This window comes from Roseobacter fucihabitans (assembly GCF_014337925.2).
Taxonomy (GTDB): Bacteria; Pseudomonadota; Alphaproteobacteria; order Rhodobacterales; family Rhodobacteraceae; genus Roseobacter; species Roseobacter fucihabitans.
Genome location: NZ_CP143423.1, coordinates 716,276 through 772,214 on the forward strand (window position 1 = coordinate 716,276; position 55,939 = coordinate 772,214).

The following is a 55,939-nucleotide window of genomic DNA, read 5'->3' on the forward strand; positions in this document are numbered from 1 at the left end:
CCCGGCAAAGCGAGCGTGCGCGTGCTGGGGGACCCCGGCGCGATCACAGGTGTCGAGGTCTCAGGGCAGGGTATCATTGTGATGTCTGGCAATGTGTTCTTGCCCGGATCCCACTAGGACATGCTTGCCCGACCATGCGCCCCAGGTCGGTAAAATGGCTTTACTGCGGCGGTACTTGTATCGCTGTGTTGAAGGGTTAAATCGCGATTTGCTTGCGCCGGGTCCAATGGCAGAGCAATGTAATCTTCCCGCAGAAAAAGCCGTCCAACGCAGTCGTCTTGGGGCTTTGAGAGCCCGTATATCAATCTCGCCAATGCCATCATCGCCATATCAAGCCGCCCTGCGCAAGATCACGGGGAGGCCCCCCTTTGGTTTCGGGATCGGCATACGGTGCCATTTTGGGGGCGGGCCGGCCAGCTCAACGCGGCGCTCCCGCAGCAGGGTCGCCACAAAGAGCTTTACCTGCATCGTCGAGAAGTGCATCCCCAAACACTTATGCGCGCCACCACCGAAGGGGGACCAGGCGAACCTGTGTTTCAGATCTTCGGCGCGTGTCTTTGAGAAACGTTCCGGGTCAAATGCGGTGGGGTTGCTGAAATGCTCTGGGGAGAGCATCGTGACGCCCGGATTGAGAGAAAGCGACGTCCCGGCGGGAATATCAAACCCTTTCCAGTGGAAATCCTTGATCGCCATGCGTGGAATGAAGGGGACGGGCGGCACCAGACGCAGGGCCTCGCGAAACACCAGATTGGTTTGCGCCATCTTGCCCAATGCCTCCTCATCAAGCGGGCCGTCTCCGAGCCCGGCCACTTCCTCTGCCAACCGGTCCTGCCATTCGGGGTGCTCCCCCAAAGCCGCGATGATCACGGAGAGCGCGGTTGCCGTGGTGTCATGTGCCGCCATAATCAACAGATTGAATTGTTCCAGAATCTGATCCTCGTCCCAGCCCTGACCGTCTTCGTCCTTGGCAATGCACATTTGCGAGAAGAAATCATCGCCCCCCTGCGCGCGGCGTTCCGGGATCAGGGTGCGGAAGGTCTCGATCAAAAACTGGCGTCCGCGCACACCACGCCACATCGGCGTGAAGGGGATCGGGCTGCGGATGGCCGTCACGGAGGCGCGGATTTCATCCTCTATGGCGCGGTTGACCTTGCGGGCCAGATCGCCGTCCAGCGGCAGCCCCATGAAAACCGCACCGCCCAGTTTCAGGGTCAGGTCTTTGACCGCCTTATAGAAACAAAACGCCTCGCCATCGGGCCAGGTGTCCAGAAGCGTCTTCATCGCGCCACACATGCGCAACCGATAATCGCGGATGGCAGAGGCGCGAAAAGCGGCCTGCATGATGCGCCGGTTTGCACGGTGGTGGTCAAAGTCCTGCAACAAAAGCCCGCCGGGGTAGATCAGTTGCAAGGCATCCCAGCCCCCCTGCGAGGAGAAGTTACGCTCCTTGTCCAGCAGCACCATTTCCATCGCATCCACGCCACATAGGTTCACCCGCCAGACGCCCAGCATGTTGACCTTGTAAACCGACCCGTAGCGCTTGATGTAGTCCTGCTGCGTGCCATAGGCATCCCGCACGATATCAAAGGTGTGACCAATCAATGGCTTGGCGGGCGGGCCGGGAATATGAGCCAGAGCAGCTTTTGTGGGCATGAAGGAGTCCTCGCTGGAAAAACAGAGCGCGCCGGGGATGGCGGCGGTCTGCTTTATCCAGCGAGGAGATGAGAGGCGTCTTAAGGCAGCGTACGCACGCAACACCCCTGTATAAGGATATGGATCAGGATGATGGACAAGCGCAGCCGGTCGATATTACTCGGCGGCGCTGGTGCTGACGTGCAGGGGTGCCTGAAATGCCGCGCTGTCGCTCTCTTGTTCTGCCAGGAAACGCTCTGCCTCGAGCGCGGCCATGCACCCCATGCCCGCGGATGTCACGGCTTGCCGGTATTTGTGGTCGGTCAGATCGCCCGCTGCAAAAACGCCCGGAATGGAGGTCTCTGTGCTGTCTGGTTTGGTCACGACATAGCCGCCCATATGGGTCTCCAACACGTCCTTGACCAGCTCATTTGAGGGCGCGTGACCGATGGCCACAAACACCCCTTTGGCCGGTATCTCTTGCAAAGCACCCGTTTGCACATGCCGCACGCGGATCGATTCAACGCCGAGCGGCGCGTCGGTGCCCAGGACCTCGTCCAATTCGTGAAACCACAGCGGCTCGATTTTGGGGTTTTTCATCAGCCGATCAATCAGGATTTTTTCTGCGCGCAATTCATCACGGCGGTGAACCAATGTGACTTTGGAGGCGAAATTGGTCAGGAACAGCGCCTCCTCGACGGCTGTATTGCCACCCCCAATCACGACGATCTCCTGTCCGCGATAGAAAAACCCGTCACAGGTTGCACAGGCGGACACGCCAAACCCCTTGAACTTTTCCTCAGACGGCAGGCCGAGCCATTTGGCGCGCGCACCGGTTGCCAGAATGACCGCATCGGCCACATATGTCGTACCGCTGTCGCCCTTGGCCACAAAGGGGCGTTGTTGCAGATTGAGATCGGTGATGATGTCGCCGATGATTTCGGTGCCCATTGCCTTGGCATGATCCTGCATCCGCACCATCAGATCCGGGCCTTGCACCTCGGTGTCACCGGGCCAGTTTTCGACCTCCGTGGTGGTGGTCAGCTGTCCTCCGGGCTCGATCCCTTGCACGAGGATCGGGTTCAGCATGGCCCGGCTGGCATAAACGCCAGCGGTATATCCGGCGGGTCCCGATCCGATGATAAGGACGCGTGTTTGTCTTGTCTCGGCCATAAAGCCCCCCAATCTCGTTGATAGCAGCGACATCGGATATATAGCGAGGCCAGACAAGCTTAAACCCCTTGTGTGTCGTTAAAGGAGCTTGGATCGACGTATGAGCACGAGCCAATTGAGAAACAATGTTGCGCAGCTGTGCAATATTATTGCTCATTGCGGCGGTGCTGTTATAACAACCGAAAAATCTGGGGGCAAAATGGCCGGGACTCGACTGGACGCAATTGATCGAAAAATTCTTGCGGAATTGCAGGCGGATGGGCGCATGACCAATGTCGAACTGGCAACGCGTGTTGGTATTTCCGCGCCGCCTTGTTTGCGACGGGTGCGCTCGTTGGAGGAGGCGGGGTTTATCAAGGGCTACCATGCGGATGTGGATGCGCGTGAGTTAGGCTTTGAGGTGCAGGTCTTTGCCATGGTGGGGCTCGCCAGCCAGGCCGAATCGGATTTGACGGCGTTTGAGGGCCGGTGCCGGGAATGGCCGCTTGTGCGCGAATGCCACATGCTGAATGGCGAAGTGGATTTCATTCTCAAATGCGTCGCACCCGATCTGTCGTCGTTTCAAAAATTCCTGACGGGTGACTTATTGACGACGCCAAATGTGGAGAGCGTCAAAACCTCCCTTGTCATCCGGGGCGCGAAAGATGATCCCGGCGTTCCTTTTGAGGTGCTTGAAGAGCGGCTGAAAAACTCCGCCTAGTCCCGATTTGGCGTGATCAATCGCGTTGCCACGTGATACGCGTCACATCCGGAGCCGGTGCCAGTTACAGTGTGATTGCGGCAATCAGTCGCCCATAATCAGCTTCGCGCTCATGGGTGGCGCGGCGATAGGAATAAAACCGTTCCGGGTCCGCATAGGTGCAATGACGCGTCCATTCGGCGGATCCGATGCCGGCTTCACGCAAGCGATGCAGACCAAAGCCGGGAAGGTCAAAGTGCATTCTGTCCCCGTCGCCTTGCACAAAAAAACGCGCGTATTGAGCGTCTTGGCCAACGAACATATCAAAAAACTCCGGTCCCACTTCATAGGCGCGCTGAGAAATGGTGGGTCCTATCGCGACGTTGAGCATTTCGCGCGTTGCGCCGAGGGCGCACATGGCATCGACTGTGGCCTCCAACACACCGTCAAGTGCGCCGCGCCATCCCGCATGCGCTGCACCGATGACGTGGTTCGCGGGGTCCACGAAGAGGACAGGCTGGCAATCTGCCGTCAGGACGGACAAGGCCAGGCCGGGCGTGTTGGTCACCAATGCATCAGCTTTTGGTTTGTCCTCAAAACTCTGGGTGACCGTGATTGCCTTGGCTGAATGGACCTGATGCACGCCCAGAAGATCTTTGGGGGCAACTTCCATCGCCTGTGCCACCCGCGCGCGGTTGATCGCGACGACCTCCCTCTGATCCGAACTGCCCTGGCCACAATTCAACCCCGCGAAGACCCCAGAAGACGCCCCGCCGCGGCGCGTGAAGAAACCGTGCCTGATCGGCAGAAGCGTTTCGCATGTCAGTATTTCAAGTGTCATATTTCCAAACCCGGTGGTGGCGGGCTGCCCTCGGGGAAGAGGCCCATCACTTTGAACAGGTTTCCCATTTCATCCGGGTGCGTCAAGCGGCGATGCGCCTGAATGTGGCGTTCAAGGGCTGATCCGCGCAGCTTTTGCGCCAAATCCCGCGCGCGCTGTGTGATGCCAAGGCGTTCCAGAAATACACCTTGCGTGCTCAAACGCGTGTTTGCGCACCCCGCCGCGCCTGAAAGCGCTTCGAAATCGACATGCGCTGTGAGATCGGCCGCGCCGGGGTCGCACAACGGATCGGTCGGTGCGTGGCGTTGCAGAGCCTGAAAAGTATCGCCAAGGCTGCGCCAATCGCCATAATCCACGATCAACCCAGCCCCGCCATGCTGTGCTATTCTTTGCCCGATGGACCCGACAATCGGCGCGGCAGAGGGGGCGATCTCGATCACATCGCCCGGTTTTGTATCCGCAAGGCGATCCGCCAGCGCAGGTTGTGGCAATTCCGGTCCCAGACCCAGCGTCAGGGCGGCCTCCCGCAGGCCAATTTGCGTTTCGCGCCAATGCCGCGCGCCGCGGGTGAATTGGCGTATCGGCAGGGCGTCAAAGAACTCGTTGGCGATGATGAACAGCGGCATTTCGGGGAGATCGGTCACGGTGGATACATGGGTTACGTCGAAACCGCTCAAAGCGTCGCGCTGTTGTGATGCGAGGGCGGGGGAGGCTTCGATCAGCACGATATTGGCTGCTTCGTGAAAACCGGGAACGCCGCGTGTTGCCCGCAAAAGATCCGCCATCAACGTGCCGCGACCCGGCCCCAGTTCGGCAAGGGTGAAAGCCTCCGGGCAGGTTTGGTCCATCCATGTCTGTGCCAGACATAACCCGATGAGTTCCCCGAATATCTGGCTGATTTCCGGGGCGGTGATGAAATCGCCCGCACTGCCGAACGGCGTCTGTGACGTATAATACCCGAACTCGGGATGCAGCAGGCACTCCGCCATGTAATCCGCAAGGCTGATGGGGCCGTTCTGTGCAATCCGGGCGCAAAGGATGTCGCGCAGGCTCATGACGGGCGGCGGGCTCGCGTGATGAGCCATGCGCCCAGGAGGATCATCGGCAGCGAAAGGACCTGCCCCATGGTCAGGCCCCAGCCGCCAACCTGCCAGGCAAGGCCCAGGGGATTGCCGTCTGTGATGAATTGCGCGTCCGGTTGGCGCATGAATTCTACGGCAAAGCGCGCCATGCCATATCCGGCAAAAAACACGCCTGCCAACAGGCCGGGCGTTTTGAGGGCCCCGCGCCGCCACACCAGCCAGATCAGAACCGCCCCCAACAGCAATCCTTCAAGGGCCGCCTCATAGAGTTGCGAGGGGTGGCGGGCGCAGATGCCGATGATGTCTGGGCAATATTGCGCGGCCTCCGTTGGAAAGGCGACGCCCCAAGGCAGGGAGGTCGGGCGCCCCCATAGCTCGGCGTTGATGAAATTTGACAGGCGGCCCAGCAACAAGCCCGGCGGCACCCCAAGCGCCATGATGTCTGCGGCGCTGAGCCGGGGGATGTTGTGACGCCATGTATAGATGAGACCCGCCACGATCACGCCCAAAAGGCCGCCGTGAAAGGCCATTCCGCCTTGCCAGACGGCCAGGATTTCGCTGGGATTGTCCAGATAGTATGCGGGTTGATAGAAGGCGACATACCCCAGCCGCCCGCCGAGGATCACGCCAAGGATGACCCATGTGAGCAGATCCTCAATCTGCGGCGCAGTCATGGCGGGGGTTTTATTGTGCCAGAGCGGGGGCGTTTTGATGGCGCGCACCACAAGGTGCCAACCGATCAGGATTCCGACGATATAGGCCAGCGCATACCAGCGCAGTGCCAGCTCAAAACCAAAAAGGGAGATCGAAAAGATCTCCGGCGAGATGTCGGGAAAGGGCAGGGATGCACGCATGCTGCATCCTTTCCTTGTGTCGGAATGGGATGTCAACCTTGCAGCGGACCCCTTTTGGCACCATATACCCTTTGTGAACAGCCGGAGAAGTGACATGCAGACGCGCAACAAGATTTTCGATGATATTTCGCAGTTGATGACCAATGCGATGGGCGTGGCGCAGGGCGCGCGCGATGAAGCCGAGACGGCCATGAAGGGCATGATGGATCGATGGCTTGCCGATCGTGATTTCGTGACCCGCGAGGAATTTGATGCGGTGCGCGCGATGGCGCAAAAGGCCCGCGAAGAAAATGAAGCCCTCAAGGCGCGTCTTGATGCGCTGGATACCAAAGACTGAAATGATGCGGGCGGTGGGCGCGGTTCGTCGCGCCCGCGCCTGATCTTGGTTAAGAACGCGTTAAATCGGGCCTCTGTCCGTTAAGATCGGCCTTATTTTGCGCTAAATATCCATTCATCCACAACTTATTGCGGTTACCCACAAGAATAGGGGTTGCCACAGCTGCATTCAGGCCGCACCATATTTGGTATAGGCATGGGGGGTCGCCCCGGTCTGTAGAGCAGGCACCTAGCTTTGGGGCCGTCACCGGTCCACAACGCTAGAGCGTAAAAAGAGGTGGCACAATGGCCCTGTCAGAGCAGTATCTCGAAGACGATATTCACCCCATCGACATCGCAGAGCACCTAGCAGCCCATCACGATTGGGATTTTGACCGTATTTCGGATGAACAAATTGCCATGGCCGTCGAAGGCCAATGGCGGACCTATTCGATTACGCTGGCCTGGTCGGCTTACGATGAAACGCTGCGGATGATCTGTACGTTTGACATGGAGCCACCAGAAGAAAAGCTGCCGGAATTGTATGAGTTGCTCAACCACGTCAATGATCAGTGCTGGGCTGGGGCGTTCACCTATTGGGATGCGCAAAAGCTGATGGTTTACCGCTATGGTCTGGTCTTGGCGGGCGGGCATGTGGCCAGCGCGGATCAGATCGACACGATGATCGGTGCCGCGGTGATGAGTGCGGAGCGCTATTACCCGGCGATGCAATTGCTGGTCTGGGGCGACCAGACACCGACACAGGCCCTGCAGGTCGCCATTGCAGAGGCCTACGGTCGCGCGTAACAATAACTCCCGACACGGGTTTTGTTTCGGGGAAGGTGCCGCATGAAAGACAGTCGGATTGCACGTAACGGTCTGGTTTTGCTGGGCTGTGGCAAGATGGGGTCTGCCATGCTGACGGGTTGGCTGGCGCGCGGATTGCCTGCCGCGTCGGTTTGGGTGGTGGATCCGAACCCCTCTGATTGGATGAAATCCACTGGCGTGACCTTGAACGCGTCCCTGCCGTCCAAACCGGCCATCGTGCTGGTCGCCGTCAAGCCTCAGATGATGGCGGATGCGCTGCCCACACTGGCGGCGATGGGCAATGGCGAGACGGTGTTCGTCAGCGTCGCCGCCGGGATCACCATCGCGCGGTTCGAAGACATCCTGGGCGCTAAAACCCCCATTGTGCGGGCCATGCCGAACACGCCTGCGGCAATTTCGCGGGGCATCACGGCAATCATTGGCAATGACAATGTGACCCCTGCGGCGCTGGCGGAGGCCGAAACACTTCTGAGTGCGGTGGGCGAGGTTGTCCGGCTTGATACGGAGTCCCAAATTGACGCCGTGACAGGTGTCAGCGGCTCCGGGCCAGCCTATGTGTTCCATATGATCGAGGCAATGGCGGCGGCGGGCGTCGCGCAGGGGTTACCGGATGATCTGGCGATGCAATTGGCCAAGGCCACGGTGGCGGGCGCGGGCGCATTGGCGCAATCGGTCGAAGAAGACCCCGGCCAGCTGCGCGTCAACGTAACATCGCCGAATGGCACGACGCAGGCCGCATTGGAGGTTTTGATGGACCCGCAACACGGATTTCCACCCCTGTTGGCCCGTGCGGTCAAGGCGGCGGCGGATCGATCACGGGAGCTTGCCAATGGATGATATCAGTTTTGACGATTTCCTGAAGGTGGACGTGCGCTGCGGCGTGGTGACGCGTGCGGAACATTTTCCGCAAGCCCGTAAACCTGCGATCAAGATGTGGATCGATTTTGGTGATGAGATCGGCGAGCGCCGCTCATCCGCGCAGGTCACCGCGCATTACGAACCGGAGGCGCTGATCGGAAAACAGGTGCTGGCCGTCGTGAATTTCCCACCCCGCCAGATTGGACCCTTCATGTCCGAAGTGCTGGTGCTGGGGCTGCCCGACGCGACGGGCGAGATTGTTTTGATCACACCAGATAGTGAGGTGCCCAAGGGGGGGCGATTACATTGACCAAAGTATATATGAGCCGGCCTTTGCCCGAACGCGTGCAGGCCGCTGCGGCGGAGTTGTTCGATCTGACGGTGCGCCCGCAGACCTCGCCTTTGAGCGTTGAGGAGATGCGCACCGCCCTTCGCGAGTATGACGGGGTTGTTCCGACGCTGGGCGATATGTTTTCGGCTGAAATTTTCGCTGCCGAACCCTCCCCGCGATGTCAGGTTTTGGCGAATTTCGGAGTGGGGTATAACCACATTGATGTGGATGCGGCCAGCGCGGCCGGGGTGGTGGTGTCCAATACGCCCGGCGCGGTAACGGATGCGACGGCGGATACCGCCATGACGTTGATGCTGATGAGCGCGCGGCGTGCGGGTGAGGGCGAACGTCTGGTGCGGGCAGGGGCATGGGAAGGGTGGCACCCGACCCAGCTTTTGGGCATGCATCTGGGCGGAAAAACGGTCGGGATCGTCGGCATGGGGCGGATCGGGCAGGCCATTGCACGCCGGTGCCATTTCGGGTTCGGCATGAATGTCGCCTATCACAGCCGATCCCCCAAGACGCTGGATTTTCCAGCACAGCGCAAGGACAGCCTGCAAAGCTTGGCGGCATCCGTTGACGTGCTGGTGATCGCTGTACCGGGGGGGGATGCCACGCATCATCTGATTAATGCGCAAGTCTTGAGCGCGATGCAGGCCCATGCGCATCTGATCAACATCGCGCGCGGCAATGTGGTTGAGGAAGCCGCACTGATCGAGGCGCTGTCGACGGGCCAAATCGGCGGTGCGGGTCTGGATGTCTATGAGTTTGAGCCCACGGTGCCGGACGCGCTCAAGGCCATGGAGAATGTCGTGTTATTGCCCCATATCGGAACGGCGGCTTTGGAAGTGCGCGAAGATATGGGCATGATGAGCGTGGCGAACCTCAAGGCTTTCTTTGCCGGAGAAAGCCCGCCTAACAAAGTGTGACGGCTCAGGAAGTGCCCGCAGCATTGGGCTGGATTTCATTGCTCCTGATCGGTACTTTCCCGCTGTGGCGACGTGTTTATCCTGGCCCGACTGGCCGCACGTGATCATGCGCATTTTGCGAAACGTAATGGCCAGCACAAAGCGTGCGGAAACGCCTCCCAGAGGGGCGACGTTTACACAGAACCCCGGCGATTTGCCGCACCGCATGACCCTGCATCCCCATCCGCTCGACTGCACGTCGCTGGTGTTCGCCAACCCAGAATGCTCACTTTTTCAAAGTGACACTCTGCGCGGTGCGAAGAGTCCCGCGGTATTTCAAGAGCTTATCCACCGCAGGGCTTCAAAAAAGGAAATCGTCACTTGTGAGGGCAAGGTTCCCCGCACTGATGACGTCAATGACACCGGGCTTCCCACCGTCATTCACGAATTCCAACCGATATGAGGTGCTCGATAATTTGGTAACATCCAGATCGGCCAGTTTTTGAACTTTATCCAGCCGCGAGACATCTATTCTGTCGACGCCCGCTTCCCAGTCAAAAATCGTGCCACCACGCGAGAAATCCGTGAACATGAAAACATCCGCACCGCGCCCACCAGTCATACCATCGCGACCCAGATCGGACACCAGAGTGTCCTCTCCCATCTCCCCGAACAACGCGTCATTCCCGGCCCCGCCTTCGATCCAATCATTGCCGTTGCCACCAAAAAGACTGTCATTCTGACCACCGCCGAAAATGAAATCACCGCCATTCCCTCCGGTCACAACATCACGGCCACCCTTGGCGTGGATATTGTCAGCATCACTGGTCCCGGCTAAGGTATTGGCCTGTTGATTGCCGACAATATGGTTCGCCAGTCCGTTAATTTCTTCAATTATATCAATGCCGTCGAAGACGCCCTTTGCCGTCACTTTGACGTCGGCCCTTTTGACCGTATCGCCGTAGACCTTTACCGTGCCGAGCTTGTCTTCATCATGCGCGCCACCACCCGCACCCTGCTGCGAGCGGACATGCAGCAGGGAAAAATCGCCCCCCGCATCCGTGCCATAGTCGATTTTCGCAAGTTCGACCGTGTGGCCACGCAATACGATCATGTCCTTATCCTGTTTGGAATAATCCAGGATGACATCATGGCCGCCGCTTTCGACCCAATGATCATGTACCGCGTCATTCTCACCAGCCACCGCGCGCCAATTGATGCTCCCGTCATCCCGCGTGTAACGCGCCAGAACGATATCGGTGGCGTCCAGCAGATAGTTGAATTTAAAGGTATCGCGACCCTGTCCGCCGGTGATTGTGTCCACCGAAAACGCCGCGCGCTGCGCCGCGCCGAACCGGCCCGCCCCGCCGGATTGCGCCGGATCAGGTTCCCCACCATCGGCAAAGATACGAATGAAATCATTGCCAACGCCCGCATCGACCCGCTGCGCGCCGGAACCGATGACGATCCGATCCACGGTTTTGATATCCTCAGGGGCGGTGACGAGTGAACCCTGATGCGTTGTGTTTTCAAAGACCTGCGCACCGCCATTGTACTCCAATAGCGCATCCGCTTGCGCCAACCTGTTCGCGCCGTCAAATACGCCGTCGCGCTGGACCGTGAGGTCCTTTTTGAGGACCCTATCGCCATAGACTTTGACAATGCCAAGAGGGTCTTCATCATGCGCACCCGTGGCCGTATTGGCCCCACCGGCACCGCCGTTTCCTTGTTGGCTGATGACTTTGATTTCCGAGAACGCGCCTTTTTGATCGGTGCCATAGGTGATGTTTGCGATCTCGACCGTGTGGCCGCGGATCACGATCTTGTCGCCATCATTCTTGTTGAAATCCAGGATCGTATCGCGGCCAAACCCTTCGACCCAATGATCATGCACATTGTCGTTTTCGCCTGCCACACCGCGCCAATTGATGTTGCCCGTCACGGAAGTATGCTGGGCGGTCGCGTTCAAAAGGGCGTGGAATTCGAAACGATCCGCGCCCTTGCCCCCCGTGAGGTAATCATCGGAGGCCCCAAAACCCAGCTTAGGGGTCATGCGGCCAGCCGCGCCGGAAGTTTGTGCCGGATCAGGCTCGCCCGCATCCCCAAACGAGATGATACGGTCGTTGCCGTGACCGGCTCTTATGATCTGCGTGCCGCTGCCCGCTTGAAAGAAGTCGCTCTGGAGCGTGCCGGTGAACACCGCCTGAATAGCCCAGGGCATGCCAGCGCCCCATGTCGGATGAATGGGTTCGGCCACATCATTATCCGCAAACCCTTCGCTTTCAGCACGCTTGATGTCCTCCAGCCGATCCACGCCATAAAAGACGTTGGCCTTGAGCGCGATGTCCCTATTTGCAACCTTGTCGCCATAAACCTTGATCTGGCCAAGAGGGTCTTCGTCATGCGCACCTGTTGCGGTATTGGTGCCACCGGCACCGCCGTTGCCTTGTTGAGAGCGCAGGGTAATCATGCTGAAGTCGCCACCGGCATCAGCGCCGTAAGTAATCGAGGCGATCTCGACGGTGTGGCCCTCGATATTGATCTTGTCGCCATCCTGATTGGAGTAATCCAGGATCGTATCGCGCCCGATCCCTTCGACCCAATGATCATGGACGTTGTCGTTTTCACCCGCGACCCCGCGCCAGTTCACCGACCCGTCATCGCGCGTATAGGCGTCCAGAACCTCCTGCTTCGCATTCAATAAAAGTCGAAAGGCGAAGGTGTCCGGCCCCTGACCACCCGAGATCACATCATTTGACTGCGCGGGTGCCACCGGGGGGGTGACCCGACCGTTTGCCCCATTGGTCTGGGCCGGGTTGGGCTCTCCCCCATCGGAGAAGCTGTAAATAATGTCATAGCCGCCGCCTGCATGAACAACCTGCGATCCCTCGCCGATGGTAATGCGGTCCATCTGTCTGAAAAGCGATCCGGTAAAGTTGGTGTTGTCGCTGTTGCTGGCAACGATCTGTGTCACCCCGGCCTCAAGCGGCGCATAGGTGGCATCGGCGTTGTTGAGGCGATCGATGCCGTCATTGTTGCGCTGGATGTTCAGATCTTTGCGCGCAACGCGGTCGCCATAAACCTTGATCTGGCCGAGCGGGTCTTCGTCATGCGCGCCGGTGGCCGTATTCGCACCGCCCGCACCGCCATTGCCCTGTTGGCTATACAGCGTGATCAGCGAAAAGGCACCGCCCGCATCCGCGCCGTAGGTGATTGCATCCAGCGTCATCGTGTGACCGGTGATGACGATCTTGTCGCCCTGCGATCTGCTATAATCGGTGATCGTATCCAGCCCAAACCCTTCGACCCAATGATCATGGACGTTGTCGTTTTCGCCCGCGACGGCACCCCAATTGACACTCCCCGAGGGCGCGGTATGCGCGGCAATTACCGACTCCTTGGCATTGATCAGCGCGCGAAATTCAAACCTGTCGGCACCTTCTCCCCCGGTCAGAATGTCATTCCCGGATTTGATGTTGGGTGGATAAACGCGCCCAATGGCCCCATTGGTTTGCGCCGGATCGGGTTCTCCAGCGTCGCCGTAAGAGATGATCAGATCATTTCCCGCGCCCATGCTCACGACCTGCGCGCCACTGCCAATACGTGCTATATCATTGAATTTTGTGCCGGTGATTTGGGTGGCCATGTGGTGTCTCCTTGGGGTTTTCAGCCCCAAAAATCAGCAGGTTTGCCAATAATAGGACGTGTTGGCGCCACTAATTCCCGTAAAAAGGGAATTATCCAGCGCCAATTTTAGGAGCGTTTCAAAGGAGCGGTTTTCTGCTCGCGTGGTCGGAAAGCATCGTCATTTCGCCGAAAAACCATGTGAAAACGCGGTGCGTGCTCCCTTCGATGCGCGAGGAGCCAGGGGCCTGGCCACGCATTGGCAGAGACCTAAGGTATCGAACCGGACATGCCAGCTGCTTTGAAATATCTTGCGACGCATTTGTTGATGTGCCCTTCAAGCAGCGCGTGGGGCTCAGTCGGGATTTCTCCAAATTCCAGGCCCATGAAGAATTGTGACACAAGTGTTTCAGGTATCGCGGTCCTGGATAGGTTTGCGAGCAGCTGCGCCAGCGCCGTTTTGACCGCGGGGCGCGCCCAGTAGTAGCGTATGCGGTCGCTGTAGCTGTATATTTGCAGACGCGATATCTCGGAGGCTGAGCCGCTGTAATACCCCTGCCAATGATTGGGATGATCGGCCATCTCCTGCTGTATGACGTCGCGGATGCGGGAGGGGTTTTCAAGATCAAGAGCCGTCTCGATATTGGCCAGAGCCCAAACCGCTTCGCGCAAGCGAAAGGTCAATTCCGGGCCTACTTTCAGAAAGAAAAATTGCTTCTGCACAAGAGATTTCAGCGCTGCGCTGGCCTGATAATCTGTTGAATGGGCTTCAAAGGTCAGACCGCTTTGCGCCAGAATGGCCTGTTTCAAAGGCTCTGCCTGTTCAGGGGCAAAGTGAAAAACCGATGTATGCCCAAAATCAACGCCGGGCTGGGTGACGACGGATACAACCCGCGCCCAGGCGTCATCAAGACCGCGCGCGTGAAACGCCGCGTGATGGGTCTGCATCGTGTCATGGAACCGCGGCACGGAGGTCACGTCGAGCGCGGCAGGTTCGTGGGTTTCGCCGCCGGGGATCGGAACCTCGGTGCCGATGACATAGATCAACGCTGACGGATCGGGCGCGTATTTTTCGGCGACGGCACAGAGGTCGGCAGCCCGTTCTGCTATTTGGGCGAATGTGGGGGGTGGCTCGCCACCGCAGGCCATACTCGCGTCCAGATGGATTTTGCGAAACCCTGCTTGGACATAGCTTTTGACCAAAATACGGGCGTTCTCCATGGCAACCTCGACCGGCTCAGCGCGCCAGGGGTTGGGGCCCAGATGATCGCCTCCCAGGATCAGCTGATCCATCGCGACGTGTGTTTCTGCGGCAAGCCCGCGTAACCAGGACATGAAATCTGCCGCCGTCATCCCGGTATAGCCGCCGTTCTGGTTAACCTGATTGCAGGTCGCTTCGATCACTGTCGCCACGCCGGTGCGCTGTGCATGTGACAGCACCGCGCGCAACACATGCTCGTTTGCTGTGCAAAAACAGGGCATGCCGATGGTTTCACCGGCCCGGTTGCGCGCGGTGAGATCTGAAATGATGGTCATGTGAAATCTCCACGGCCTTGGTCCCGCAGGAACGTGTCGATGTCATCCGGGTTGGAATTGCCTTCCATCGGTCCGCGTTTGGTCACGGCTAAAGCACCGGCTGCATTGGCTTTTTCACCGGCGATACGCAGGGACGCGCCTTGGGTCACAAGCGCAATAAACGTCCCGCCAAAGCAATCCCCCGCACCGGTCGGATCGATCTCCGGGACGGTGTGCGCTGCGAAATCATGCCGTTCGCCGAACCCCACGACTGTGGCGCCTTTTGCGCCACGTTTGAGGGCGATCACCTCGGGTTTTGCGCTCAACAGCCGGTCAATTGCGGCCTCTTCGGACAGATCGGGAAACAGAAAACCAAGGTCGCTGGTGCTGGGCAGCAGATATCGGCTGCGCTGCATGACCTCTTCCAGCGCCTCGCGCACCGCCGTGTCGCGCATCAGTTCAGGCCGTGCATTGGGGTCGCAACTTATCCAGCCGCCCTGCGTGTCTACCTGTCGCATCGTCGTCATGATCATGTGACGCAAGGCGTGGTTTCCAAGCGATGCTGCGGAGATATGCAGATGGGTGTTCGCCAAATCCAGCAGGGTGTCGGGTACATGAAATTGATCCGCCGCCGTATTGTTGAGGTGAAAGATGAAATCGCGCGCACCCGTCTCATAGTAGGACACAAAAGCCACGCCCGTGCTGTGCGCACCCGCGCGCGTCACGCCGCCCGTGCCGACACCATCAGCGGTGAGCCGCGCGATAACTGTGTCCCCGAAACCATCCTTGCCAACGCCGCCGATCATTTCGGTTTTCCCGCCCATGCGGGCCACCTGATCCAGGAAAATTGCGGGCGCGCCGCTGGGATAGGGACCGGAATAATCGCCTATCCTGCGCAGGCCGCAGTTTTTGCTGTGGGACACGAACTCGACCAGAAGCTCTCCGATTGCGGCGATGGTGGGGTGTTGGGACATGTCATTTCCTGTACTTGCACCCCCGCATCTAATTAAACGGTTTGCACGAGTCAAAAATTTATCGTCACTGATGTCAAAGCCAAGGCAAATGGCGAGCTATTAGAAATGGGTTTTCATATGGTCAAGCCGAAGATATCCACGATGAATGACCTGTCCAAGGCAATTGGAGTCTCCCGTCCGACGCTGGCGCGCTATTTTGAGGATGAAAAAGCCGTCCTGCCGTCAACGGCGCGCAAGATCAAAGACGGTCTGGCCAAGGTCGATTATGTCTACAACTTTCTAGCGACCCGTCAAAATCGCAAATCAACCGGGCTTATCGGCGTGGTTGTTCCACATTTTGAGGATCTGTTTTACGCGAGCCTTCTGGAATCAATCGAAGCGGCGGCCAGTGCTGCTGGTTTTACGATGATCACGCAAAGCTCGCACGGTGATCCCTTCTCTCAAGAGCAGGCAATGCGCAAATTGCGTTCCATGAGTGTGGACGGTGCGATCGTGGCCCCACTGGCAGCCCAGGGACACCACGAGATATTTCTGGCAGCGGGCGCAGATTTCCCGATTGTGTTTGTCGACGCGCGCCCTCCACAGCCATTGTCCGGATCGGATTTTATTGGCACGCGGAACACCCAAAGCATTGGAATTATGGTTGATTACCTGTGCAGAACGGGTCCTCCCCCGGTGTTTTTGGCCATGCCGCTCCTGAATTCAAACGCGCTGGAACGTCGGGAGGCCTATGTCCAGCAGATGCATCAACGCGGCCTGCCGGAGCAGATTATGGATGTTCCAGGTGATGCGTCATCCTGGCAATTTGAACGCTATGGTTTTGAGGTCATGGATGCTCATCTGGCACAGGGACGTTATGTGGATGCGACGATTTTATGTGCAAATGATCGTATTGCAATCGGTGCGATACGCGCGGCCAATATGCATGGCTTGTTTGCGCGCGGCACCGGGGTAGGCAGCCAATTGCGTATCGCGGGGCATGACGATCATCCTCTGAGCCGTTACATTTTTCCGGCCCTCACCACAGTTGCACAACAGGTGGCGGGCTTGGCCGGGGACGCCGTTGGAACCCTTCTCAAGCGGATCGAACATGGGCAAGACGGCAAGCCGATTGTTTTACTGCGTGACGGTGTGCTCAAGCTTCGCGAATCCGCCTGATCATCCCTCTTGTTGCTTTCCTGAATATTGGCATGTGCAAAAAAATTGACAATCTTTGAGCGATCATTGACCATTAGCCATGTAAAAAAATGGGAGGATTGAGTTGTGATGTTTAGGTCTGGATTATTTTGGGGTGGGGCGGTTTGTTTTGGTTTATCTGCGGGCGTTGCGTTTGCGGATGGTCATGCGAGCACGATTACGATTGCGACGGTGAATAACGGCGACATGATCACGATGCAGGGGTTGATGGGGGATTTTAACGAGAAGCACCCTGATATTACTGTGGAGTGGGTGACGCTTGAGGAGAATGTTCTGCGTCAGAATGTGACGACGGATATTTCGACGGGGGGTGGTGCTTATGACATCCTGACGATTGGGACCTATGAGGTGCCGATCTGGGGCAACAATGGCTGGCTGGTGTCGCTGAATGATTTGCCGTCTGAGTATAACATTGACGATGTGATCCCGGCGATCCGCGGCGGTCTGTCGGTGGATGGGGAGCTTTATGCGGCCCCGTTTTATGGCGAATCCTCCTTCACCATGTACCGCAAGGATCTGATGGAGAAGGCCAGTCTGGAAATGCCTGAGGCCCCGACCTGGGACTTTATCCGTGAAGCGGCGGCGGCGATGACGGACCGTGACAATGAGATCAACGGCATCTGTGCACGCGGCAAGGCGGGCTGGGGCGAGAACATGGCGCTTTTGACGTCGATGTCGAACTCCTTTGGGGCGCGTTGGTTTGATGAGAATTGGACCGCGCAGTTTGACAGCGAGCCTTGGGCCAACACGATCAACTTTTACCTTGGGATGATGGAAGAATCCGGTCCTGCCGGGGCGGCCAACAACGGTTTCAACGAAAACCTGACGCTGTTCCAACAGGGTAAATGCGGCATCTGGATTGATGCGACCTCTGCGGGTCAGTTTGTGGTGAATTCCGATTCCACCGTGGCGGATCAGGTCGGTTTTGCGCTGGCACCGGATACGGGCCTGGGCAAACGCGGCAACTGGCTCTGGGCCTGGTCGCTGGCGATCCCGACGTCTTCGCAGCAACAGGACGCCGCCAAGACCTTCATCAACTGGGCGACGGGTCCGGCCTATTCCGCGCTTGTGGCCGAGAGCAAGGGCTGGGTTGCGGTGCCTCCGGGCACGCGGACTTCGCTTTATGAGAACGAGAACTACCTGAATGCAGCCCCTTTTGCGGCGATGACCATTGAATCGATGGGCACGGCCGATCCGACCAACCCGACGGTTGATCCGGTGCCTTATACAGGTGTTCAGTTTGTTGCGATCCCCGAGTTTGCCGGGATTGCCACGCAGGTCGGCCAGCAGATCTCCTCTGCTCTGGCGGGTCAGCAATCGGGTGCGGATGCTCTGGCGGCGAGCCAGGAGCTGACGATCGAAGAAATGGAAGCGGCGGGCTACTAATCCCGCTCTTCTGTCAGGCGGCGCACCCGCGCGCCGCCTGATCCCCTCACGCCCGATGCCAACCGGATCTTTCGCGAGCCGCCTCCGGGGCGTTCCCGCAAGCTTCGGCCCCCTTGAAGGCCCCCCTCACGTCAGGAGTTTTTGATCATGGCAACCGCCCATTCCAAATCAGCAGCCCGTCTGATGATCGCGCCCGCGGTCTTTGTGCTCCTCGTGTGGATGCTGGTGCCTTTGTGCATGACGCTCTACTTCTCCTTTGCCGATTACCGGCCCATGCGCGGGGTGTTTGACGCCTGGATCGGGTTTGATAATTACGTGCGGTTTTTTAACTCCAGCTCCTTCCTCAAGGCGCTGACCACGACGCTGTGGATGGTGGGTAGCATCCTGTTCATCACCATCACCGGCGGGGTTTTGATGGCGCTTTTGCTGGATCAGCCGATGTTCGGGCAGGGGATCGTGCGGGTGCTGGTGATCGCGCCGTTCTTTGTGATGCCGACCGTCTCCGCGCTGGTGTGGAAGAACATGTTCTTCAATGTCGACAACGGGTTATTCTCTTACGGGGCCAAATGGCTTGGGATGCAGCCTTATGACTTTCTGAGCCAGTCACCGCTTTTATCGATTGTGGTGATTGTGGCCTGGCAATGGCTGCCCTTTGCCACGCTGATCCTGCTGACGGCGGTGCAATCGCTGGACAGCGAACAGCTGGAGGCCGCCGAGATGGACGGCGCACCGGTCTTGTCGCGCTTCCGCTTTATCATCCTGCCGCACCTCAGCCGCGCCATCACGGTGGTGATCCTGATCCAGACGATCTTCTTGCTGTCGATCTTTGCGGAAATCTTCGTGACCACCAACGGCGCCTTTGGCACCCGTACCCTGACCTATCTGGTCTATCAGCGCGTGCTGGAAAGCCAGAACGTGGGCTTGGGCTCCGCCGGGGGCATCGTCGCCGTCATCCTCGCCAATATTGTTGCGATCTTCCTGATGCGGATCGTCGGCAAGAACCTCGATAATTAAGGGAAGGACACCACCATGGCCCGTGCCGTTACAACGCAGAAAAAGATCATGTGGACGATCTTTGCCTGGGCCTTTGGTCTGGCGATGTTCTTCCCGATCCTGTGGACCTTTCTGACCTCTTTCAAATCGGAGGCGACGGCGATCTCGGATCCACCTGTCTGGTTCCTCTTTGACTGGACGCTGGAAAACTATGCCGCCGTGCAGGAGCGTTCGAATTACCCCAAGGCGCTGATGAACTCGATTGTCATTGCGGTGGGCTCGACTTTGTTGGGGATATTGATCGCGGTGCCGGCGGCCTGGGCGATGGCTTTTGTGCCGGGCAAACGGACCAAGGATGTGCTGCTCTGGATGCTGTCGACCAAAATGCTGCCCGCCGTGGGCGTGCTTTACCCGCTGGTGTTGCTGGCGAAATATTTTGACGTCATGGACAGCCGGATCCTGTTGATCGTGGTGTTGATGTTGATCAACCTGCCGATCATCGTCTGGATGCTTTACACCTATTTCCGCGAAATCCCGGTGGATATCCTGGAAGCCGCGCGTATGGACGGGGCCGGTCTGAAATCCGAAATCCTCTATGTGCTGACGCCAATGGCACTGCCGGGGATTGCCTCCACGGTGCTGCTCAACATCATTCTGGCCTGGAACGAGGCCTTCTGGACGATCCTTTTGACCACGGTGAACGCGGCCCCGCTCACGGCCTTCATCGCCAGCTTCTCGGCCCCTGAGGGGTTGTTTTACGCCAAGCTCTCGGCGGCCTCGATGCTGGCCATCGCGCCGATCCTCATCATGGGGTGGTTCAGCCAGAAACAACTCGTGCGGGGTCTTACCTTTGGCGCAGTCAAGTGAACCTCGCGCCCCTTCGGCGCGGTCAAGTGAGGACCGCGCTGCCACATACCATCATCCGCCGGTCCGATCCCGGCAGCCTAACACGGGAGAACGCATAGCATGGGTCAGATCAGCCTCAATCAGGTCACCAAGAGCTTTGGCGATGTTCAGGTCATTCCACCGCTTGATCTGGAGATCAACGAGGGCGAGTTCGTGGTCTTTGTCGGCCCCTCGGGCTGCGGTAAATCCACGTTGTTGCGCCTGATCGCGGGGCTGGAGGATACCACCTCCGGCGACATCAGCATTGATGGGAAAAACGCCACCGAACTGCCCCCCTCCAAGCGCGGGCTGGCGATGGTGTTCCAGTCTTACGCACTTTATCCGCATATGTCGGTGCGCAAGAACATCGCCTTTCCGATGCGCATGGCGGGTCTGGATGAGGCCACGCAAAAGGCCAAGATCGAGGCGGCGGCTTCGGCGTTGAACCTCACGGATTATCTGGATCGCAAGCCCGGACAATTATCCGGTGGCCAGCGCCAGCGCGTGGCCATCGGGCGCGCGATCGTGCGCGAACCGGCGGCGTTCCTGTTTGACGAGCCGCTCTCAAACCTGGATGCCGCCTTGCGGGTCGGCATGCGGCTGGAGATCTCAGAGCTGCATGAAAAGCTGAAAACCACGATGATCTATGTCACCCATGATCAGGTAGAGGCGATGACCATGGCCGACAAGATCGTGGTGTTGCAGGCGGGCGTGATTGAGCAGGTCGGATCACCCCTGGAGCTTTATCACACGCCGCGCAACAAGTTTGTCGCAGGCTTCATCGGCTCGCCCAGGATGAACCTCATCGAGGGGGAAGAGGCGCGCAAACACGGCGGGGAAACCATCGGCGTGCGCCCCGAACATATGAGCGTGTCCAAATCTGAGGGCCTGTGGCAGGGCACCGTCGGCGTGGCCGAGCATCTGGGCTCTGATACCTTCATCCACGTGCATGAAACCGGGTTGATGGACATGATGACCGTGCGCATCACCGGTGATATCGAGGCGCGCCACGGCGACACGATTTACCTCACGCCGCAGGCCGAGATGATCCACCGCTTTGACGCGCAAGGGTTGCGCATGCCATGAGCGATCTGAGCGGGAAGGTCGCGCTTGTGACGGGCGGTGCGCGCGGGATCGGGCGCGCCATCTGCGAGGCGCTGGCGGGGGCGGGGGCCAGGGTTGCGGTCTGTGATCTGGATCTGGACGCGGCCCACGCGACTGCGGTTTCGATCAACGGTATGGCGCTGGCCATGGATGTGACGGATTTTGACGCCATCGCGCGCGGTGTGGGCGAGGTTGAGGACGCGCTTGGCGGCATCGACATTCTGGTTAATAACGCGGGCATCTTCAACATGGCCTCGCTCGATCGCATCACACCCGATGATTACCGCCGCCAATATGATGTGAATGTGGGCGGTACGATCTTTGCGGCTCAGGCGGTGGTGCCTGTGATGAAAAAACGCGGTGGCGGTGTGATCATCAACTTCGCCTCGCAAGCCGGGCGGCGCGGCGAGGCCAACGTCCTGATTTACTGTTCGACCAAGGCGGCGGTAATCTCGATCACGCAGAGCCTGGCGCTGGAACTGGCGGGCGATAACATCCGCGTCAACGCGATTGCGCCCGGTGTGGTGGACACGCCGATGTGGGATCTGGTGGACGCGCAGTTCGCCGAGTACGAGAATAAACCCAAGGGTCAGAAAAAGCGCGAAGTCGGAGACGCCGTGCCGCTGGGGCGCATGGGCGATCCGCGTGATATTGCCGATCCGGTGGTGTTCCTGGCCTCTGACGGCGCGCGCTATATCACCGCGCAGACGCTGAATGTGGATGGCGGGAACTGGATGAGCTGATGCGGTTGCGCCTCGACACTCTTGACGACCTGCCGCCACAGGTGCGCCGCCCCTCTTATGCGCGCGCGGACCTCAGTGCCGGCATCATCCATATTGGTCTGGGAAACTTCCACCGTGCGCATCAGGCCTGGTATCTGCACCGTCTGATGCAGCAGGGATTGGCGCAGGACTGGGCTATCTTAGGCGCGGGGGTGCGCCCGGCGGACGGTGCACAGCGCGCGCGGATGCTGGCGCAGGATTGCCTGACCACCCTGATCGAGCTGGACCCCTCGGGTAAATCCGCCGAGGTCACAGGGGCCATGATCGGCTTTATCCCGGTGGCGGATGATAACGCAGCCCTGATTGCGCATATGGCCGAACCGGCGATCCGGATCGTGTCCCTGACCGTGACCGAGGGCGGCTATTACGTCGCCCCCGAGGGCGGGTTCGACGCGGATCATCCCGATATGGCGCATGACGCCGCGCATCCCGAAACGCCGCGCAGCGCCTTTGGCGCGATCATCGCCGCGCTGAAGTTGCGCCGGGCGGCCCGATTGGGACCTTGTGGGCGCGACCTTTACCGACAATGTGCACAGCTATGAGGCGATGAAGCTGCGCCTGCTCAACGCGGGTCATCAGATCATCGCCACCCCGGCGGAATTGCTGTCAGTGGAGACCATCGCCGGGGCCATGGCGCATCCGCTGATCAGCGCGCTGTTCCACAAGATCGCCCGCGAGGAGATCGTCCCGCATGTGGCCGCCGTGCCCGGCATGGCCCCGCAGGAATACGTCGATCTGATCGCGGCGCGCTTTGCCAACCCCGAAATCCGCGATACCACGCGCCGCGTTGCCTTTGACGGGGCCGCGCGCCATGCAGGCTTTTTGCACCCCATTATCCGTGACGCGCTGGCCGGCGATGCACCCATCGAAGGGCTGGCGCTGATCGAGGCGCTCTGGGCGCGCATGTGCTGTGGCAGTCGCGAAGACGCCACCCCCATCGCCCCCAACGACCCCGCCTGGCACACCCTCACCACCGCCGCAAACGCCGCCCGCCAAACCCCCCAAACCTGGATCGCCCAAACCCAATGCTACGGGTCCCTGGGGCAAAACAAAACATTCGCCAAAGCCTTCCATAAATACCTCAAAATGATCCACACAAAAGGCACAGAAAATACCATCAAAACATACCTCAATGAGGAAGTGTGAATGAAGTCCATCGTTTTTGAAGGTCGAAACAAGCTGTCCCTGACATCCAAACCCGACCCTCGCCCGGAGGCAGGCGAGGTTTTGATAGAGGTGCACGCAAGCGGTATTTGTCACACCGACTTCGAGGTTCTGCGAGCAAATTACGGCACGTCTGCCTTCCCGCTCGTTCCGGGCCATGAATATGCCGGAAAGGTGCTGGAGGTGGGGGGCGATGTGACGACCGTCCGGCCGGGGGACCGCGTTGTCGTTGATCCAAATCTGGAGTGTGGCAATTGCCCGGCCTGTCAGCGGGGGTGGGCGCATCTTTGCGCGCATTTGGGGGCCTATGGTGTGACGCAAGACGGTGGGTTTGCGCAACTTAGCGTGGTGAAATCATCTCGCGTTCATTTGATTGGCGATATGCCTTATGATATCGCCGCGCTCGCCGAACCCTTCGGGTGCGTATTGAATGGTCTGGACGCCGGTCAGGCGCAACGCGCGCAGAATGCCTTGATTTTTGGAGCAGGGCCGATTGGTCTCTTGATGGCCATTGGGATGCAAGTGTCGGGTGTGAAGGATATTACCCTGGTCGACATCGACGCGACCCGGTTGAGCCTCGCGGAGAGTTTCGGGTTCAAACCCATCGCTTCGGGCAGTGGCCAGTTGGAGACCATGCGCCATGGTATGGACCTGGTGGCGGATGCGACCGGGGTCGTTTCCGTGGCGGGCGGATTGACCGATTACATCGCCAATGGCGGCGTCGGTCTGTTTTTTGGGGTCTGCGCCGCGGATGAGCGTATCGAGATCGCCCCTTTCGAACTTTTCCGCCGCCAGATTACATTGGCCGGGTCACATTCCCTTAACCACAATATGCCACAGGCGTTGGCGGGTTTGCGGGCTTACGGCCCCGATATTTCCCGGATCGTGTCTCATAAAATGCGGCTCGAGGAAATCGCCGCGGTATTTGAGGGACAAGGCCCCAAAAGCAGTCTGAAAATCCAGTTCGCAAAGGGGTGACAGCCCGAGCTGCATCGCCCGAACCGACGTGGAGGGCGCGCGGCTTACGGCGCAATCACCGTCTTGATGATCGCCTTGGCGTTGTCGCTGGCCCAATCCGCATCGCCGCGCAGCCGCGCCACTTCGCGCCCTTGCGGGTCAATCAACACGGTAATGGGCAGTCCGAAAATCCCCATCTGGCTGGCCAGCGCCTGTTTTGGATCCTGATGACGGGGCAGGTTGTCGACACCGATTTCGGTAAAGAACTTCTTGATGCCTTCGGGTGAATTGCGCCCCGTCGCGATGGTCACGACCTCGAAACTGTCGCCGCCAAGCTCGGCCTGAAGTTCGGAAAGTTGCGGCATTTCCTTGCGGCAGGGCGCGCACCACGTTGCCCAGAAATTCAGAAGCACGTATTTGCCTCGGTAGGCCTCCAGCGACTGCTGGCCCGCGCCGTCAGCGAGGTTGTATTGGGCGTTTGAGACCGCTTCGGGCACGTCATGAAACACCAGTTTTTTCATATCGCCCTCACGGAGCAGGGCGGCCTGAGCCAAATCCGCAGCCGCGACACCGGGAGCCATGATTGCGCCCGCGCCAAGGGCCGTATAAACGAGCGCAGCAAATATTCTTTTCATTTCCCCTCCGAAGGGTTCAAAACCATGACCGATACGCCCGACCCCAAATCCGGCCCTGCCTCCAATCAGATGTGGGGCGGTCGCTTTGCTGCCGGGCCTGACGCGATCATGGAGGCGATCAATGCCTCGATCGGGTTCGACAGACGGATGGCAGCGCAGGACATTGCAGGATCGCGCGCGCATGCCGAGATGCTTGGCGCAACCGGCATTCTGGAAGCTAGCGATGTTGAGGCCATTCGGGAAGGGCTGCTCACGGTCTTGTCAGAAATAGACGCCGGGACGTTTGAGTTTTCCACCGCGCTTGAAGATATTCACATGAACGTGGAGGCACGCCTGAAGGAGATCATTGGCGAACCTGCGGGTCGTTTGCACACCGGGCGCAGCCGCAATGATCAGGTCGCAACCGATTTCAAGCTGTGGGTGCGCGACCAGCTGGACGCGGCGGAGGGCGGTTTGCTCATGTTGATCCGTGCTTTGCTTGATCAGGCCGAGGCGGGCGCGGGTTGGGTCATGCCTGGGTTCACCCACCTTCAAACTGCGCAGCCGGTCACCTGGGGCCACCACATGATGGCCTATGTGGAAATGTTCGGGCGCGATCTGTCCCGGATGCGCGATGCGCGGGCGCGGATGAACACCTCGCCTCTGGGCGCGGCGGCCTTGGCGGGGACGTCCTTTCCCATCGACCGGCATATGACGGCAGAGGCGCTTGGGTTTGACGTCCCGGCGGCCAATTCGCTCGATGCGGTGAGCGACCGGGATTTCGCGCTGGAATTTCTCGGAGCGGCCAGCATTTGCGCGATGCACCTGAGCCGGTTTGCCGAAGAGCTGGTGATCTGGTCCTCCGCGCAGTTCCGGTTTGTGACGCTGAGCGATCGGTTTTCCACCGGCTCCTCGATCATGCCGCAGAAGAAAAACCCCGATGCCGCCGAATTGATCCGTGCCAAGGTGGGTCGGATTTTCGGGGCCAATACGGCGCTGATGATGGTGATGAAGGGCCTGCCGCTGACCTATTCCAAGGACATGCAGGAAGACAAAGAACAGGTGTTTGACGCCGCCGACAACCTGATGCTGGCGCTGGCCGCGATGTCGGGGATGGTGGCGGATATGACGGCCAATCGTGATCAATTGGCGGCGGCTGCGGGGTCCGGTTTTTCCACCGCGACCGATCTGGCCGATTGGCTGGTCCGCGTTTTGGGTTTGCCGTTTCGCGACGCCCATCACATCACCGGCAGCCTTGTCGCGCTGGCCGAAAGCCGCGGGTGCGATCTGCCGGACCTGACGCTGGCGGATATGACATCGGCGCATCCGGGCATCACATCGGATGTATTTGCGGTGCTGGGGGTGGAAAATTCGGTAAACAGCCGTACCTCATATGGGGGAACCGCGCCCGATCAGGTGCGCGCGCAGGTTGCGCGATGGAAGGAAATTGTTGGATGAAACCATTTGTTGTTCTGATGTTCTGTGCGGGTCTGGCCGCTTGTGGCGTGGACGGTGAGCCGGTCACGCCAACCCTGAATGGTGGTGTGAGCATCAATCAAAACGGCATTTATCCGAGCGCCTCTGTTGGTCTGGGGCGTGGGCCTTTGTCCATTCGCTTGGGCCTGTGATGCGGTGGTTCTGGTCCGGCGTGGTTTTGTTGGTCCTGGTCGGCTGCACCGGTCCCGACGGTCAGATACCGCGCGATGATGGCGTAAGACCCGAACAAGCAAGCGGCGTCAGCGTGTCAGGCTCCGCCATCATCGGTTACGTGAAAGGCCAATAAGATGAATCACTTGCGTCTGGTCTGGCTGGTACTCGCCATTTGGGGGGCGATCCATCCGATGAGTTATTTCCTCCAGTGGTTTAACGCCAATGGGTATGATTTGATGGCCATGGTCGATGCCTGGCACGTCAATGCCGCGACCAGCGGTTTGGTCTGGGATCTGACAATTGCCGCCGTTGCACTGACGCTCTGGGTCATTGTCGACGCATTGAACCAGAAGAAATGGCAATACCTGATCGCGATTCCGGCGACCTTTATGATCGGTGTGAGCTGTGGCTTGCCGCTTTTTCTTTACTTGAGATCGAAGTAAACTCAAATTCTAGTTAAGCCACTTTTTGGACATAAGAGGGAACACGATTTTCGAACCGGAGATTGCATCCTTTCATCGGTCACAGCCCCTGATAGGAAATGGATGTAAATTCAGGTCGGCTTGGGGCGCTGTTTTTTCGTTCTGGAACTGTGCCGCGCGCATATCCCCGTCGAATTCCAATTTGAACAGGCTGGACGTTCTGGATACACACGCCGGGAATACAATTGGGCAAGGGCCAGCATGGATCATTTTCTTTATCGCGACGGCGCGCTTTTTGCCGAGGACGTATCAGTTGCGACAATCGCAGCGGCGGTCGGCACACCGTGCTACATCTATTCTGCCGCAACGCTTTTGCGCCATTTTCGCCTGTTTGACGAAGCCCTTGACGGGCTGGACCACCTCGTTTGTTACGCCATGAAAGCCGCCAGCAATCAGGCAATCCTCAAGACCCTCGCACAGGCGGGTGCGGGGATGGATGTGGTCTCGGGCGGGGAGTACATGCGCGCCAAAGCCGCCGGTGTGCCGGGCGAGCGGATCGTGTTTTCCGGGGTCGGCAAGACGGCGGCTGAAATCAGGCTGGCGCTGGAAGGCGGTATCCGCCAGTTCAACGTGGAATCCGAGCCAGAGATGGAAGTGCTGAACGCCACGGCGCTGGCCATGGGCGTGAGCGCGCCGATCACCATTCGCGTCAATCCGGATGTGGATGCAAAAACCCACGCCAAAATCGCCACCGGCAAGTCGGAGAATAAGTTCGGCATTCCGATTTCGCGGGCGCGCGAGGTTTATGCGCTGGCGGCAACGCTGCCGGGCTTGGATGTCATCGGCATTGACGTGCATATCGGCAGCCAGTTGACCGACCTCGCGCCCTATGAGCTGGCGTATCAGAAGGTCGCGGAACTGACCGAGCAACTGCGCGCGGACGGCCACACGATCACGCGGCTCGATCTGGGCGGGGGCCTCGGCATCCCCTATGCGCGCGACAATCAGGCCCCCCCTTTGCCGTCCGATTACGGTGCCTTGGTCAAACGCACGCTTGGACATCTTGGCTGTGAGATCGAAATCGAACCGGGTCGCCTCATTGCGGGCAACGCGGGCATCATGGTCAGCGAAGTGATCTATGTGAAATCCGGTGAGGACCGCGATTTCCTGATCATCGATGGGGCAATGAATGACCTGATTCGTCCCGCAATGTATGACGCCTATCACGACATCATTCCCGTGCGCGAACCTGCGCCGGGCACCGAGCAGGTCAAATTCGATGTTGTCGGGCCGGTATGCGAATCCGGGGATACCTTTGCCAAACAGCGCGTCATGCCCCCCGTAGGGCCTGGCGAGCTGGTGGCCTTCCGCTCGGCTGGCGCATATGGCGCGGTTATGAGCAGTGAGTATAATTCGCGCCCGCTTATTCCCGAAGTTTTGGTGAATAAGGATCAATTCGCGGTTATTCGCCGACGTCCGACCTTTGACGAAATGATAAATCGAGATACACTCCCTGAATGGCTTTGAGCACGTATCCCCGTGCGCAAAGACGAGCGGAGCAAAACGATGGCCTCATTTTCCCGGCATGACGCGAAACGGACCCTCCATGCGGTGCGCTGGCCCTTACGGCTGACCTATCTGGGCATGCTGGCGGAAGCTCTGGTGCAAAGCCTCTGGCCATTGTTGAGCGTTTGTCTGTTTGTTCTGGCGGCTTTGATGCTGGGCGTGCAGGACATGGTGGCGGTCGAGGCCGTCTGGGCCATTGCGGTGGTGGCCGCCGTGGGCGGGGTGGTCACGCTAGGTTATGCCTTCCTCAAGTTCCGCCTGCCGACACGCGCGCAAGCGCTGGCCCGGCTTGATGCGAGCCTGCCGGGCAGACCCCTTCAGGCGCTCAGCGATACGCAGACCATCGGGGCGACGGATGAGGCCTCGAGCGCCGTCTGGCGGGCGCATCAGGCGCGTATGGCAAAGCGGGCCGCTGCGGCCGGACCGGTGCCTGCGGATCTGAATGTGTCTCGGCGGGACCCTTATGCGCTGCGGTATCTGGCGATCTTGGTTTTTGGCATCGCGTTGCTTTTCGGGTCGATCTGGCGCGTGGGATCGGTGTCGGACATGACGCCCGGTGATGGCGGTCTGGCATCGGGGCCGGTCTGGGAGGGCTGGGCCGAAAGCCCGCGCTATACGGGTAGGCCGACGATTTACCTCAACGACATCCCCGAAGGGGTTCTGAGCGTGCCAAAAGGCAGCCTGATCACCCTGCGCCTTTATGGTGAGGTGGGCGCGTTGACCCTGTCTGAAACGGTGTCGGGGCGTACCGAGGTGCCGCCCGCCTCTGATCCGGCGCAGGATTTTACCGTCCTGCAGGAGGGCACCATCGAGATCAGCGGCCCCGGCGGACGCACCTGGCAGATCGACGTGATCCCCGATGCACCGCCGCAGATTGCCGTGCTTGATGATCCCTCCGCCTCTGCGATGGGGGAAACGACGCTGCCGTTTGAGGCCAGCGATGATTACGGTGTTGAGGCGGGTGAAGCCCGCTTCAGTCTCGATCTTGCCTCGGTCGAGCGGCGGCATGGGTTGACGATCGATCCGGAAAACCGGCCTGATCTGGTGGTGCCTTTGCCGACCCCGATTGCAGGGAATCGTCAGGCATTTGAGGAAAACCTGATCGAGGATTTTTCTGAACACCCCTGGGCGAACCTGCCGGTTCTGGTACGTCTTTCCGCGCTTGACGGTGCCGAGCAGGAATTTGAGACCACTTCGCGCGAGATGCTGTTGCCGGGGCGACGTTTCTTTGATCCGGTCGCCGCCGCCGTAATCGAACAGCGGCGTGATCTTTTGTGGTCGCGTGAGAATAACCGCCGGATCAGCCAGATTTTACGCGCAACGGCCTATCTCCCGGAGGATCTGTTTCGCAGTCAGACCGATGCGCTGCGCCTGCGCAAGGTCATACGTCAGCTTGAAACCTTTGCCAAACACGGGCTGAGCGATGAGATGCAGGAGGACCTGAGCGATGAAATGTGGGACCTCGCGATCATCCTTGAGGAAGGCGATCTGGCCGATGCTGCCGAGCGGATGCGCCGTGCGCAGGAACGCCTTAACGAGGCCATCAAGAACGGGGCTTCGGATGAGGAAATCGCCGAATTGATGCAGGAATTGCGCCGTGCGACAGAGGATTATTTGCAACAGCTGTCCCGTCAGGCGCAGCGCCAGCAGCAGGAAAACGGCGAGCCTCAGCAGGGCGGTGACGAGAACGCCATGCAAATGACGCAGGACGATCTGCAACGTATGATGGATCGTATCCAGGAGTTGATGGAGCAGGGCCGCATGGCCGAAGCGCAGCAAGCCCTGCAAGAGCTTCAGGAAATGATGGAAAACATGCGCGTGACCCAAGGCCAGCAGGGTCAGGGCGGACAAAGCCCTGGGGAGCAGGCCATGGAAGGCCTGTCAGAGACGCTGCGCGAGCAACAGGGCCTGTCCGATCAGGCGTTTCGTGACTTGCAAGAGCAGTTCAATCCCGGCGCGCAGGCGGGTGAGAGTCAGGGCAACGAGGGGCGCAACGGCGGTCAGGGCCGTGGTCAGAGCCATGAGGGCCAGCAGGGTCAGGGCAATGGCGAACAACAGCAGGGTGGTGAATCCGGTGGCGGTGCGCAAGGCTCCATCGCGGATCGCCAGCAGGCGCTGCGGGATGAACTGCAACGCCAGCAGGGCAGCCTGCCGGGAGCCGGAACGCCTGAGGGTGACGCGGCGCGCGATGCGTTGGACCGGGCCGGACGTGCGATGGATGGGGCCGAGGAGGCCTTGCGCCAGGACGATCTGGCGGAAGCCATCGACAATCAGGGGCAGGCCATGGAGGCTCTGCGCGAAGGGATGCGCGCGCTTGGCGAAATGATGGCGGAGCAGCAGGCCAATCAACAGCCTGGACAGGGCACGCAACCCTCTGATCAACGTGCGGAAAACCGCGATCCGCTGGGTCGCGAATCCGGTAACTCGGGCGTGGATGGCGACAACAGCCCGCTGGCGCTGAATGATGATGCGTATGGCCGCGCGCGCGAATTGCTGGATGAAATCCGCCGCCGGTCCGGTGAGACCGAGCGCCCGGATGTGGAGCGTGATTACCTCAATCGCCTGCTGGACCGCTTCTGATCAGGCGGCAGTCACAGTATCAAGCCACATCAGAAACCCCGCGATGCGCGCGTCCAGCCACAGGCGCGCCTGATCGACGGTGGCGATATAGGCGTCAATCCAGGGCGCGGTCTCCGGAATGGCGTTCGCCACCTGCGGCGCCATCGCGTAAAGCAGAACAAGCCCAGCGGCCAAGACGACCATCATGGTGAAACCCCGCCCGAAACTGCGGCGTGCGCGCGTTTCGATCTGGGCGGTTTGGCCTGCATCTTCCTTGGGCGAGCGATCGCTGTTGGATCGCATGGTCGAATTGATCTGGTTGACATCGGGCAAGGGCGCGCCGCCTGACCCGACTGCGGCCAGCGCGGTTTTGTCAGGGGAGGGCGCGGGCACCTCGCGTCCCGGTGCCGCCTCCCTGGAGGTATCACCTTGGGTATCCTTGAGGCCCAGGTCGGGCTGTGTTTCGACCGGAACGGAGGCCTCTTTCTGGCGCGCCTGCGCTTCAAGCTGCGCCTCTTCTCGCAGCACGTTTGCCACGGCGGCATCCAGCGGTTTTCTGCCCGGCATGGGGGGATCGCCCGCATGGCCCACATCCGAAACCGCTTCTGCCTTTTTGTCAGGCTCTGTCACGGGACGTCCAGGCAGCTTGGTTGCGGGCGGTGTCGGTGCCGCCTGCGCATCGGGGTGTTCTTGAAACCACGTATGTTCGCAATTGGAACATTGCACGTCACGTCCGTCCGGCAACAATGTGTCATCCGGAATTTCGTATTGCGCATCGCAGTTTGGGCAAATCAATCGCATTCTACACGGTGCTCCATAGCCAACCCAACATATATGGCCAATTGTGTGGACCTTATTGCCAACACCTTCTCACTAAAAGTCTTAACTACGCATAAAGCTGCCAAGTGATGCATTGAAACCAGACCAGCGCTGAGGCACAACGGCGCAACCATGAATTCGGGGGCCGTTGTGATCGAGCTGGAAAATGTCGCCTACAGCTATGGGGATGGCGCGCTTCTGTCTGATATTTCGTTGAAACTCGCGCCCGGATCGTTTCATTTTCTGACCGGTCCCTCTGGTGCGGGCAAGACGACCCTGCTGCGGCTGTGCTATGGTGCCTTATTGCCGAGTTCAGGCAAGATTACGCTGTTTGGCGATGATGTGCGCAGTTTGGAGCGCGACGATATTGCGATGCTCAGGCGCCGTATGGGCATGGTCCATCAGGATTGTCGGTTTCTGGATCACCTGTCGGTCGTTGAAAACATCGCCCTGCCACTCAGCGCGTCGGGCCGTCCCGCAGAGGCCGCCGGAGAGGATTTGAACGAATTGATGGCATGGGTTGGATTGACGCAGAGAGCTGATGCCTTGCCTCCGGAGCTTTCGGGCGGGGAACGCCAACGCGCGGCCCTGGCGCGGGCGGTGATCATGTCGCCGGACGTGGTGCTCGCGGATGAGCCCACGGGCAATGTGGATTGGGAAATGTCCCAACGGCTGCTGCGCCTGCTGGTGGAGTTGAACAAGATGGGTAAGACAGTTCTGATCGCGACCCATGATTTGAGCCTGATCCGCGCGGCCAAAACCCAAATTCAGGCCCGTGTGCTCAGAATTGCGGGGGGGCGCGTGCAATTGGCGGGTGCGGATCTGTGAGACGGCGATTGCGCGCTCTTTTGCAAATTGCGCTGGGGGATCCGCAGAGTGATCGTGTGGTGCCGCCGTCGGGGTTTACCGCACAGCTGACCCTTTTCACGGCGGGGGCGATGGCGTTTTTGGCAATCTTTGCGATGGCCTTGTCGCTGGCATCGGGCCGCTTGGCTGCACGTTGGGGGGATGAGTTGGCCCGCAGTTCAACCATTCGGATCGTTGCGCCGCAAGACCAGAAAGCCGCCCAAACAGAGGCCGCCTTGCGCATTTTGGAAACCACGGGTGGCGTCGCCTTCGCGCGCGCGCTTGATCGTGCAGAACAACAGGCGTTGTTGGCCCCGTGGTTTGGCGCGGACCTTGATCTGAACACGCTGCCGGTGCCGCAATTGATTGAAGTCATCGAAGAAGACAGCGGCTTTGATGCCGCAGGTTTGCGCCTGCGTCTGGCCGCAGAAGTGCCCGGAGCGGTGCTGGATGATCATACGCAATGGCGTGCGCCACTGGTGCAGGCGGCCAACCGGCTGCGGATGTTGGGCTGGGTCTGCGCTCTCCTTCTTGGCGTGAGCACGGCGGCGATGGTCACGCTGGCGGCGAATGCGGCGCTGTCGGCAAATGCGCAGGTGATTGCCGTGTTGCGCCTGGTTGGTGCAACGGATCGCTTCATTGCACAGGCCTTTATCCGTCGTTTTACCCTGCGCGCATTGGGGGGCGGGCTGGTAGGCACGCTCTTGGGTATGCTCGCCGTTCTGGCCTTGCCTGCGGCATCGGACGCGGGCGGGTTTCTGACCGGTCTTGGGTTTCAGGGCTGGCACTGGTTCTTGCCGATGCTGGTTCCGCTTTTGGCTGGCGCTGTTGCTTTTTTTGCCACCGGTGCCGCCGCGAACCGTACTCTCAAGAGGTTGGCTTGATGTTTCAATATATGCGTTCCGTTCTCTTCATCGTGCAGATGTATATTGCAATGCCGATCATCGGTCTGGGGTTCGCACCCTGGGCGATGTTCAGTCGCAAAGGGGCCTACGCCGCCTGCAAAACCTATTCGCGCTATGTGTTCTGGACAGCCAGATGGATGGTCGGGATCCGATGCGAGGTGCGCGGCACGCCGCCTGCGGGCGAGGCGCTGATCGCGGCCAAACATCAGTCATTCCTCGATATCATGATGATCTTTACCGCGCTGCCCGCCGCCAAATTCATCATGAAAAAAGAGATCCTGATGACCCCGATCATCGGCCAATATGCAAAGCGTCTGGGCTGCGTTGCAGTGGATCGCGGCAAGCGTGGTGCGGCGATCGAGAAGATGGTGGCCGACGTCGAGGCCGGGCGTGCGGAGCCGGGGCAATTGATTATCTATTCGCAAGGCACGCGCGTGGCGCCAGGCGTGAGGATGCCCTACAAGAAGGGTACAGCCGTGCTTTACGAGCAACTCGCTCAACCATGCGTGCCGGTTGCAACGAACGTGGGTGTGCTGTGGCCTAAGCGGGGTCTGTTGCGCAAACCTGGCGTTGCGGTTGTTTCATTCCTGCCTGCCATTGAGCCCGGCCTGGAGCGCGATGATTTCATGACCCAATTAGAGGCGTCTGTGGAGCAAACTTCTGATGCGTTGATGGCTGAGGCGGGCTTTGACGGGCTGCGCAATGACTGATCGTGTCGACACGCTTGAAGCACTTCTCAAGCTTTATGGAACGCCCGGTGCTGCGTCGCTGCGCAAGGTGGTGCCTCGCCTGACGCCATTATACCGGTAGTGGATCATGACCTCGAAGCTCTGTATTCTGAGCACTGTTGGGCCCTTAGGTACCGACGCAAGCCCGCGCGGGGATGACGGCCCCGTCGTACAGGAGTTGAATGCTGAAACACTTATGATGCCGGATTGGTGCGGCAATAACCGGCTGGATTCGCTTCGTAATATCGTTGAAGACGGTCGGGTTTCACTACTATTCCTAGTGCCGGGCTCGAATAATGTTGTTCGGATCAACCGCAGCGCTTGGCTGTCGGCAAGCCGTGAAATACGGCAGAGATTTGCGAAAAAGGACAGGCTGCCCGCGACCGTGGTCATGATTGAGATCCAAGAGATTTACACCCAATGCGCACGTGCTCTAATGCGCGCGGGCACTTGGGAGGATGCAAAGCCACCTGCGGGCTTGCCGACTGCGGGAGAGATCCTGGAGCAAGCAAGTGCTGGCGATGAGGGGGGCATCTCCTATGATAACGCTTGGCTGGGACGCGCGCAAAAGACAATGTGGTGAAGCGAAGGTGGCCTGAAAGCCCACCTTACGTCTTGCGCATCATTTATTTACCAGACACCGTAAGGTGGGCTTTAAGGCCACCTTTTGACTACATATGGATCGCTCCGTCGCCGCAGGCCAGAGCGGCTTCGCGGACCGCTTCGGAGTAGGTCGGATGGGCATGGCAGGTCATCGCGAGATCTTCGGCAGAGGCTCCGAATTCCATCGCCACACAGATCTCGTGGATGAGATCACCCGCGGCGGGGCCAATGATATGTGCGCCCAAAATGCGGTCTGTCTCCTTGTCAGCAAGGATTTTCACAAACCCATCACCGGCAAAATTGGCCTTGGCGCGACCGTTGCCCATGAAGCTAAACTTGCCGACCTTATAGGCACGTCCTTCCTCCTTTAGCGCCTGTTCTGTAAGCCCGACATTCGCAACCTCGGGATGCGTATAAATTACGCCCGGAATGACACCATAATTGACGTGACCGTGCCTCCCCGCAACCTGTTCGGCGGCGGCCATGCCTTCGTCTTCAGCCTTATGCGCCAGCATCGGACCTTCGATCGCGTCGCCAATGGCGTAGATGCCGGGTACATTGGTTTCCCACGTCGCATTGACCGCAATCTGACCTCGTTTGGTCATCGCCACGCCCAATGCGTCGAGCCCAAGCCCGTCCGCATAAGGTTTGCGCCCCGTCGCCAGCAGGACCACATCCGCGTCCAAAGTGTGTTCGCTATCATCCTTGCGCAGTTTATAGGTCACTTTCGCCTTGCTCTTGGTTGCTTCGGTTTTTTGCACCGCAGCGCCCATGATGAACCCAAGCCCTTGTTTCTTCAATATTCTTTGGAATGTCTTCTGCACTTCTGCATCCATACCGGGCGTGATGGCGTCCAGAAACTCGACCACTGTGACCTCCGAGCCGAGGCGCGCATAGACGGAGCCAAGCTCCAGCCCGATCACACCCGCGCCGATGACCACCAGTTTCTTGGGGATCTTGCCCAACTCCAACGCGCCGGTGGAGGTCACTACGACTTTCTCATCGACCTCCACCCCCGGCAAAGAGGCGGGCTCAGAGCCCGATGCGATGATGATCTTCTTGGCGCTATGGACTTCGTCGCCAACCTTGACCTTGCCCGCTTCCGGGATGGACCCCCAGCCTTTGAGCCAGTCTATCTTATTCTTCTTGAACAGAAATTCGATACCCTTGGTATTTTGCTCGATGGTCGATTGTTTGTATGAAAGCATCTGTTTCCAATCGACCGACGGGCTTTTTCCCATCAGCCCCATGGCCGCGAAATTATGCTCTGCCTCATGCAGCATATGGCTGGCGTGCAACAGGGCCTTGGACGGGATGCAGCCCACATTGAGACAGGTGCCCCCCAGCGTTTCGCGCCCCTCGACGCAGGCGACCTTCAGCCCCAGTTGCGCGCAGCGAATGGCGCAGACATAGCCGCCGGGGCCGGAGCCGATGATGATCACGTCATAGTTTGCCATGGGACTCTCCTTGGTCGTCATTTGGTCTTTTCGTAGTATACACAATCTGTGCACCGCGCATCCATCACCTATACACCCAAATGGTGCATCTTCTCTGAATTCTCTGTATCCTCACCTGCTTAGACCAGCGCCGCAAGCAACATTAAAACCGTGGCCCCAAAGCCTGCGCCCCAGATCAAAGACCGCCACGGGCTCCAACCAAATGCATAGGCCGGAATATAAGCCAGGCGCGCGCCCAGATAGACCCACGCGCAGGTCGCTGTAACAGGGGTGGATTGATCCGAAAGCGTCACCACGAGCACCGCGATGGTGAACAAGATCAGCGCCTCAAAATGATTGTTCATCGCGCGGATCAAACGCCCTGTGCGCGGTGAGACGAGGTCTTGCAGGCCGCCGCCCAGCCGTTTGGGATCGCGCGGACCAAGGGTTTTGGCCGTACCCAGTTCAAGATTGGCCGGGATCGCCATCAGGGCAAATTGCACGACCTGTAACAGGGCCGCGAGCGTCAGGGCGGTGAGTTCCGGGCTCATAGGGCGAGAAGATAAAGGGCGATGGTGGCAAAGATGCCGATGGTCCAGGCCAGACTGCGGACGCCGACAACACCGAAGGCATAGGCGGGGACATATATGATGCGTGCGATCAGAAAGGCCTGCGCGGCCAGTATGCTTTGGTTGGATGTATTTTCAGAGACAACGAGCAGCAGAACTGCGGGGGCAAAAAGCACCATTGCCGTGATCGAATTGTTCAGCGCGCGTTCCAGCCGGGCGGTGATGCCAGAGATGCTGCGGCTTTCGTCACGGCTTCCCAGCAGATAGCCCAGACCAAGCTGCGTCATGGTGCCGGTCGCTTGCAGAATGAGGGTCGCGATGACCAGCAAGCCATAAAGCGCAAGGATTTGGATTTCACTCATGAGCTGTTCCTTTGGGGCCGGCATTCAGGGGGGCTGCGGCAGGGTGGTGTTGCGCGGTGATGAGCAACCTGATGTCACGCACGGCCATCTCCCTTGAGTAGTGGAAGAATACCAGGCTGAGCGCAATGCCGGGTAGTTGATAAAGCGCGCCCCAGTAAGCTCCCAACCACGTCAGCACCACCATTTTTGCGACCCAGGAGAGCATCGTGATGGTGAAAAGACCACAGAAAAACTCGACCTTATTGTCAGTCTTGCGCAGCACCTCACGCACGAATCCCGTCTCATCATCGCGCGCGGCGATGAGCATTTGCAGGCGGCGTTGTTTTTGGTTTTGGGTCACGTAGACGGGCGCGATGGTGGTGATGAGTTCGCCGACCGCATAGGCCGCAAATACCGACAGAAACAAGATGATACCGGCCGAAACAGTGGGTAGCGGATCGACAACTTCCTGCGCCCAGCCGGTGATCGAAAAACTGTCACGGTTGTTGAGATCGCCCGCGACCTCAATGCCCGCATAGATCCCGATGAACCCGATGGAGACCACCGAGAAAACCCGGGGCCATTCCTTTGGGATCGATTCGAGGAGTTGGGACATGGGGCGGGTCCGGTTGGAAATAGGGGCGTTTTAACGAATAGTTTGCACGACCAACGGGGCTGTGGCTAGGAAACAATTTTTTGCGAGTTCGAGTGCACCATTTTTTGACGCTGCGACTCTCATCGCGCGTGCCGAGCAGATAGCCCATGCCGAGTTGCGTGAGCGCGCCGGTGGCCTGCAGGACCAAGGTTTCTATGACGCGTAGGTCTTAGAGGGTGTGGATGGTGGTTTCAGTCATGTTACCCTTGCCCTTTGTATTCGCCGATGTTGGCGTCAAACGTTCTTTCGTTCGAGTACATACAAGTTTCATCGCTACATTTGCTGATATGAAACTCTATTCCAGGGTAAATCTCATGTCTTTCGACATTCAGAACCAACAGCCTACCACTTTTGCAAATAGGACAAATATCTCCATGTGACTTTCCTGCGAGCGTATTTTCCAAATTTGAAATCTTCATTTTTGCATCAGACAATGCAATTTTCGCGTCAGCAAGCGCTTTAATGATTTCTGCGATCTTTAGTTTGTATTCGGCTTCGTCAACAGAACGGTCAATGTCGCGCAAGTCTTTTACTAGGCCTAATGCAAGACTTGCAGCAGTTAATCCTTCGACGACATTCATTCCCTATTCCTTATTTTCTGGTCCATCTATCTCTAGCCTAGGACATCGTCCTGTGTAGCGTCCAACCCTCACACCAGGAGGGCGCACTTCGTGTTTCCGGTCTTTGATCGCTTCGGCCTCAAAAGGTTCCCCGGACCTTTTGCAAGACGGCCTGCCCCCACGCTCGGGCGCCGCCCGATATTACGCGAGGCGCTACGGATCACAAATCCATCAGCAACCGGCGGGGATCCTCCAGTGCTTCCTTGATGCGCACGAGGAAGGTCACGGCTCCCTTGCCGTCCACGATCCGGTGGTCATAGGAGAGCGCCAGATACATCATCGGGCGGATCACAACCTGACCCTTGATCGCCATCGGGCGATCCTGGATTTTATGCATGCCCAGGATACCCGATTGCGGCGGGTTCAGGATCGGCGAGGACATCAGCGAGCCATAAACCCCGCCGTTGGAGATCGTAAAGGTCCCGCCCTGCATTTCTGCCATGGAGAGTTTGCCATCCCGCGCGCGCGCGCCTTTTTCGGCAATCGCCTTTTCGATATCGGCAAAACCCATCGCATCCGCGTCGCGAATGACCGGCACCACGAGGCCGGTGGGAGTTCCGGCGGCGATTCCCATATGCACGAAGTTTTTATAGACGATATCAGTGCCATCGATCTCCGCATTGACCTCTGGCACCTCGCGCAGCGCATGCACGCAGGCCTTGGTGAAAAACGACATGAAACCCAGTTTCACGCCATGCTTCTTGAGGAACAGGTCTTTGTATTCATTACGCAATTCCATAACCGCGCCCATATCGACCTCGTTATAGGTGGTCAGCATGGCGGCGGTGTTCTGGCTGTCCTTGAGACGGCGGGCGATGGTCTGGCGCAGACGGGTCATCTTGACCCGCTCCTCGCGGCTGGCGTCATCCGCAGCAACCGGCGCGCGCGGGGTGGCGGCGGTTGGGGCAGGGGGTGCAGCAGCGGCAGCAATGGCGCTGGCGACGTCTTCTTTCATGGCGCGCCCGTCGCGGCCTGTACCGGTGACTTGATCCCGGCTGATCCCGGCCTCGGCCATGGCTTTTTTGGCGGAAGGGGCATCCTCAACATCCGCACCGGTCTTGGCCACAGTAGGTTGTGGCGCGTCAGGTGTCGGGGCAGGCGCAGCGGCACCAGCACCCGCGCTCATCACGGCGAGTTTCCCGCCCGCATCTACGGTGCTGCCTTCGGGCGCGAGGATTTCTGTGATGGTTCCAGCGGCGGGCGCGGGCACCTCGACACTGACCTTGTCGGTTTCAAGCTCACAGAGCATTTCATCCTGCGCGACGCTGTCGCCGACCTTCTTGAACCAGGTGCTGACCGTGGCCTCTGTGACGCTCTCGCCCAATGTGGGCACCATGACATCGACGGATCCGCCGCTCGAAGCCGGGGCCGCTTTGGGTGCCGGAGCAGCCGGGGTTGCATTGGCCGTGCTGCCCTCGGCGATATTGGCGAGCAAAGCATCAACGCCCACGGTGTCGCCCTCAGCGGCCACGATTTCGTTTAAGGTTCCGGCGACCGGGCTCGGGACCTCAACGGTCACCTTGTCGGTCTCCAGCTCGCACAGCATTTCATCGACAGCAACCGCATCGCCGGGCTTCTTAAACCATGTGGCGACGGTGGCTTCTGTTACGGATTCGCCCAGGGTGGGCACGCGCACTTCGGTGGTCATTTGTCTATTCCTTCGCCGGTTTTATGTGATCGTCAGCGCGTCATTCACGAGCGCTGCTTGTTGTGCTTTGTGCTGGCTGGCCAGACCCGTCGCGGGCGAGGCCGAAGTGGCGCGGCCCACATAAACGGGGCGCGGGTGGTCGGAATTGATCCGGCCCAGAACCCATTCGATGTTGGGCTCAATGAATGTCCAGGCCCCCTGATTTTTCGGCTCCTCCTGACACCAGACGACTTCGGCCTGTTTGAACCGCTCCAATTCCTTGACCGCCGATTGCGCCGGGAAGGGATAAAATTGTTCCACGCGAAGCAGATAGACATCGTTGATGCCCCGCGCATCGCGTTCTTCCAGCAGGTCATAATAAACCTTGCCCGAACACATCACCACGCGTTTGATCTTGGCATCGCTCACCAGTTTGGTGTCCGAATTGCCGTGTTGCGCGTCATCCCACATCAGACGGTGGAACGACGATCCGGTGACGAATTCCTCGGCCTTGCTGACCGCGAGCTTGTGGCGCAGCAGCGATTTCGGCGTCATCAGGATCAGCGGCTTGCGGAAAGAGCGGTGGATCTGGCGGCGCAGGATGTGGAAATAATTTGCCGGGGTCGTGCAATTGGCCACGATCCAATTGTCCTGGCCACACATCTGTAAGAACCGTTCGAGCCGCGCGGAGGAGTGCTCCGGGCCTTGCCCCTCAAACCCGTGGGGCAACAGGCACACAAGACCCGACATGCGCAGCCATTTGCTTTCACCCGAACTGATGAACTGGTCGAACATGATCTGCGCGCCATTGGCGAAATCCCCAAACTGCGCCTCCCAGAGGGTCAGCGCATTGGGTTCGGCAAGGCTATAGCCATATTCAAAACCCAGCACCGCATACTCAGAGAGCATCGAATCGATGACTTCATATTGCGCCTGACCGGGTTTGATGTTGTTGAGCGGGTAATAGCGCTCCTCCGTCTCCTGGTTGACCAGACCGGAGTGGCGCTGGCTGAACGTCCCGCGTGTGGAATCCTGCCCCGCCAGCCGCACCGGGAAGCCTTCGGTCAGCAGAGAGCCAAAGGCAATCGCCTCGGCCGTTGCCCAATCAATGCCTTCCCCGCTGTCAAACATCGCTTTTTTGGTCTCCAGCAGACGCCCGACTGTTTTATGCAGCGGGAAGCCTTCTGGTGCTTTGGACAGCGCCGCGCCGACCTCGGTGAACGTACCCTTGGCGATTGCGGTCTTGCCCCGCTGATATTTCTTGTTCTGCTTGTCCAGATGCGACCACTTGCCGTCCAGCCAATCGGCTTTGTTGGGACGATATTCCTTACCGGCCTCGAATTCTTCACTCAGATGCACTTGAAACGCGGCTTTCATGTCCTCGATCTCGCCCTCGGGGATCAGACCGTCGCGCACCAGGCGTTCGGTATAAAGGCTGAGCGTGGTTTTCTGACCCTTGATTTTTTTATACATCACCGGGTTGGTGAACATCGGCTCGTCGCCCTCATTATGCCCGAACCGGCGATAACAGAAGATATCGAGCACCACATCCTTGTGGAACTTCTGGCGGAACTCCGTGGCGACCTTGGCCGCATGCACAACCGCCTCCGGATCATCGCCGTTGACGTGGAAAATCGGCGCTTCGACCACCAGCGCATTGTCGGTGGGATAGGGTGAGGAGCGTGAGAAATGCGGCGCGGTGGTGAAGCCGATCTGGTTGTTGACCACGATATGCATGGTCCCGCCCGCTTTGTGACCGCGCAAACCGGAAAGCGCGAAGCATTCCGCCACAACGCCCTGTCCGGCAAAGGCCGCATCCCCATGCAGCAGGATCGGCAGGGCGCTGGTCCGATCGGGATCGTTGCTCTGATCCTGCTTGGCGCGGACCTTGCCGATGACCACGGGGTTGACCGCCTCGAGATGGCTGGGGTTGGCCGTGAGGCTGAGGTGTACGGAATTACCGTCAAATTCGCGGTCACTGGAGGCCCCGAGGTGGTATTTTACATCGCCTGATCCATCCACGTCCTCGGGTTTGAAGGAACCGCCCTGAAATTCGTTGAAAATCGCCTTGTAGGGTTTCATCATGACATTCGCCAATACCGACAAACGCCCGCGGTGCGGCATGCCGATCACGATGTCACGCACGCCCAGAGCGCCGCCGCGCTTGATGATCTGCTCCATCGCCGGCACGAGGCTTTCGCCGCCATCAAGGCCAAAGCGTTTGGTGCCCATGTATTTGACGTGCAGGAACTTCTCAAAGCCCTCAGCCTCCACCAGCTTGGACAGGATCGCCTTGCGACCCTCGCGGCTGAACTGGATTTCCTTGCCGAGGCCTTCAATGCGCTCCTTGAGCCACCCGGCCTCTTCAGGGTTGGAAATATGCATGTATTGCAGCGCAAAAGTGCCGCAATAGGTGCGTTGCACGATGGCGATGATTTCACGCATGGAGGCGGTTTCAAGGCCCAGCACCTTGTCGATGAAAATGGGCCGGTCCATGTCGGCTTCGGTGAAACCGTATGATTTCGGGTCAAGCTCCGGGTGCGGTGTCATCTCGCGCATGCCCAGCGGGTCAAGGTCGGCCACAAGGTGGCCTCGGATGCGGTAGGCGCGGATGATCATCAGCGCGCGGATGGAATCCAGCACGGCGCGCTTGATCTGATCGTTGGAGACCTCGACGCCTGCGGCGGTGGCCTTGGCTTTGATCTTGTCGCCCGCCCCTTTGACCTCGGCGTCTGGCGCCCATTCGCCCGTGAGGGCTTGGGTCATTTCATCGGCGGGCTGGGGCGGCCAGTCGGTGCGCGCCCAGCTTGGCCCGGCGGCCTCGCGTTTGACCGACACCTCATCATCGCCCATCGCCTTAAAGAACGCTTGCCACGCGTCATCGACCGCATGGGGGTCATTGGCATAGCGCGCATACATCTGTTCGAGATATTCCGCGTTGTGCCCCTGCATGAAGCTGGAGGCGTGGAATTGGTCGTTGGCGGGATGGTCGGTCATGGGATTACCTCATGGGATTGATGTAAAGATAGTGGAGAAGCCCAGTTCAACGTGCGGCTCGCGACCCAGAGAACTTGCTGCGCTTTCTTCAAACCGTGCTACTTGTAAATCGACGAGGTAGGGTTTGCCGTCCTCCTCCCCTTGGGTGCGGGACTGGAAGGTCTGGACGTGCGGGTCGGCCCGTTTAATTCCAGCGCGTTCGTCAAGACTTTCGAGCGTGTTTAGTAGGTCTCGCAGGTTGTCATCGCCCGGACCGGCGTAGATGCAGCGAAGGGATTGTGTTTCTTCTCCACTTGATTGGATCACTGCAAGGGCAGCGGTGTTCGGCCCGATAGTAAGGCGTATGACATTGTCGCGTTCTTCTCCGCCAAAGACTTGTATGGCAGTGCTCTCCGCCTGCGCCGGAGCGGTAGTCCAGTCGACCGGCGCTCGCAACTCACGCCCTACGGCAAGAACACCATCGGCCCAAAGCCTCAAAACAGAAATCATGTTTTCCGGTTGAGGGTGAACCCATCCCAACTCCGCAAGTTCCATACGTAGATCAATGGTAATGGTCGCATGGGCCGTGCAGACAGATTGCGTTGCGGATGCAAGATCTAATTGGTCACTCGCCGTAATGTGCGTTGCGCCCGCGCCTGCCGCGATCAAAACCGCCGCAGCAGGCAGGTGTCTAATATGATGGCTCATCGACGTCATCAGCCTTTTGCAATTGCTTCCTGAACCGCTTCGCCCAGTGTTGCGGGGCTGTCGGCGACGACAATCCCAGCGGCGCGCATGGCGTCGATCTTATCCTCGGCACCGCCTTTACCACCGGCAACAATCGCCCCCGCATGGCCCATGCGACGGCCGGGAGGGGCCGTGCGACCGGCGATGAAACCAGCGGTCGGCTTCCAGCGGCCCTTTTTCTTCTCATCTGCCAAGAACTGTGCCGCGTCTTCCTCGGCGGAGCCGCCGATTTCACCAATCATGATAATGCTTTGCGTCTCATCATCGGCCAAAAACATTTCCAGAACGTCAATATGCTCAGTGCCTTTGATCGGATCCCCGCCAATGCCCACGGCGGTCGATTGGCCATAGCCCAGATCAGTCGTCTGTTTCACCGCCTCATAGGTCAGCGTGCCGGAGCGCGAGACCACACCGCAGGAGCCGCGTTTGTGGATGTGACCGGGCATGATGCCGATCTTGCAGGCATCTGGCGTGATCACACCGGGGCAATTTGGCCCGATCAGGCGGGATTTAGACCCCTCAAGCGCGCGCTGGACCTTCATCATGTCGAGCACCGGGATGCCCTCAGTAATGCAGACGATCAGTTCCATTTCCGCGTCAATGGCCTCCAGGATCGAATCCGCGGCAAAGGGTGGCGGCACATAGATCACGGAGGCGTTGGCCCCGGTGACATGGCGCGCTTCATGCACGGAGTTGAATACCGGCAGGTCCAGATGGGTTTGCCCGCCCTTGCCCGGGGTCACACCGCCGACCATTTTGGTGCCGTAAGCAATCGCCTGCTCCGTGTGGAAGGTGCCTTGTGAGCCGGTGAGCCCCTGACAGATGACTTTGGTGTTTTCGTCGATGAGGACGGCCATATTGTTTCCTTGCTTGTTTTATCCTGGGTAGCCCATGGAAACCATGACGGTTCCAGGGGCTTCGTAGCGGTGACGGTTGATTGTACTGGTCGAGACGATCAGGGGGAGCCCGGACGGGGTGGAGATGAACCACTCTGTCGGGCCGCGCACCTGAGCGCCGGGAAAACGCTGAAAGATGGTGGCTGCGACGATATCGGCAAATGCGGGTTCCGCCAGATGCGTGGTGTAGACCATGCAGATACCGGCGTTGCGATCCGGAAAATCGACCTCGGCTTTGACCGTATCGGCAGGGGCGTCAAAAAAGTGATCGAGCCCCAGTGCGATCCCATGTTCGTTGGTGCCGCGGTCGATGGCCCGGTAGGCGAAACCTGAGGCCCCGAAAGTCGTTTGCGCTATAGTGCGGTCGATCATGACCTGCAAGCAAAGGGCCGTGGCAAGCTGCGTATTTGCTCTCACGGCGTCATCAAAACTCTGTCCCTTTGCGGGCAGGGTCGAGAGCGCAACGAGGGCCAGCGGAATGTAGCTCGCGCGCCGCATCCTAGAGGGTAGTTTGAAACCGGACCGACTCATGCTGCACCATCCTTATGCAACAGCACGGTGATATTGTCATCCACCGGCAGCGCGATCCGATTGACCAGTTCTATGGTAAACCCCGCACGGGCGCAGATGTCGGTGAGCGTCGCCAGCGTGAAATAATTGACGTGATCGGGATAGCGGAACCCGCACCATTTTGCCCCGATGATCCGACGGTTAAGCGATCCGAAATTCGGCACGCGAATATAGACCGCGCCGCTGTCCTTGAGCGCGCGATGGGCGCCCTTGAGCACGGCCATGGCGTCGCTTTCATGCTCCAGATAAGAGTTCATGACGATGCCGTCGAACTGCTGCTCTGGGAATTCCCAAATGGCCTCGGCCCCGGCCCCGTGTTGGCAATAGCCGCCATGTGCGCGCATGAATGCATCCGCCTGTGCGTGTAATTGCGTTGAGAGTTCAATGCCATAGGGTGTCATCGGGGGATGAATTCGACGTCCCAGCCCGCAACCGATGTCCAGCACATGTCCGTCCTTGAACCAGGCGCGGTATTTGTCATGCTTGTCGCGATGCGTCAGGCCCAGCTTCTGGCGCAGGGTGCGGATCGCGGGGCTGAGCGAGGTGGAGCCTTTGGAGGCCTCCTTCTTGACCTCATAGGTCTTTTCCCAGGCGAAATCCTCCTCCAGCGCCTCGTAAGGGACCGGGTTTTGCAGATAGGTCATGTCGCAGGTGGTGCAGCGCACGATGTTCCACGCATCGGGCGAATATTGCGGCCAGGGTACCGTCTGCGTGGCCGAACAGCAGGGGCAGGGACGGTGCGTGGTGTCCAGCATCCTAGCGGTCCTCCCAATCAGCGGGCAGGCGGTCGACCGCCATAAAGGTCTGATCGCTGCGCGTCCCGATATGCACCACCGCGATACGCCCCCGCAGGAGTGCGCGCGCTTCGATCAGGGCGGTGCCGGCTTGCGGGCGATGGGTTGCCGGAAGGGGGATGGCATGGCCAAAAACCGGCGGCATCGCCATTTGGACGCGCAGCGCGGCGATGGCAGGCGCGGTGTGATCGCCCGCAAAGGCGACTTCACAACGGCGTTCGATTTGCGCCGGTGCGCTGTTCGCAGGTTCCAGCGTGATGTCCCAGAAAGTCAGATCAAAGGGCAGCGGCGACCCGGCGCGTGTCTCCATGCGGGTGCGGGCAAGCGTGGCGGTTTGACCGGCCTTGAAACAGACGGCGTTGAAGGTTCCGATGGCGGTTTCCGGCGCGGTTTGCGCGGCGGCGGGCAGAGCCATTACGGCGGAGATGAGGGCGGCGCGGATCATGTGGCACCGGGGTGATAGAGGATCAGCGCGTAACGATACCAGCCGAAGCTTTCGGTGCGTTCGGTGGCGATGATGGCAGGTGGATTGGATAGAACGGACCAGGCTTGCTCAATGTTCTTGCCCAGTGGCTTGGGGTCAATAGCGCGTGCCTTAGGGTAGGTTTTGGCCACGTAGTTCTGAAAGTCCCGGGTCTGTCCGCTGCGGGAGTCCGCCTGTATCAGGCAGGTATCGGTCGAGACTGCGACGGCGGGATTTCTGTTGTCGATGACATAGGCCGTCACGCCGCGCGCCTTGCGCGGCAGCGGGACGTATCCGGCATCGCGCAGTTTGGTCTCGGCGGCATCGGCATCCCGCGGACCATTGGTGCAAAAGCGATCAAATGCCCGTACCAACTCATAGGGGGTACTCTTGGGCACCATATTGGCGCGCCACATGTTGCGCAATTCTGCGGTGTCGGCAGGGCTTATTCCGGATGGTCCGCAAGACACCAGAGCAAGCGCACCGAAGAGATATGCAACGAGACGTTTCACGTGATTTTTACTCTCGTTAACTTCCCGAATTGCGCGTCACCCGCTTGGCTCTTGCAGACATTTGGTCTTCCCGACGGCCCACTTTGCCGCACTCCAAAATGCGTTGTGTTAAAGCGTAAGGCGCGCAGGCTGCCAAGTGTTTGGCCGCCGCGGCAGTGCACAACCTCCATACATGCGACGACCCCGCGTGGCCCGTATTCGAAGGGCTTGATCATCGCGATATGTTTCACTTGTATCATGAACGTACAAAGAGCCTTTTATGGCAGCGCAACTAGGAAGTACCCATCGCCGTCATCTCTAACAATCGCTTTTGGCATTGAGGACGCCATTCTTTCGGGAAAAGTGAAAGTAGACGCCTTGAGAACAGCTGTTTCCAGATCGTCGTTTTTGCTCCGTACCTCGTCAACACGCACCCGCATGCTACAGCCACGATCCACTCGAAAAGCCATGTCGAAGCCGCCGACATGTCGGTACGTCTTGGATTCAGTATCCACCAAACGAAACGGGTAGATCAGCCGGCTTTCAGGGTGTTTTTCCCCGCAGATGAAGTCGAATACGCCAGCGGCCTCTGTAAAAGGTACCGGGCCACCTAATCGAGAAGTGCTCGGACCAGACGTCTCGCACGCAGCCAAGAAGGCCGCGCTCAAGAGCAGACTTGCTGATAAAAAATGTCTTGGCAATGGCATCAGATGTTTGATCTCCAAGACCCGGCCCATTCGGAGTTGAGTGGTAATATGACGTATCATCGGCTGATCTCTATCGCGTCTTATCCTTTCACAGCCTTCACGATCTTTTGCGCGCCATCCTTAAGGTTGTCCGCCGCGATGACGTCCAGACCGGAATTGTTGATGATGTCCTTGCCTTCCTGCACGTTGGTCCCCTCAAGGCGCACCACCAGCGGCACTTTCAGGCCAACCTCTTTCACGGCAGCCACAACGCCCTCTGCGATCACATCACAGCGCATGATGCCGCCAAAGATGTTCACGAGAATGCCTTTGACCTGCGGATCAGACGTGATGATCTTGAAGGCCTCGGTGACCTTCTCCTTGGTCGCACCACCGCCCACATCGAGGAAGTTGGCAGGCTCGGCCCCGTAGAGCTTGATGATATCCATCGTCGCCATCGCCAGACCCGCACCGTTCACCATGCACCCGATTTCACCATCCAGCGCGATGTAGTTGAGATCATATTTCGAGGCTTCCAGCTCCTTGCTGTCCTCCTCGGTGGTATCGCGCAGCTCAGCAATATCGGGGTGGCGATACATGGCGTTGCCGTCAAAGCTGACCTTGGCATCGAGCACCTTGAGATCGCCTTCATCGGTGGTGATCAGCGGGTTGATCTCCAGCATCTCCATATCTTTTTCCATGAATGCCTGATAGAGCAGACCCATCAGGGAAACACATTGCTTGACCTGCTTGCCTTCCAGACCCAGCGCGAATGCGATGCGACGCCCGTGAAACGCCTGATACCCAGAGGCGGGATCAACGGAGAACGACAGAATCTTTTCGGGCGTGGCCGCGGCGACCTCTTCGATGTCCATGCCGCCCTCGGTGGAACACACGAAACTGACACGGCTGGTCTGGCGATCCACCAAAAGGGCGAGATACATTTCGGTCGTGATGCCGGAGCCGTCCTCGATATAAATCCGATTGACCTGTTTGCCCGCCGGGCCGGTTTGATGCGTGACCAAGGTGCGGCCCAGCATTTTCTTGGCCTCTTCGGACGCCTCCTGAACCGATTTGGTGATGCGCACGCCGCCTTTTTCACCGGCATCGGCCTCCTTGAACGTCCCCTTGCCGCGTCCGCCCGCGTGGATCTGCGCCTTAATCACCCACATGGGACCATCAAGCGCCCCTGCTGCCGTCTTCGCCTCTTCGGCCCGCAGGACAACGCGCCCGTCAGATACCGGAGCGCCGTAGCTGCGCAGCAATGCTTTCGCCTGATATTCGTGAATATTCATGGATTGGGTCCTGTGTGGTTGATTGCGTTGGCCACCTTCCGTTAAAGGCGCTCAAAGGCACAAAAACAACCGTATAGCGGCTTAAATCCTAATATTTCGTGGAAAATCAGGATTTGTGATCACACAAAAATTTGCTGTGATCACAAACCGCATTCCATTTATCGGCGTGAGAAAGAAACCTGATTCGATTGTGACGCAATCAAAGCTGGCAAAGAGCGTACAAATTTCGCCAATAGATTGAGGGGCCGACGCGCACATAGATGATTCGCTCTACTCTAACGCGAATATTAACATTTCTTTACGATTTATGTTTTGCTTTAGGCGAAATTATGCCAAAACTTCCGCGCAGGAGATCATTGAGAATGGTCTTTTAGGATTTAACCAGTAGCCCAAATAGGAGCGAAATTATGAAAAATACAATTTTAGCAGCAGGCGTGGCGCTTGCGAGCTTGGTCGGAGCGAGTGCGAACGCGACGACGATTACCCTGTCCACTTTTGACATAAGCAATTTCAATACTGAAACAGCAGGCGGTATTGTGCAGGATTTCGAAGGATATTCTGGCGTGTGGGATCCGATGACGATCACAAATGTCGGAAAGTTTACTTCCACGGGCGGTACGGGTAATGGTTCGGTCTGCAACAATAACGTTAGCGGTGGTAACTGTAAGGCGCTGTTCATTCAGGAGGGTGCAGACAGCGGACAAGGCAATCTAGTACCGTTGAATGGAAAGAAGGCGCTGTCTTCGAACGATACCAATGGTATCTTTTGGGACGTTTTCAACGCAGGCAACTCACTCTTTAGCAAGATTGTATTTGCCGTACGTGACGCCGCCGACATAGGCGGTACGGTGTTTACAATCGAGGCAAAAAATGGTGGCGTGACGGAAGCGACCACTATTACAGCTGGAGAAAATAATGAAGGTCGTCTGGTTGTGATCGATCTGGGCGGTGATTTCAGCAGCGCCACAGTGTCAATGTTCAACAACAAAGTAAACGATGGCTTTACGATCGATGGTGCAACAACAGTATCGGCCGTCCCGGTGCCAGCGGCTCTGCCACTGCTCTTGGCTGGTCTTGGTGGTCTTGGTCTGATGCGTCGTCGTCAGCGCAAAGCAGCCTGAGCGATCAGAAGCTTTCGTATAACAAAGAAAAAGCCCCGGAAATTCCGGGGCTTTTTTTTATGGCTGATCGCTAAAAGAAATTATGCGAGGCTTGCGTCGATTTCCTTACAGGCTTTCACCAGGCCTTTGACCGCGTCAACTGAGCTGTCGAACATCGCCTGTTCGTCCTTGTTCATCGAAATCTCCACGACACGCTCAATGCCACCTGCACCAATCACGGTCGGCACCCCGACATAAAAACCGTTCAGACCGTAGGCACCATCAACAAATGCCGCACAAGGCAGGACGCGTTTTTGATCTTTGAGATAGCTTTCGGCCATTTCAATCGCCGATGTCGCCGGTGCATAAAACGCGGAACCGGTTTTCAGCAGCCCGACGATTTCCGCACCGCCATCCCGTGTGCGTTGCACGATGGCGTCGAGTTTGTCCTGCGTGGTCCAGCCCATTTTTACCAGATCGGGAAGCGGAATGCCCGCGACCGTGGAGTAACGCACCAGCGGCACCATCGTATCGCCATGACCGCCCAGCACGAAGGCGGTGACGTCTTTCATCGAGACGTTGAATTCGCTGGCCAGGAAATGACGGAAGCGCGCGGAGTCCAGAACGCCGGCCATCCCGCAGACCTTTTCATGTGGCAGACCAGAAAATTCACGCAACGCCCAGACCATCGCATCCAGCGGGTTGGTGATGCAGATGACGAAAGCATCCGGCGCATGAGCGGCGATGCCCTCGCCCACGGATTTCATAACCTTGAGATTGATGCCCAGAAGGTCATCCCGGCTCATGCCCGGCTTGCGGGCGACACCGGCAGTGACGATGCAGACGTCCGCGCCAGCGATATCGGTATAAGATTGCGTGCCTGACATGGTCGCATCGAATTTGGCAGAGGGGCCGCTTTCCGCGATATCGAGAGCCTTGCCCTCCGGCGTGCCTTCGGCAATGTCGAACAGGACGACATCGCCGAGTTCCTTTAGCGCTGCCAGATGTGCGAGCGTGCCGCCGATCTGACCTGCGCCGATCAGCGCGATTTTGGGTCTGGCCATGGATTATTCTCCGGGTTCGGTTGAGATTGAACCTGTGCTATCCAATAGATCACGGTTGCGCAAGTTCGTTAGCATGGTTGTGTTTACCGCCCGGTTATCGTGACGTGGCCTCAGCGAATCGTATCGGGGTCTGCGTGTGACCGCTGCCTGTGCTGACGATGTCCGCAGGAAATTCGCGTGTTTTTGGGAGCTGTTGTCGGTGACGCTGGATTGGATGTTTTTTGCCATCGCAGGGCCAGCGGTCATTTTCGCGGGGATTTCCAAAGGCGGGTTCGGATCTGGTGCGGCCTTCGCCTCCGCGAGCATTCTGGCGCTTGTGATCGAACCGGGTTTGGCGCTGGGAGTGATGCTGCCGCTCTTGATGTTGATCGATGTGGCGACGTTGGGCCCCTATTGGGGAAAATGGAATGGCAAGGCGGCGCTACTGCTGATTTTAGGTGCGATGCCGGGCGTGGCCCTTGGCGCGGCCCTCTATAAGATTGCGGAACCAGATGTTTTCCGGGTGCTGATCGGAACGATTTCGATCGGTTTTGTGATCTGGCAGATGGCCAAGGGGCGCTTGCTGAAAACCGGTTCGGACGCGCAGCTGCCCGGCTGGGCTGGAGCGCTGGCCGGTGGTGTCGCAGGGTTTACCAGTTTCGTCAGCCATGCAGGCGGCCCCCCGGCGGCGGTGTATCTGCTCTCGAAAGGCTTAAGCAAAACCGAATATCAGGCGACAACGGTACTGGTGTTCTGGATCGTCAATATCGCTAAGGCTGTTCCCTATGCAGCACTGGGGATGTTTACGATGCAGACGGGTGCGGCCAATCTGATGCTGGCACCCTTTGCACTGCTGGGTGCGTGGCTCGGCGTACGCGCGCATCGGGCGGTGCCGGAGCGTGTTTTCTTTGCCCTGACCTATGTTTTGCTGAGCATCACTGGTGTGAAACTCATCTGGGACGGGCTGACTTGAAAGTGGCCCGCAGCCCGGAATAATGGGCGGTCAGGCAGAAGACCAAAAGGTCGCAGGATCACAAATCAGGCGTCATTGCCCTTTGCAGGCAAGGCTTCGGCCAGTTTTTCGAAAGATTGACCCGACGCCACAAGGCATGTGAGTCCGTTCGGCGTTGTCACCGTGATTGTCCAGGATCCCGTTTCATCGGAAGCGAAAACCTCAATCACCGCGTTATTTGCACCAAGCCCCATGGATTGGCGTGTTTCGCCGTAGCCATCCGCCAGCCGGTCAACGACAGCCTCGCGCGGTGCGCAATTGCGTGCGTTTTGTGCGGCAACGTCGGTGGTGGACGCGATGTAAAGCGCGGCTGCAGCGCTGAGCGCGCCCAAATGCAGCATTTTGGATATGCGTGTCATAATGTATCTGCCTTCATGTCAAAGGCGGCACCCGCTGTCATCTGGCCGGGCCGGTTTCCCGGCGATGACCGGGCGGCCCCGGTTCAATATAAACGTCCGCAATATCGAGGGTATTACGCCTTCAACGGCCTTGCTGAAGCAACCTGATGCCAAGATATTCGACCTGCTCAGCATCCGTTCTAGGGTTGAAATAATGGTTAATCCTGCGTGCGGATATAGTTTGCATTTGATATTTGCTGCATTGCGGCATTATGCAGCTTGAATTTTGTGCAAAAAAATGGCCCAGTTCGCGCAACTTTGTAACTCGTTCAAACTTAGTGGAAAATGACTGATGGATTCGACTACCCGCCCGCTGCGCTCGCTTCTATATATCCCTGCCTCCAAGGCGCGCGCTCTGGAAAAAGCACGCCAACTGGCGGCGGACGCGATTATTTTTGATCTGGAAGATGCCGTCGCACCGGACGAAAAAGCCGCTGCACGCGCGTTGCTGGGGCAGGAAATAAATGCCGGCGGCTACGGTGCGCGGATGCGAATCGTCCGCATTAACGCGTTGTCTACCGAATGGGGTGCCGACGATGCCGCGGCGGTCCTTGAAATGGGCGTTGATGCGGTTTTGCTGCCCAAGGTGGGCGGCGCAGGGGATTTGGATGCGCTGGCGCAGATCACGGGTGTTTTGCCGATCTGGGCCATGATGGAAACCCCAAGGGGCATGTTGGCCGCAGCGGAAATTGCCGCGCACCCGCTGTGTCAGGGCATGGTGATGGGCACAAATGATCTGGCCAAGGAGATGGGGACGCGGTTTCGCGCGGATCGATTGCCGCTGATACCGGCGCTGGGACTATGCGTTCTGGCGGCGAAGGCCGAAGATATCGCGATTATCGACGGCGTGTACAACGCGTTTCGCGATGCGGAAGGGCTGGCGCGGGAATGCGAGCAGGGGTGTGACATGGGCTTTGACGGCAAGACATTGATCCACCCGGCCCAATTGGATGTGGCAAATGCGGTGTTTTCACCGTCTCCCGAGGGGATCGATCTCGCGCATCGTCAGATCGCAGCCTATGAGGACGCCTTGGCCGAAGGTCAGGCCGTCGCCGTGGTCGATGGGCAGATCGTTGAGAACCTTCATGTTGCCATCGCCCGTAAAACACTGGCAAAGATGAACGCGATAGACAGCTTAGGCACGGAGTAAACCCATGGCTCTTTTAATCGTCGGACTGATCCTTTGGGTCGGGACACATTATTTCAAACGCCTCGCCCCCGCGCAACGCGCCGGTATGGGCAATACGGGCCGGATCGTGACCACGATCGGCATCGTTGCGGGCCTGATCCTGATGATCATCGGATACCGGGCAGCGGATTTTATCACGGTCTGGAACCCGCCCGGCTTCCTCACGCATGTGAATAATACGCTGATGCTCGTTGCGCTCTGGGTCTATGGATCGAGTGCGGCAAAGGGTGCAAAGGCCTGGCCCGCTTATAAAACCCGCCATCCGCAACTGCTGGGCTTCAAGCTCTGGGCTTTCGCGCATTTGCTGGTGAATGGGGATCTGGCCTCGATCATTCTCTTTGGCGGATTGCTGGCCTGGGCCGTGGGCTCGGTGATCCTGATCAACCGCGCTGAGCCCGATTGGACACCGCCCGCACCTGCGGGCAAGGTCACCTACATCAGGTTGGTTGTCATCACGCTTGTGCTCTATGTGCTGATCGCGGCGGTGCATGTCTGGCTGGGCGTCTTGCCCTTTGGCGGCTGAATTTTTTGCGGGGACCCAGATGAAACTCTATCGATTTCTTTCCGAAGAGGACACCTCGACCTTTTGCCATAAGGTGACGGAAGCGCTCAACAAGGGCTGGGAGTTATACGGCTCCCCGACCCAGACCTTTGATCACGCGGCGGGTCTCATGCGCTGTGGTCAAGCGGTGGTAAAAGAAGTGAGCGGCACCTATACGCCTGACACCAAACTGGGGGCGCAGTGATGGGTACGAAAACCAACGCGGGCCGCTTTTTTGAGGATTATAGTGTCGGGCAGGTGATCCACCACGCGGTGCCGCGTACGGTAAAGATGGGCGAGCGCGCGCTCTATCACATGCTCTACCCGGCGCGGCATGCGCTCTATTCCTCGGATCAATTCGCACAGGGCTGCGGTCTGCCGTTCAGCCCGCTCGATGATATGATCGCTTTTCATGTGGTGTTCGGCAAAACCGTGCCGGATGTGTCGCTGAATGCGGTCGCGAACCTGGGCTATGCGCAGGGGCGTTGGATCACGCCGGTCTGGCCGGGTGATACGTTGCGCTCGGTCTCTGAGGTGATCGGGGTGAAACAGAACTCCAACGGCAAAACGGGTGTGGTCTGGGTGCGCACGCGCGGGCTGAACCAACATGATGAGATCGTGCTGGAATTCGTCCGTTGGGTCATGGTGCGCAAACGCGATGTGGATGCGGCGGCCCCTGAAACGGTTGTGCCTGATTTGCCCGAGGCGGTGGCCGCCAGCGATCTGGTGATCCCCAAGGGCCTCGATTTCAGCAATTATGATTTCACGCTGGCTGGGGAGCCGCACCGTTGGGGGGATTACGGCGTCGGTGAGCAGATCGATCATGTGGACGGCGTCACAGTTGAGGAAGCCGAGCACATGATGGCCACACGCCTGTGGCAGAATACGTCCAAGGTGCATTTTGATACCTCTGCCCGGCCCGATGGCACGCGGTTGATCTATGGGGGGCATGTGATTTCCATGGCGCGCGCACTGTCGTTCAACGGGCTGGCAAATGCGCAGATGGTCGTGGGGCTGAATGGGGGCGCACATGCGAACCCCTGCCTTTCGGGTGACACGATCCGGGCGTGGTCTGAGGTTTTGGACAAGGCCGAAACCAGCGCGCCGGGGGTCGGGGCTTTGCGTCTGCGACTGGTCGCGACGAAGGGCGGCGCGCCTTTTGAGTTGCGCGGGGCGGACGGTAAATACCTGCCGGATGTGCTGCTTGATCTGGACTATTGGGCGCTGGTGCCTGTGTGATCGCCCAGGCGATATATCTGTCACACCCGGAGGTTGAGATTGATCCCAATACGCCGGTTCCCGAGTGGGGTTTATCGGGAGTTGGCAGGGCGCGCACGGCGGCCCTGGCCGCGCGGCTTGGGGATTTGTCCGGCTGGAGCGTGGTGTCCAGCGGCGAACAAAAAGCGATAGAGACCGGCGAGCCGCTTGCGGCTCTGACCGGAAAGCCCTTGATCATCCGCGCGGATATGCATGAAAACGACCGCAGCGCGACGGGGTATCAGCCGCGCGCCGCTTTTGAGGCTTTGGCGGATGCGTTTTTTGCACAGCCCGATGTGTCGGTGCAGGGCTGGGAGAGCGCGCGTGCCGCACAGATGCGCATCGTGCAGGAAGTGCGCGCCGCCGTGCTCGAACATCCCGACATCCCGCTGATTTTTACCGGCCACGGGGGTGTCGGCACGCTGCTTTATTGTCACCT

56 protein-coding genes and 2 pseudogenes (2 of these 58 cut by a window edge) are annotated in these 55,939 nt (G+C 58.8%); 31 read left to right on the forward strand and 27 right to left on the reverse strand.

Going from position 1 to position 55,939, the window contains the following annotated elements; translation table 11 throughout:
- Positions 1-117: the final stretch of a PhzF family phenazine biosynthesis protein gene (locus ROLI_RS03670; protein ID WP_187428314.1), read on the forward strand. Its footprint begins 765 nt before the window's first position; only the last 117 of its 882 coding nucleotides appear in the window; its start codon lies off the left edge, out of view; it ends in the stop codon at positions 115-117.
- 213 nt (positions 118-330) lie between these two features.
- On the opposite strand, the gene ROLI_RS03675 is transcribed toward ROLI_RS03670, so the two are convergent.
- Together ROLI_RS03675 and trxB are read right to left on the reverse strand one after the other, a co-directional pair.
- On the reverse strand, positions 331-1,653 hold the full coding sequence (locus ROLI_RS03675; protein WP_187428315.1) for a cytochrome P450: 1,323 nt from the start codon (positions 1,651-1,653) through the stop codon (positions 331-333).
- 156 nt (positions 1,654-1,809) lie between these two features.
- On the reverse strand, positions 1,810-2,805 hold the full coding sequence (gene trxB / locus ROLI_RS03680) for a thioredoxin-disulfide reductase (RefSeq protein ID WP_187428316.1): 996 nt from the start codon (positions 2,803-2,805) through the stop codon (positions 1,810-1,812).
- Between the two features lie 199 nt (positions 2,806-3,004).
- Between trxB and ROLI_RS03685 the strand changes: the two genes are divergently transcribed.
- Positions 3,005-3,505 carry an Lrp/AsnC family transcriptional regulator gene (locus ROLI_RS03685; protein WP_187428317.1) on the forward strand — a complete coding sequence of 167 codons (501 nt, stop codon included), beginning with the start codon at positions 3,005-3,007 and terminating at the stop codon, positions 3,503-3,505.
- Positions 3,506-3,569: 64 nt separating this feature from the next.
- On the opposite strand, the gene pgeF is transcribed toward ROLI_RS03685, so the two are convergent.
- From pgeF to lgt, 3 genes are read right to left on the reverse strand one after another with little or no spacing between them, the layout of a single operon-like run.
- A complete protein-coding gene (pgeF, locus tag ROLI_RS03690; RefSeq protein WP_187428318.1) occupies positions 3,570-4,325 on the reverse strand; it encodes a peptidoglycan editing factor PgeF in 756 nt (251 codons plus the stop codon).
- Complete coding sequence (locus ROLI_RS03695; protein WP_187428362.1) at positions 4,322-5,380, reverse strand: class I SAM-dependent methyltransferase; 1,059 nt, start codon at positions 5,378-5,380, stop codon at positions 4,322-4,324. Before ROLI_RS03695 ends, pgeF begins: the two co-directional genes overlap by 4 nt.
- Positions 5,377-6,261: a prolipoprotein diacylglyceryl transferase gene (lgt, locus tag ROLI_RS03700; RefSeq protein WP_187428319.1), complete on the reverse strand. Its 885-nt coding sequence runs from the start codon at positions 6,259-6,261 to the stop codon at positions 5,377-5,379. The genes ROLI_RS03695 and lgt overlap by 4 nt, the downstream gene beginning before the upstream one ends.
- A gap of 94 nt (positions 6,262-6,355) precedes the next feature.
- Between lgt and ROLI_RS03705 the strand changes: the two genes are divergently transcribed.
- From ROLI_RS03705 to ROLI_RS03725, 5 genes are all read left to right on the forward strand, one after another.
- Positions 6,356-6,598: an accessory factor UbiK family protein gene (locus tag ROLI_RS03705; protein WP_187428363.1), complete on the forward strand. Its 243-nt coding sequence runs from the start codon at positions 6,356-6,358 to the stop codon at positions 6,596-6,598.
- 284 nt (positions 6,599-6,882) lie between these two features.
- Positions 6,883-7,383 (forward strand): YbjN domain-containing protein, encoded by a 501-nt coding sequence (locus ROLI_RS03710; RefSeq protein ID WP_187428320.1) that lies wholly within the window; start codon positions 6,883-6,885, stop codon positions 7,381-7,383.
- A 42-nt stretch (positions 7,384-7,425) separates the two neighbouring features.
- Positions 7,426-8,241 (forward strand): pyrroline-5-carboxylate reductase, encoded by an 816-nt coding sequence (gene proC / locus ROLI_RS03715; RefSeq protein ID WP_187428321.1) that lies wholly within the window; start codon positions 7,426-7,428, stop codon positions 8,239-8,241.
- The gene (locus ROLI_RS03720; protein ID WP_187428322.1) at positions 8,234-8,572 is read left to right on the forward strand and encodes a tRNA-binding protein; all 339 of its coding nucleotides are present in this window, start codon (positions 8,234-8,236) and stop codon (positions 8,570-8,572) included. The genes proC and ROLI_RS03720 overlap by 8 nt, the downstream gene beginning before the upstream one ends.
- Positions 8,569-9,522 (forward strand): D-glycerate dehydrogenase, encoded by a 954-nt coding sequence (locus tag ROLI_RS03725; RefSeq protein ID WP_187428323.1) that lies wholly within the window; start codon positions 8,569-8,571, stop codon positions 9,520-9,522. The genes ROLI_RS03720 and ROLI_RS03725 overlap by 4 nt, the downstream gene beginning before the upstream one ends.
- Before the next feature lie 340 nt (positions 9,523-9,862).
- Here the strand turns inward: ROLI_RS03725 and ROLI_RS03730 are convergent, their stop codons facing one another.
- The 3 genes from ROLI_RS03730 to ROLI_RS03740 form a co-directional block, all read right to left on the reverse strand.
- Positions 9,863-13,147, reverse strand: a complete 3,285-nt coding sequence (locus ROLI_RS03730) for a calcium-binding protein (protein WP_338469228.1) — start codon at positions 13,145-13,147, stop codon at positions 9,863-9,865.
- A 248-nt stretch (positions 13,148-13,395) separates the two neighbouring features.
- Positions 13,396-14,661, reverse strand: a complete 1,266-nt coding sequence (locus ROLI_RS03735; protein WP_187428324.1) for a class II D-tagatose-bisphosphate aldolase, non-catalytic subunit — start codon at positions 14,659-14,661, stop codon at positions 13,396-13,398.
- On the reverse strand, positions 14,658-15,614 hold the full coding sequence (locus ROLI_RS03740; RefSeq protein WP_187428325.1) for a sugar kinase: 957 nt from the start codon (positions 15,612-15,614) through the stop codon (positions 14,658-14,660). Before ROLI_RS03740 ends, ROLI_RS03735 begins: the two co-directional genes overlap by 4 nt.
- Before the next feature lie 117 nt (positions 15,615-15,731).
- Here ROLI_RS03740 and ROLI_RS03745 point away from each other — a divergent pair, with 117 nt between their 5' ends.
- The 8 genes and pseudogenes from ROLI_RS03745 to ROLI_RS03780 all read left to right on the forward strand — a co-directional run bounded on the left by ROLI_RS03745 (position 15,732) and on the right by ROLI_RS03780 (position 24,103).
- Positions 15,732-16,772: a LacI family DNA-binding transcriptional regulator gene (locus tag ROLI_RS03745; protein ID WP_187428326.1), complete on the forward strand. Its 1,041-nt coding sequence runs from the start codon at positions 15,732-15,734 to the stop codon at positions 16,770-16,772.
- A 108-nt stretch (positions 16,773-16,880) separates the two neighbouring features.
- A complete protein-coding gene (locus tag ROLI_RS03750) occupies positions 16,881-18,197 on the forward strand; it encodes a sugar ABC transporter substrate-binding protein (protein WP_187428327.1) in 1,317 nt (438 codons plus the stop codon).
- Between the two features lie 147 nt (positions 18,198-18,344).
- On the forward strand, positions 18,345-19,211 hold the full coding sequence (locus ROLI_RS03755) for a carbohydrate ABC transporter permease (RefSeq protein WP_187428328.1): 867 nt from the start codon (positions 18,345-18,347) through the stop codon (positions 19,209-19,211).
- A 15-nt stretch (positions 19,212-19,226) separates the two neighbouring features.
- Positions 19,227-20,057, forward strand: a complete 831-nt coding sequence (locus ROLI_RS03760) for a carbohydrate ABC transporter permease (RefSeq protein WP_187428329.1) — start codon at positions 19,227-19,229, stop codon at positions 20,055-20,057.
- Positions 20,058-20,156: 99 nt separating this feature from the next.
- Complete coding sequence (locus tag ROLI_RS03765; RefSeq protein ID WP_187428330.1) at positions 20,157-21,161, forward strand: ABC transporter ATP-binding protein; 1,005 nt, start codon at positions 20,157-20,159, stop codon at positions 21,159-21,161.
- The gene (locus ROLI_RS03770) at positions 21,158-21,922 is read left to right on the forward strand and encodes an L-iditol 2-dehydrogenase (protein WP_187428331.1); all 765 of its coding nucleotides are present in this window, start codon (positions 21,158-21,160) and stop codon (positions 21,920-21,922) included. The genes ROLI_RS03765 and ROLI_RS03770 overlap by 4 nt, the downstream gene beginning before the upstream one ends.
- Positions 21,922-23,107, forward strand: a pseudogene (locus tag ROLI_RS03775) (mannitol dehydrogenase family protein). The gene ROLI_RS03770 and the pseudogene ROLI_RS03775 overlap by 1 nt, the downstream one beginning before the upstream one ends.
- Positions 23,108-24,103 carry an alcohol dehydrogenase catalytic domain-containing protein gene (locus ROLI_RS03780; RefSeq protein WP_187430289.1) on the forward strand — a complete coding sequence of 332 codons (996 nt, stop codon included), beginning with the start codon at positions 23,108-23,110 and terminating at the stop codon, positions 24,101-24,103. It abuts the pseudogene before it with no gap.
- A 44-nt stretch (positions 24,104-24,147) separates the two neighbouring features.
- Here ROLI_RS03780 and ROLI_RS03785 read toward each other — a convergent pair whose 3' ends face one another.
- The gene (locus ROLI_RS03785) at positions 24,148-24,717 is read right to left on the reverse strand and encodes a TlpA disulfide reductase family protein (protein WP_187430288.1); all 570 of its coding nucleotides are present in this window, start codon (positions 24,715-24,717) and stop codon (positions 24,148-24,150) included.
- 24 nt (positions 24,718-24,741) lie between these two features.
- Here ROLI_RS03785 and argH point away from each other — a divergent pair, with 24 nt between their 5' ends.
- The 5 genes from argH to ROLI_RS03810 all read left to right on the forward strand — a co-directional run bounded on the left by argH (position 24,742) and on the right by ROLI_RS03810 (position 30,914).
- Positions 24,742-26,154 (forward strand): argininosuccinate lyase, encoded by a 1,413-nt coding sequence (argH, locus tag ROLI_RS03790; RefSeq protein ID WP_187430287.1) that lies wholly within the window; start codon positions 24,742-24,744, stop codon positions 26,152-26,154.
- On the forward strand, positions 26,151-26,324 hold the full coding sequence (locus ROLI_RS03795; protein WP_187430286.1) for a hypothetical protein: 174 nt from the start codon (positions 26,151-26,153) through the stop codon (positions 26,322-26,324). The genes argH and ROLI_RS03795 overlap by 4 nt, the downstream gene beginning before the upstream one ends.
- 156 nt (positions 26,325-26,480) lie before the next feature.
- Complete coding sequence (locus tag ROLI_RS03800) at positions 26,481-26,789, forward strand: DUF2834 domain-containing protein (RefSeq protein ID WP_405048989.1); 309 nt, start codon at positions 26,481-26,483, stop codon at positions 26,787-26,789.
- A 240-nt stretch (positions 26,790-27,029) separates the two neighbouring features.
- Positions 27,030-28,295 carry a diaminopimelate decarboxylase gene (lysA, locus tag ROLI_RS03805; protein WP_187430285.1) on the forward strand — a complete coding sequence of 422 codons (1,266 nt, stop codon included), beginning with the start codon at positions 27,030-27,032 and terminating at the stop codon, positions 28,293-28,295.
- 39 nt (positions 28,296-28,334) lie between these two features.
- Positions 28,335-30,914 (forward strand): TIGR02302 family protein, encoded by a 2,580-nt coding sequence (locus tag ROLI_RS03810; protein WP_187430284.1) that lies wholly within the window; start codon positions 28,335-28,337, stop codon positions 30,912-30,914.
- On the opposite strand, the gene ROLI_RS03815 is transcribed toward ROLI_RS03810, so the two are convergent.
- Positions 30,915-31,694 (reverse strand): zinc-ribbon domain-containing protein, encoded by a 780-nt coding sequence (locus tag ROLI_RS03815; protein ID WP_187430283.1) that lies wholly within the window; start codon positions 31,692-31,694, stop codon positions 30,915-30,917.
- Positions 31,695-31,862: 168 nt separating this feature from the next.
- Here ROLI_RS03815 and ROLI_RS03820 point away from each other — a divergent pair, with 168 nt between their 5' ends.
- The 4 genes and pseudogenes from ROLI_RS03820 to ROLI_RS03835 all read left to right on the forward strand — a co-directional run bounded on the left by ROLI_RS03820 (position 31,863) and on the right by ROLI_RS03835 (position 34,774).
- The gene (locus ROLI_RS03820) at positions 31,863-32,540 is read left to right on the forward strand and encodes an ATP-binding cassette domain-containing protein (RefSeq protein WP_187430296.1); all 678 of its coding nucleotides are present in this window, start codon (positions 31,863-31,865) and stop codon (positions 32,538-32,540) included.
- Positions 32,537-33,442, forward strand: coding sequence for an FtsX-like permease family protein (locus tag ROLI_RS03825; RefSeq protein WP_316247452.1), 906 nt, complete (start codon positions 32,537-32,539; stop codon positions 33,440-33,442). Before ROLI_RS03820 ends, ROLI_RS03825 begins: the two co-directional genes overlap by 4 nt.
- Positions 33,442-34,173, forward strand: coding sequence for a 1-acyl-sn-glycerol-3-phosphate acyltransferase (locus ROLI_RS03830; RefSeq protein WP_187430282.1), 732 nt, complete (start codon positions 33,442-33,444; stop codon positions 34,171-34,173). The genes ROLI_RS03825 and ROLI_RS03830 overlap by 1 nt, the downstream gene beginning before the upstream one ends.
- Positions 34,166-34,774 (forward strand): annotated as a pseudogene (locus tag ROLI_RS03835) (MSMEG_1061 family FMN-dependent PPOX-type flavoprotein). The gene ROLI_RS03830 and the pseudogene ROLI_RS03835 overlap by 8 nt, the downstream one beginning before the upstream one ends.
- Before the next feature lie 88 nt (positions 34,775-34,862).
- Here ROLI_RS03835 and lpdA read toward each other — a convergent pair.
- The 15 genes from lpdA to sucC all read right to left on the reverse strand — a co-directional run bounded on the left by lpdA (position 34,863) and on the right by sucC (position 48,960).
- On the reverse strand, positions 34,863-36,251 hold the full coding sequence (gene lpdA, locus ROLI_RS03840) for a dihydrolipoyl dehydrogenase (RefSeq protein ID WP_187430281.1): 1,389 nt from the start codon (positions 36,249-36,251) through the stop codon (positions 34,863-34,865).
- 119 nt (positions 36,252-36,370) lie between these two features.
- Positions 36,371-36,781: an MAPEG family protein gene (locus tag ROLI_RS03845; RefSeq protein ID WP_187430280.1), complete on the reverse strand. Its 411-nt coding sequence runs from the start codon at positions 36,779-36,781 to the stop codon at positions 36,371-36,373.
- Positions 36,778-37,161, reverse strand: coding sequence for an MAPEG family protein (locus ROLI_RS03850; protein WP_187430279.1), 384 nt, complete (start codon positions 37,159-37,161; stop codon positions 36,778-36,780). Before ROLI_RS03850 ends, ROLI_RS03845 begins: the two co-directional genes overlap by 4 nt.
- Positions 37,154-37,756, reverse strand: coding sequence for a hypothetical protein (locus ROLI_RS03855; RefSeq protein WP_187430278.1), 603 nt, complete (start codon positions 37,754-37,756; stop codon positions 37,154-37,156). Before ROLI_RS03855 ends, ROLI_RS03850 begins: the two co-directional genes overlap by 8 nt.
- 239 nt (positions 37,757-37,995) lie before the next feature.
- The gene (locus tag ROLI_RS03860) at positions 37,996-38,376 is read right to left on the reverse strand and encodes a hypothetical protein (protein WP_187430277.1); all 381 of its coding nucleotides are present in this window, start codon (positions 38,374-38,376) and stop codon (positions 37,996-37,998) included.
- Positions 38,377-38,575: 199 nt separating this feature from the next.
- Complete coding sequence (gene odhB, locus ROLI_RS03865) at positions 38,576-40,063, reverse strand: 2-oxoglutarate dehydrogenase complex dihydrolipoyllysine-residue succinyltransferase (protein WP_187430276.1); 1,488 nt, start codon at positions 40,061-40,063, stop codon at positions 38,576-38,578.
- Between the two features lie 21 nt (positions 40,064-40,084).
- Positions 40,085-43,039 carry a 2-oxoglutarate dehydrogenase E1 component gene (locus ROLI_RS03870; RefSeq protein WP_187430275.1) on the reverse strand — a complete coding sequence of 985 codons (2,955 nt, stop codon included), beginning with the start codon at positions 43,037-43,039 and terminating at the stop codon, positions 40,085-40,087.
- Positions 43,040-43,048: 9 nt separating this feature from the next.
- Positions 43,049-43,726, reverse strand: coding sequence for a hypothetical protein (locus ROLI_RS03875; RefSeq protein WP_187430274.1), 678 nt, complete (start codon positions 43,724-43,726; stop codon positions 43,049-43,051).
- 8 nt (positions 43,727-43,734) lie between these two features.
- Positions 43,735-44,622 carry a succinate--CoA ligase subunit alpha gene (sucD, locus tag ROLI_RS03880; RefSeq protein ID WP_187430273.1) on the reverse strand — a complete coding sequence of 296 codons (888 nt, stop codon included), beginning with the start codon at positions 44,620-44,622 and terminating at the stop codon, positions 43,735-43,737.
- 18 nt (positions 44,623-44,640) lie between these two features.
- Positions 44,641-45,192, reverse strand: coding sequence for a hypothetical protein (locus ROLI_RS03885; RefSeq protein ID WP_187430272.1), 552 nt, complete (start codon positions 45,190-45,192; stop codon positions 44,641-44,643).
- Complete coding sequence (locus ROLI_RS03890) at positions 45,189-45,986, reverse strand: class I SAM-dependent methyltransferase (protein ID WP_187430271.1); 798 nt, start codon at positions 45,984-45,986, stop codon at positions 45,189-45,191. Before ROLI_RS03890 ends, ROLI_RS03885 begins: the two co-directional genes overlap by 4 nt.
- A 1-nt stretch (position 45,987) precedes the next feature.
- A complete protein-coding gene (locus ROLI_RS03895) occupies positions 45,988-46,470 on the reverse strand; it encodes a hypothetical protein (protein ID WP_187430270.1) in 483 nt (160 codons plus the stop codon).
- Complete coding sequence (locus ROLI_RS03900; RefSeq protein WP_222869528.1) at positions 46,467-47,000, reverse strand: hypothetical protein; 534 nt, start codon at positions 46,998-47,000, stop codon at positions 46,467-46,469. The genes ROLI_RS03895 and ROLI_RS03900 overlap by 4 nt, the downstream gene beginning before the upstream one ends.
- Before the next feature lie 257 nt (positions 47,001-47,257).
- A complete protein-coding gene (locus ROLI_RS03905; protein ID WP_187430268.1) occupies positions 47,258-47,704 on the reverse strand; it encodes a hypothetical protein in 447 nt (148 codons plus the stop codon).
- A 62-nt stretch (positions 47,705-47,766) separates the two neighbouring features.
- Entirely contained in the window at positions 47,767-48,960 is a 1,194-nt protein-coding gene (sucC, locus tag ROLI_RS03910; protein ID WP_187430267.1) for an ADP-forming succinate--CoA ligase subunit beta, read from the reverse strand.
- A gap of 407 nt (positions 48,961-49,367) precedes the next feature.
- Here sucC and ROLI_RS03915 point away from each other — a divergent pair, with 407 nt between their 5' ends.
- Positions 49,368-50,081, forward strand: a complete 714-nt coding sequence (locus ROLI_RS03915; RefSeq protein ID WP_187430266.1) for a VPLPA-CTERM sorting domain-containing protein — start codon at positions 49,368-49,370, stop codon at positions 50,079-50,081.
- Between the two features lie 80 nt (positions 50,082-50,161).
- Here ROLI_RS03915 and mdh read toward each other — a convergent pair whose 3' ends face one another.
- The gene (gene mdh / locus ROLI_RS03920) at positions 50,162-51,124 is read right to left on the reverse strand and encodes a malate dehydrogenase (protein ID WP_187430265.1); all 963 of its coding nucleotides are present in this window, start codon (positions 51,122-51,124) and stop codon (positions 50,162-50,164) included.
- Between the two features lie 214 nt (positions 51,125-51,338).
- Here mdh and ROLI_RS03925 point away from each other — a divergent pair, with 214 nt between their 5' ends.
- Positions 51,339-52,076 carry a sulfite exporter TauE/SafE family protein gene (locus tag ROLI_RS03925; protein WP_187430294.1) on the forward strand — a complete coding sequence of 246 codons (738 nt, stop codon included), beginning with the start codon at positions 51,339-51,341 and terminating at the stop codon, positions 52,074-52,076.
- A 65-nt stretch (positions 52,077-52,141) separates the two neighbouring features.
- Here ROLI_RS03925 and ROLI_RS03930 read toward each other — a convergent pair whose 3' ends face one another.
- Entirely contained in the window at positions 52,142-52,474 is a 333-nt protein-coding gene (locus ROLI_RS03930; RefSeq protein WP_187430264.1) for a hypothetical protein, read from the reverse strand.
- Positions 52,475-52,805: 331 nt separating this feature from the next.
- Here ROLI_RS03930 and ROLI_RS03935 point away from each other — a divergent pair, with 331 nt between their 5' ends.
- The 5 genes in view from ROLI_RS03935 to ROLI_RS03955 are tightly spaced (at most 19 nt apart) and all read left to right on the forward strand, a layout consistent with a single transcriptional unit that may run on beyond the window.
- Complete coding sequence (locus tag ROLI_RS03935) at positions 52,806-53,663, forward strand: CoA ester lyase (protein ID WP_187430263.1); 858 nt, start codon at positions 52,806-52,808, stop codon at positions 53,661-53,663.
- Between the two features lie 4 nt (positions 53,664-53,667).
- Positions 53,668-54,225, forward strand: a complete 558-nt coding sequence (locus ROLI_RS03940) for an NnrU family protein (protein ID WP_187430262.1) — start codon at positions 53,668-53,670, stop codon at positions 54,223-54,225.
- Positions 54,226-54,244: 19 nt separating this feature from the next.
- Positions 54,245-54,448: a DUF1737 domain-containing protein gene (locus ROLI_RS03945; protein ID WP_187430261.1), complete on the forward strand. Its 204-nt coding sequence runs from the start codon at positions 54,245-54,247 to the stop codon at positions 54,446-54,448.
- A complete protein-coding gene (locus ROLI_RS03950) occupies positions 54,448-55,482 on the forward strand; it encodes a MaoC family dehydratase (protein WP_187430260.1) in 1,035 nt (344 codons plus the stop codon). Before ROLI_RS03945 ends, ROLI_RS03950 begins: the two co-directional genes overlap by 1 nt.
- Positions 55,479-55,939, forward strand: partial view of a histidine phosphatase family protein gene (locus ROLI_RS03955; RefSeq protein WP_316247451.1) — the 5' portion only. It continues 118 nt past the right edge of the window; 461 of the gene's 579 nt are visible here — the first part of the coding sequence; the start codon lies at positions 55,479-55,481; its stop codon lies off the right edge, out of view. The genes ROLI_RS03950 and ROLI_RS03955 overlap by 4 nt, the downstream gene beginning before the upstream one ends.

Bases quoted from the DNA above. Each gene is read 5' to 3' on its own strand.
- ROLI_RS03675 (WP_187428315.1), bottom strand. From the start codon at position 1,653: ATGCCCACAAAAGCTGCTCTGGCTCATATTCCCGGCCCGCCCGCCAAG.
- trxB (WP_187428316.1), bottom strand. From the start codon at position 2,805: ATGGCCGAGACAAGACAAACACGCGTCCTTATCATCGGATCGGGACCC.
- ROLI_RS03685 (WP_187428317.1), top strand. From the start codon at position 3,005: ATGGCCGGGACTCGACTGGACGCAATTGATCGAAAAATTCTTGCGGAA.
- pgeF (WP_187428318.1), bottom strand. From the start codon at position 4,325: ATGACACTTGAAATACTGACATGCGAAACGCTTCTGCCGATCAGGCAC.
- ROLI_RS03695 (WP_187428362.1), bottom strand. From the start codon at position 5,380: ATGAGCCTGCGCGACATCCTTTGCGCCCGGATTGCACAGAACGGCCCC.
- lgt (WP_187428319.1), bottom strand. From the start codon at position 6,261: ATGCGTGCATCCCTGCCCTTTCCCGACATCTCGCCGGAGATCTTTTCG.
- ROLI_RS03705 (WP_187428363.1), top strand. From the start codon at position 6,356: ATGCAGACGCGCAACAAGATTTTCGATGATATTTCGCAGTTGATGACC.
- ROLI_RS03710 (WP_187428320.1), top strand. From the start codon at position 6,883: ATGGCCCTGTCAGAGCAGTATCTCGAAGACGATATTCACCCCATCGAC.
- proC (WP_187428321.1), top strand. From the start codon at position 7,426: ATGAAAGACAGTCGGATTGCACGTAACGGTCTGGTTTTGCTGGGCTGT.
- ROLI_RS03720 (WP_187428322.1), top strand. From the start codon at position 8,234: ATGGATGATATCAGTTTTGACGATTTCCTGAAGGTGGACGTGCGCTGC.
- ROLI_RS03730 (WP_338469228.1), bottom strand. From the start codon at position 13,147: ATGGCCACCCAAATCACCGGCACAAAATTCAATGATATAGCACGTATT.
- ROLI_RS03735 (WP_187428324.1), bottom strand. From the start codon at position 14,661: ATGACCATCATTTCAGATCTCACCGCGCGCAACCGGGCCGGTGAAACC.
- ROLI_RS03740 (WP_187428325.1), bottom strand. From the start codon at position 15,614: ATGTCCCAACACCCCACCATCGCCGCAATCGGAGAGCTTCTGGTCGAG.
- ROLI_RS03745 (WP_187428326.1), top strand. From the start codon at position 15,732: ATGGTCAAGCCGAAGATATCCACGATGAATGACCTGTCCAAGGCAATT.
- ROLI_RS03750 (WP_187428327.1), top strand. From the start codon at position 16,881: ATGTTTAGGTCTGGATTATTTTGGGGTGGGGCGGTTTGTTTTGGTTTA.
- ROLI_RS03755 (WP_187428328.1), top strand. From the start codon at position 18,345: ATGGCAACCGCCCATTCCAAATCAGCAGCCCGTCTGATGATCGCGCCC.
- ROLI_RS03760 (WP_187428329.1), top strand. From the start codon at position 19,227: ATGGCCCGTGCCGTTACAACGCAGAAAAAGATCATGTGGACGATCTTT.
- ROLI_RS03765 (WP_187428330.1), top strand. From the start codon at position 20,157: ATGGGTCAGATCAGCCTCAATCAGGTCACCAAGAGCTTTGGCGATGTT.
- ROLI_RS03770 (WP_187428331.1), top strand. From the start codon at position 21,158: ATGAGCGATCTGAGCGGGAAGGTCGCGCTTGTGACGGGCGGTGCGCGC.
- ROLI_RS03780 (WP_187430289.1), top strand. From the start codon at position 23,108: ATGAAGTCCATCGTTTTTGAAGGTCGAAACAAGCTGTCCCTGACATCC.
- ROLI_RS03785 (WP_187430288.1), bottom strand. From the start codon at position 24,717: ATGAAAAGAATATTTGCTGCGCTCGTTTATACGGCCCTTGGCGCGGGC.
- argH (WP_187430287.1), top strand. From the start codon at position 24,742: ATGACCGATACGCCCGACCCCAAATCCGGCCCTGCCTCCAATCAGATG.
- ROLI_RS03795 (WP_187430286.1), top strand. From the start codon at position 26,151: ATGAAACCATTTGTTGTTCTGATGTTCTGTGCGGGTCTGGCCGCTTGT.
- ROLI_RS03800 (WP_405048989.1), top strand. From the start codon at position 26,481: ATGAATCACTTGCGTCTGGTCTGGCTGGTACTCGCCATTTGGGGGGCG.
- lysA (WP_187430285.1), top strand. From the start codon at position 27,030: ATGGATCATTTTCTTTATCGCGACGGCGCGCTTTTTGCCGAGGACGTA.
- ROLI_RS03810 (WP_187430284.1), top strand. From the start codon at position 28,335: ATGGCCTCATTTTCCCGGCATGACGCGAAACGGACCCTCCATGCGGTG.
- ROLI_RS03815 (WP_187430283.1), bottom strand. From the start codon at position 31,694: ATGCGATTGATTTGCCCAAACTGCGATGCGCAATACGAAATTCCGGAT.
- ROLI_RS03830 (WP_187430282.1), top strand. From the start codon at position 33,442: ATGTTTCAATATATGCGTTCCGTTCTCTTCATCGTGCAGATGTATATT.
- lpdA (WP_187430281.1), bottom strand. From the start codon at position 36,251: ATGGCAAACTATGACGTGATCATCATCGGCTCCGGCCCCGGCGGCTAT.
- ROLI_RS03845 (WP_187430280.1), bottom strand. From the start codon at position 36,781: ATGAGCCCGGAACTCACCGCCCTGACGCTCGCGGCCCTGTTACAGGTC.
- ROLI_RS03850 (WP_187430279.1), bottom strand. From the start codon at position 37,161: ATGAGTGAAATCCAAATCCTTGCGCTTTATGGCTTGCTGGTCATCGCG.
- ROLI_RS03855 (WP_187430278.1), bottom strand. From the start codon at position 37,756: ATGTCCCAACTCCTCGAATCGATCCCAAAGGAATGGCCCCGGGTTTTC.
- ROLI_RS03860 (WP_187430277.1), bottom strand. From the start codon at position 38,376: ATGAATGTCGTCGAAGGATTAACTGCTGCAAGTCTTGCATTAGGCCTA.
- odhB (WP_187430276.1), bottom strand. From the start codon at position 40,063: ATGACCACCGAAGTGCGCGTGCCCACCCTGGGCGAATCCGTAACAGAA.
- ROLI_RS03870 (WP_187430275.1), bottom strand. From the start codon at position 43,039: ATGACCGACCATCCCGCCAACGACCAATTCCACGCCTCCAGCTTCATG.
- ROLI_RS03875 (WP_187430274.1), bottom strand. From the start codon at position 43,726: ATGAGCCATCATATTAGACACCTGCCTGCTGCGGCGGTTTTGATCGCG.
- sucD (WP_187430273.1), bottom strand. From the start codon at position 44,622: ATGGCCGTCCTCATCGACGAAAACACCAAAGTCATCTGTCAGGGGCTC.
- ROLI_RS03885 (WP_187430272.1), bottom strand. From the start codon at position 45,192: ATGAGTCGGTCCGGTTTCAAACTACCCTCTAGGATGCGGCGCGCGAGC.
- ROLI_RS03890 (WP_187430271.1), bottom strand. From the start codon at position 45,986: ATGCTGGACACCACGCACCGTCCCTGCCCCTGCTGTTCGGCCACGCAG.
- ROLI_RS03895 (WP_187430270.1), bottom strand. From the start codon at position 46,470: ATGATCCGCGCCGCCCTCATCTCCGCCGTAATGGCTCTGCCCGCCGCC.
- sucC (WP_187430267.1), bottom strand. From the start codon at position 48,960: ATGAATATTCACGAATATCAGGCGAAAGCATTGCTGCGCAGCTACGGC.
- ROLI_RS03915 (WP_187430266.1), top strand. From the start codon at position 49,368: ATGAAAAATACAATTTTAGCAGCAGGCGTGGCGCTTGCGAGCTTGGTC.
- mdh (WP_187430265.1), bottom strand. From the start codon at position 51,124: ATGGCCAGACCCAAAATCGCGCTGATCGGCGCAGGTCAGATCGGCGGC.
- ROLI_RS03925 (WP_187430294.1), top strand. From the start codon at position 51,339: ATGTTTTTTGCCATCGCAGGGCCAGCGGTCATTTTCGCGGGGATTTCC.
- ROLI_RS03930 (WP_187430264.1), bottom strand. From the start codon at position 52,474: ATGACACGCATATCCAAAATGCTGCATTTGGGCGCGCTCAGCGCTGCA.
- ROLI_RS03935 (WP_187430263.1), top strand. From the start codon at position 52,806: ATGGATTCGACTACCCGCCCGCTGCGCTCGCTTCTATATATCCCTGCC.
- ROLI_RS03940 (WP_187430262.1), top strand. From the start codon at position 53,668: ATGGCTCTTTTAATCGTCGGACTGATCCTTTGGGTCGGGACACATTAT.
- ROLI_RS03945 (WP_187430261.1), top strand. From the start codon at position 54,245: ATGAAACTCTATCGATTTCTTTCCGAAGAGGACACCTCGACCTTTTGC.
- ROLI_RS03950 (WP_187430260.1), top strand. From the start codon at position 54,448: ATGGGTACGAAAACCAACGCGGGCCGCTTTTTTGAGGATTATAGTGTC.